General features: G+C 46.6%; 62 protein-coding genes and 1 other annotated feature (2 of these 63 only partly in view). Of the genes, 57 read left to right on the top strand and 5 right to left on the bottom strand.

All coding sequences use genetic code 11. From position 1 onward, the window contains the following. The 5 genes from ribH to ytfJ all read left to right on the top strand — a co-directional run. Window positions 1–307, top strand: the 3' portion of a protein-coding gene (gene ribH, locus KAI37_RS15580; protein WP_071641437.1) for a 6,7-dimethyl-8-ribityllumazine synthase. The gene continues 158 nt to the left of window position 1, outside the view; 307 of the gene's 465 nt are visible here — the last part of the coding sequence; its start codon lies off the left edge, out of view; it ends in the stop codon at window positions 305–307. Between the two features lie 172 nt (window positions 308–479). Continuing rightward, entirely contained in the window at window positions 480–1,274 is a 795-nt protein-coding gene (locus KAI37_RS15575; RefSeq protein WP_034095057.1) for a segregation and condensation protein A, read from the top strand. Continuing rightward, on the top strand, window positions 1,243–1,854 hold the full coding sequence (gene scpB, locus KAI37_RS15570; RefSeq protein WP_013310766.1) for an SMC-Scp complex subunit ScpB: 612 nt from the start codon (window positions 1,243–1,245) through the stop codon (window positions 1,852–1,854). The genes KAI37_RS15575 and scpB overlap by 32 nt, the downstream gene beginning before the upstream one ends. A gap of 167 nt (window positions 1,855–2,021) precedes the next feature. Then, window positions 2,022–2,735 (top strand): DUF2953 domain-containing protein, encoded by a 714-nt coding sequence (locus tag KAI37_RS15565; RefSeq protein ID WP_071641435.1) that lies wholly within the window; start codon window positions 2,022–2,024, stop codon window positions 2,733–2,735. A 129-nt stretch (window positions 2,736–2,864) separates the two neighbouring features. Then, window positions 2,865–3,356, top strand: coding sequence for a GerW family sporulation protein (gene ytfJ, locus KAI37_RS15560; RefSeq protein ID WP_071641433.1), 492 nt, complete (start codon window positions 2,865–2,867; stop codon window positions 3,354–3,356). Between the two features lie 91 nt (window positions 3,357–3,447). On the opposite strand, the gene KAI37_RS15555 is transcribed toward ytfJ, so the two are convergent. After that, on the bottom strand, window positions 3,448–4,170 hold the full coding sequence (locus KAI37_RS15555; protein WP_220029795.1) for a protein-glutamine gamma-glutamyltransferase: 723 nt from the start codon (window positions 4,168–4,170) through the stop codon (window positions 3,448–3,450). A 208-nt stretch (window positions 4,171–4,378) separates the two neighbouring features. Here KAI37_RS15555 and KAI37_RS15550 point away from each other — a divergent pair, with 208 nt between their 5' ends. The 6 genes from KAI37_RS15550 (at window position 4,379) to KAI37_RS15525 (ending at window position 10,084) form a co-directional block, all read left to right on the top strand. Continuing rightward, window positions 4,379–5,641 carry a D-alanyl-D-alanine carboxypeptidase family protein gene (locus tag KAI37_RS15550; protein ID WP_220029794.1) on the top strand — a complete coding sequence of 421 codons (1,263 nt, stop codon included), beginning with the start codon at window positions 4,379–4,381 and terminating at the stop codon, window positions 5,639–5,641. A 57-nt stretch (window positions 5,642–5,698) separates the two neighbouring features. Further along, window positions 5,699–6,439 carry a nucleoside recognition domain-containing protein gene (locus tag KAI37_RS15545; RefSeq protein WP_220029793.1) on the top strand — a complete coding sequence of 247 codons (741 nt, stop codon included), beginning with the start codon at window positions 5,699–5,701 and terminating at the stop codon, window positions 6,437–6,439. 7 nt (window positions 6,440–6,446) lie between these two features. Beyond that, window positions 6,447–6,977: a spore maturation protein gene (locus KAI37_RS15540; RefSeq protein WP_076293023.1), complete on the top strand. Its 531-nt coding sequence runs from the start codon at window positions 6,447–6,449 to the stop codon at window positions 6,975–6,977. A gap of 78 nt (window positions 6,978–7,055) precedes the next feature. After that, on the top strand, window positions 7,056–7,814 hold the full coding sequence (locus KAI37_RS15535; RefSeq protein ID WP_071641426.1) for a pseudouridine synthase: 759 nt from the start codon (window positions 7,056–7,058) through the stop codon (window positions 7,812–7,814). Between the two features lie 109 nt (window positions 7,815–7,923). Continuing rightward, on the top strand, window positions 7,924–8,640 hold the full coding sequence (locus KAI37_RS15530) for a response regulator transcription factor (protein ID WP_013310758.1): 717 nt from the start codon (window positions 7,924–7,926) through the stop codon (window positions 8,638–8,640). Between the two features lies 1 nt (window position 8,641). Further along, entirely contained in the window at window positions 8,642–10,084 is a 1,443-nt protein-coding gene (locus KAI37_RS15525) for an ATP-binding protein (RefSeq protein ID WP_220029792.1), read from the top strand. Window positions 10,085–10,300: 216 nt separating this feature from the next. Here the strand turns inward: KAI37_RS15525 and serA are convergent, their stop codons facing one another. Beyond that, on the bottom strand, window positions 10,301–11,893 hold the full coding sequence (gene serA, locus KAI37_RS15520) for a phosphoglycerate dehydrogenase (RefSeq protein ID WP_076293025.1): 1,593 nt from the start codon (window positions 11,891–11,893) through the stop codon (window positions 10,301–10,303). A 261-nt stretch (window positions 11,894–12,154) separates the two neighbouring features. Continuing rightward, window positions 12,155–12,404: a binding site (T-box leader), on the bottom strand. Between the two features lie 185 nt (window positions 12,405–12,589). On the opposite strand from serA, the gene KAI37_RS15515 reads away from it, so the two are divergent. Both KAI37_RS15515 and KAI37_RS15510 read left to right on the top strand, forming a co-directional pair. After that, window positions 12,590–13,177: a type II CAAX endopeptidase family protein gene (locus KAI37_RS15515; RefSeq protein ID WP_025723057.1), complete on the top strand. Its 588-nt coding sequence runs from the start codon at window positions 12,590–12,592 to the stop codon at window positions 13,175–13,177. Then, window positions 13,174–13,515, top strand: coding sequence for a hypothetical protein (locus KAI37_RS15510; RefSeq protein ID WP_025723058.1), 342 nt, complete (start codon window positions 13,174–13,176; stop codon window positions 13,513–13,515). The genes KAI37_RS15515 and KAI37_RS15510 overlap by 4 nt, the downstream gene beginning before the upstream one ends. A 142-nt stretch (window positions 13,516–13,657) precedes the next feature. On the opposite strand, the gene KAI37_RS15505 is transcribed toward KAI37_RS15510, so the two are convergent. After that, window positions 13,658–14,581: a polysaccharide deacetylase family protein gene (locus tag KAI37_RS15505; protein ID WP_220029791.1), complete on the bottom strand. Its 924-nt coding sequence runs from the start codon at window positions 14,579–14,581 to the stop codon at window positions 13,658–13,660. A 94-nt stretch (window positions 14,582–14,675) separates the two neighbouring features. Here KAI37_RS15505 and KAI37_RS15500 point away from each other — a divergent pair, with 94 nt between their 5' ends. The 15 genes from KAI37_RS15500 to spoIVA all read left to right on the top strand — a co-directional run bounded on the left by KAI37_RS15500 (window position 14,676) and on the right by spoIVA (window position 28,578). Continuing rightward, a complete protein-coding gene (locus KAI37_RS15500) occupies window positions 14,676–15,053 on the top strand; it encodes a hypothetical protein (RefSeq protein ID WP_013310752.1) in 378 nt (125 codons plus the stop codon). Window positions 15,054–15,250: 197 nt separating this feature from the next. Further along, complete coding sequence (locus KAI37_RS15495) at window positions 15,251–15,865, top strand: genetic competence negative regulator (RefSeq protein WP_013310751.1); 615 nt, start codon at window positions 15,251–15,253, stop codon at window positions 15,863–15,865. Window positions 15,866–15,950: 85 nt separating this feature from the next. Then, on the top strand, window positions 15,951–16,646 hold the full coding sequence (gene prsW, locus KAI37_RS15490) for a glutamic-type intramembrane protease PrsW (protein ID WP_025723061.1): 696 nt from the start codon (window positions 15,951–15,953) through the stop codon (window positions 16,644–16,646). A gap of 264 nt (window positions 16,647–16,910) precedes the next feature. Beyond that, window positions 16,911–18,296: a germination protein YpeB gene (gene ypeB / locus KAI37_RS15485; RefSeq protein WP_220029790.1), complete on the top strand. Its 1,386-nt coding sequence runs from the start codon at window positions 16,911–16,913 to the stop codon at window positions 18,294–18,296. A gap of 165 nt (window positions 18,297–18,461) precedes the next feature. Next, a complete protein-coding gene (locus KAI37_RS15480) occupies window positions 18,462–19,121 on the top strand; it encodes a flagellar brake protein (protein ID WP_071641415.1) in 660 nt (219 codons plus the stop codon). Between the two features lie 129 nt (window positions 19,122–19,250). Continuing rightward, window positions 19,251–19,958, top strand: coding sequence for a (d)CMP kinase (gene cmk, locus KAI37_RS15475; RefSeq protein ID WP_023989187.1), 708 nt, complete (start codon window positions 19,251–19,253; stop codon window positions 19,956–19,958). Further along, window positions 19,955–20,548, top strand: coding sequence for a lysophospholipid acyltransferase family protein (locus KAI37_RS15470; RefSeq protein WP_071641411.1), 594 nt, complete (start codon window positions 19,955–19,957; stop codon window positions 20,546–20,548). The genes cmk and KAI37_RS15470 overlap by 4 nt, the downstream gene beginning before the upstream one ends. 120 nt (window positions 20,549–20,668) lie before the next feature. Beyond that, complete coding sequence (gene rpsA / locus KAI37_RS15465; protein ID WP_013371699.1) at window positions 20,669–21,895, top strand: 30S ribosomal protein S1; 1,227 nt, start codon at window positions 20,669–20,671, stop codon at window positions 21,893–21,895. A gap of 147 nt (window positions 21,896–22,042) precedes the next feature. Continuing rightward, window positions 22,043–23,365, top strand: coding sequence for a ribosome biogenesis GTPase Der (gene der / locus KAI37_RS15460; protein ID WP_013310744.1), 1,323 nt, complete (start codon window positions 22,043–22,045; stop codon window positions 23,363–23,365). 11 nt (window positions 23,366–23,376) lie between these two features. Further along, window positions 23,377–23,985: a glycerol-3-phosphate 1-O-acyltransferase PlsY gene (plsY, locus tag KAI37_RS15455; RefSeq protein WP_025723065.1), complete on the top strand. Its 609-nt coding sequence runs from the start codon at window positions 23,377–23,379 to the stop codon at window positions 23,983–23,985. Continuing rightward, on the top strand, window positions 23,978–25,018 hold the full coding sequence (locus KAI37_RS15450) for an NAD(P)H-dependent glycerol-3-phosphate dehydrogenase (protein WP_071641409.1): 1,041 nt from the start codon (window positions 23,978–23,980) through the stop codon (window positions 25,016–25,018). Before plsY ends, KAI37_RS15450 begins: the two co-directional genes overlap by 8 nt. 166 nt (window positions 25,019–25,184) lie before the next feature. Further along, window positions 25,185–25,460: a stage VI sporulation protein F gene (locus tag KAI37_RS15445; protein ID WP_013310741.1), complete on the top strand. Its 276-nt coding sequence runs from the start codon at window positions 25,185–25,187 to the stop codon at window positions 25,458–25,460. A 178-nt stretch (window positions 25,461–25,638) separates the two neighbouring features. Then, window positions 25,639–26,289: a hypothetical protein gene (locus tag KAI37_RS15440; protein WP_076293028.1), complete on the top strand. Its 651-nt coding sequence runs from the start codon at window positions 25,639–25,641 to the stop codon at window positions 26,287–26,289. Between the two features lie 39 nt (window positions 26,290–26,328). Continuing rightward, window positions 26,329–26,679 carry a 2Fe-2S iron-sulfur cluster-binding protein gene (locus KAI37_RS15435; RefSeq protein WP_025723068.1) on the top strand — a complete coding sequence of 117 codons (351 nt, stop codon included), beginning with the start codon at window positions 26,329–26,331 and terminating at the stop codon, window positions 26,677–26,679. A gap of 420 nt (window positions 26,680–27,099) precedes the next feature. Further along, window positions 27,100–28,578, top strand: a complete 1,479-nt coding sequence (gene spoIVA, locus KAI37_RS15430) for a stage IV sporulation protein A (protein ID WP_023989182.1) — start codon at window positions 27,100–27,102, stop codon at window positions 28,576–28,578. A gap of 329 nt (window positions 28,579–28,907) precedes the next feature. On the opposite strand, the gene KAI37_RS15425 is transcribed toward spoIVA, so the two are convergent. After that, the gene (locus KAI37_RS15425; RefSeq protein WP_071641402.1) at window positions 28,908–29,819 is read right to left on the bottom strand and encodes an MmyB family transcriptional regulator; all 912 of its coding nucleotides are present in this window, start codon (window positions 29,817–29,819) and stop codon (window positions 28,908–28,910) included. A gap of 131 nt (window positions 29,820–29,950) precedes the next feature. Here KAI37_RS15425 and KAI37_RS15420 point away from each other — a divergent pair, with 131 nt between their 5' ends. From KAI37_RS15420 to KAI37_RS15400, 5 genes are all read left to right on the top strand, one after another. Next, on the top strand, window positions 29,951–30,883 hold the full coding sequence (locus tag KAI37_RS15420) for a zinc-binding dehydrogenase (RefSeq protein ID WP_220029789.1): 933 nt from the start codon (window positions 29,951–29,953) through the stop codon (window positions 30,881–30,883). Window positions 30,884–31,216: 333 nt separating this feature from the next. Further along, window positions 31,217–32,332, top strand: a complete 1,116-nt coding sequence (locus tag KAI37_RS15415) for a sugar ABC transporter substrate-binding protein (protein WP_013310735.1) — start codon at window positions 31,217–31,219, stop codon at window positions 32,330–32,332. A gap of 66 nt (window positions 32,333–32,398) precedes the next feature. Beyond that, a complete protein-coding gene (locus KAI37_RS15410; RefSeq protein WP_220029788.1) occupies window positions 32,399–33,916 on the top strand; it encodes a sugar ABC transporter ATP-binding protein in 1,518 nt (505 codons plus the stop codon). Further along, a complete protein-coding gene (locus KAI37_RS15405; protein WP_013310733.1) occupies window positions 33,913–34,899 on the top strand; it encodes an ABC transporter permease in 987 nt (328 codons plus the stop codon). The genes KAI37_RS15410 and KAI37_RS15405 overlap by 4 nt, the downstream gene beginning before the upstream one ends. Before the next feature lie 247 nt (window positions 34,900–35,146). Then, window positions 35,147–35,419, top strand: coding sequence for an HU family DNA-binding protein (locus tag KAI37_RS15400; protein ID WP_013310732.1), 273 nt, complete (start codon window positions 35,147–35,149; stop codon window positions 35,417–35,419). 71 nt (window positions 35,420–35,490) lie between these two features. On the opposite strand, the gene KAI37_RS15395 is transcribed toward KAI37_RS15400, so the two are convergent. Further along, window positions 35,491–35,784, bottom strand: coding sequence for a hypothetical protein (locus tag KAI37_RS15395; RefSeq protein ID WP_220031535.1), 294 nt, complete (start codon window positions 35,782–35,784; stop codon window positions 35,491–35,493). Between the two features lie 37 nt (window positions 35,785–35,821). Here KAI37_RS15395 and mtrB point away from each other — a divergent pair, with 37 nt between their 5' ends. The 24 genes from mtrB to KAI37_RS15275 form a co-directional block, all read left to right on the top strand. Further along, the gene (mtrB, locus tag KAI37_RS15390) at window positions 35,822–36,052 is read left to right on the top strand and encodes a trp RNA-binding attenuation protein MtrB (RefSeq protein WP_013310730.1); all 231 of its coding nucleotides are present in this window, start codon (window positions 35,822–35,824) and stop codon (window positions 36,050–36,052) included. Between the two features lie 98 nt (window positions 36,053–36,150). Further along, window positions 36,151–36,702 (top strand): hypothetical protein, encoded by a 552-nt coding sequence (locus KAI37_RS15385; protein ID WP_071641394.1) that lies wholly within the window; start codon window positions 36,151–36,153, stop codon window positions 36,700–36,702. A gap of 116 nt (window positions 36,703–36,818) precedes the next feature. Then, entirely contained in the window at window positions 36,819–37,688 is an 870-nt protein-coding gene (locus KAI37_RS15380) for a heptaprenyl diphosphate synthase component 1 (protein WP_220029787.1), read from the top strand. 9 nt (window positions 37,689–37,697) lie between these two features. Next, a complete protein-coding gene (locus tag KAI37_RS15375; RefSeq protein WP_023989173.1) occupies window positions 37,698–38,426 on the top strand; it encodes a demethylmenaquinone methyltransferase in 729 nt (242 codons plus the stop codon). Beyond that, window positions 38,419–39,291 (top strand): UbiA-like polyprenyltransferase, encoded by an 873-nt coding sequence (locus KAI37_RS15370; protein WP_028540635.1) that lies wholly within the window; start codon window positions 38,419–38,421, stop codon window positions 39,289–39,291. Before KAI37_RS15375 ends, KAI37_RS15370 begins: the two co-directional genes overlap by 8 nt. Further along, the gene (locus KAI37_RS15365; protein ID WP_061829214.1) at window positions 39,291–39,950 is read left to right on the top strand and encodes a UbiX family flavin prenyltransferase; all 660 of its coding nucleotides are present in this window, start codon (window positions 39,291–39,293) and stop codon (window positions 39,948–39,950) included. Before KAI37_RS15370 ends, KAI37_RS15365 begins: the two co-directional genes overlap by 1 nt. After that, window positions 39,907–40,773, top strand: a complete 867-nt coding sequence (locus KAI37_RS15360; RefSeq protein ID WP_220029786.1) for a menaquinone biosynthetic enzyme MqnA/MqnD family protein — start codon at window positions 39,907–39,909, stop codon at window positions 40,771–40,773. Before KAI37_RS15365 ends, KAI37_RS15360 begins: the two co-directional genes overlap by 44 nt. Then, window positions 40,770–41,744, top strand: coding sequence for a polyprenyl synthetase family protein (locus tag KAI37_RS15355; RefSeq protein WP_013310723.1), 975 nt, complete (start codon window positions 40,770–40,772; stop codon window positions 41,742–41,744). Before KAI37_RS15360 ends, KAI37_RS15355 begins: the two co-directional genes overlap by 4 nt. Before the next feature lie 110 nt (window positions 41,745–41,854). After that, entirely contained in the window at window positions 41,855–42,298 is a 444-nt protein-coding gene (gene ndk / locus KAI37_RS15350) for a nucleoside-diphosphate kinase (RefSeq protein ID WP_013310722.1), read from the top strand. A 30-nt stretch (window positions 42,299–42,328) separates the two neighbouring features. Continuing rightward, window positions 42,329–43,129 carry a CheR family methyltransferase gene (locus KAI37_RS15345; protein WP_076293037.1) on the top strand — a complete coding sequence of 267 codons (801 nt, stop codon included), beginning with the start codon at window positions 42,329–42,331 and terminating at the stop codon, window positions 43,127–43,129. 227 nt (window positions 43,130–43,356) lie between these two features. Further along, complete coding sequence (gene aroC / locus KAI37_RS15340) at window positions 43,357–44,526, top strand: chorismate synthase (protein ID WP_028540638.1); 1,170 nt, start codon at window positions 43,357–43,359, stop codon at window positions 44,524–44,526. Window position 44,527: 1 nt separating this feature from the next. Then, the gene (gene aroB, locus KAI37_RS15335; protein ID WP_071641386.1) at window positions 44,528–45,622 is read left to right on the top strand and encodes a 3-dehydroquinate synthase; all 1,095 of its coding nucleotides are present in this window, start codon (window positions 44,528–44,530) and stop codon (window positions 45,620–45,622) included. 2 nt (window positions 45,623–45,624) lie between these two features. Then, window positions 45,625–45,999, top strand: coding sequence for a chorismate mutase (aroH, locus tag KAI37_RS15330; RefSeq protein ID WP_013310718.1), 375 nt, complete (start codon window positions 45,625–45,627; stop codon window positions 45,997–45,999). 385 nt (window positions 46,000–46,384) lie between these two features. Further along, window positions 46,385–47,935, top strand: coding sequence for an anthranilate synthase component I (trpE, locus tag KAI37_RS15325; RefSeq protein WP_071641382.1), 1,551 nt, complete (start codon window positions 46,385–46,387; stop codon window positions 47,933–47,935). A 34-nt stretch (window positions 47,936–47,969) separates the two neighbouring features. Further along, window positions 47,970–49,016: an anthranilate phosphoribosyltransferase gene (trpD, locus tag KAI37_RS15320; protein ID WP_023989165.1), complete on the top strand. Its 1,047-nt coding sequence runs from the start codon at window positions 47,970–47,972 to the stop codon at window positions 49,014–49,016. Next, a complete protein-coding gene (trpC, locus tag KAI37_RS15315; protein ID WP_220029785.1) occupies window positions 49,006–49,800 on the top strand; it encodes an indole-3-glycerol phosphate synthase TrpC in 795 nt (264 codons plus the stop codon). The genes trpD and trpC overlap by 11 nt, the downstream gene beginning before the upstream one ends. Beyond that, a complete protein-coding gene (locus KAI37_RS15310; protein WP_220029784.1) occupies window positions 49,797–50,468 on the top strand; it encodes a phosphoribosylanthranilate isomerase in 672 nt (223 codons plus the stop codon). The genes trpC and KAI37_RS15310 overlap by 4 nt, the downstream gene beginning before the upstream one ends. Next, window positions 50,465–51,661 (top strand): tryptophan synthase subunit beta, encoded by a 1,197-nt coding sequence (gene trpB / locus KAI37_RS15305; RefSeq protein ID WP_071641375.1) that lies wholly within the window; start codon window positions 50,465–50,467, stop codon window positions 51,659–51,661. Before KAI37_RS15310 ends, trpB begins: the two co-directional genes overlap by 4 nt. Then, on the top strand, window positions 51,658–52,464 hold the full coding sequence (gene trpA, locus KAI37_RS15300; RefSeq protein ID WP_025723082.1) for a tryptophan synthase subunit alpha: 807 nt from the start codon (window positions 51,658–51,660) through the stop codon (window positions 52,462–52,464). The genes trpB and trpA overlap by 4 nt, the downstream gene beginning before the upstream one ends. A gap of 57 nt (window positions 52,465–52,521) precedes the next feature. Further along, window positions 52,522–53,625: a histidinol-phosphate transaminase gene (hisC, locus tag KAI37_RS15295; RefSeq protein WP_076293042.1), complete on the top strand. Its 1,104-nt coding sequence runs from the start codon at window positions 52,522–52,524 to the stop codon at window positions 53,623–53,625. A 26-nt stretch (window positions 53,626–53,651) separates the two neighbouring features. Then, window positions 53,652–54,740, top strand: a complete 1,089-nt coding sequence (locus KAI37_RS15290; protein WP_013310710.1) for a prephenate dehydrogenase — start codon at window positions 53,652–53,654, stop codon at window positions 54,738–54,740. An 810-nt stretch (window positions 54,741–55,550) separates the two neighbouring features. Continuing rightward, window positions 55,551–56,147, top strand: a complete 597-nt coding sequence (locus KAI37_RS15285; protein ID WP_013310707.1) for an RNA polymerase sigma factor — start codon at window positions 55,551–55,553, stop codon at window positions 56,145–56,147. Continuing rightward, window positions 56,144–56,770, top strand: a complete 627-nt coding sequence (locus KAI37_RS15280) for an anti-sigma factor (protein WP_220029783.1) — start codon at window positions 56,144–56,146, stop codon at window positions 56,768–56,770. The genes KAI37_RS15285 and KAI37_RS15280 overlap by 4 nt, the downstream gene beginning before the upstream one ends. Window positions 56,771–56,840: 70 nt before the next feature. Further along, window positions 56,841–57,385 carry the 5' portion of a histidine phosphatase family protein gene (locus tag KAI37_RS15275; protein ID WP_071641371.1) on the top strand. The gene runs 58 nt beyond the window's last position, so the window shows 545 of its 603 coding nt (coding positions 1–545); its start codon is at window positions 56,841–56,843; its stop codon lies off the right edge, out of view.

Below are 57,385 nucleotides of genomic sequence, written 5' to 3'. Positions count from 1 at the left end.
GGTTCCGGGTGCATTTGAAATTTCATTGATTGCACAAAAAATGGCTGCAAGCGGCAAATATGATGCCGTAATTACGCTGGGTACGGTCATCCGTGGTTCTACTTCACATTATGATATCGTCTGCAATGAAGTGGCCAAGGGTGTGGCAGCAAGTAGCCTGAAAACGGGCGTGCCTGTTATTTTTGGGGTAGTGACGACAGAAAACATTGAACAGGCTATTGAACGAGCAGGTACGAAGGCTGGTAATAAAGGTTGGGATTCTGCATTGGCTGCGATTGAAATGGCCAATCTCGGCAAGCAATTTTAATTGTATGAATAACTGAATAGAACGGTATAAACTGCAAGGTGAAAAGGGATTGGATTGTTAAGCAAGGCGATGACGTATATACTACAGAAAGAGGGATTGATAACGTAGAGCATAAGTGCTATAGGGAAAGGTATTGTTGAATGATGATTGGAGTAAGGCAGGGGGAAGCACATTGACAGTCGTAAACTACAAGCTGGAAACATTCGAGGGTCCGCTGGATCTACTGTTGCATCTGATTGATAAAGCCGAGATCGACATTCAGGATATCCCGATTAGCGATATTACTGATCAGTATATGGCTTTTTTGCACAGTATGCAGGAGCTGGAACTGGACATTACGAGCGAGTTTCTGGTGATGGCAGCGACGCTCTTATCTATTAAGAGTAAATTGTTGCTTCCCAAGCCACCTGTGATGGAATATGACGATTTGGATTTTTATGAGGAAGAGGATTATGATCCACGTGAGGAACTGGTCCGCAAGCTGGTGGAGTATCGTAAATATAAAGGGATTGCTCGCCATCTAAGTGAACGTGAATGGGAGCGGAGTCTAATTTATGGCAAGGAGCCAGAAGATCTAAGCGCATTCCTGCCCACTGAACCCGCAAATCCGGTGCATGGGCTGCATGCAAGCGATTTGGTCGCGGCCTTTCAGCGTGCTTTGCGCAAAGCAGAACGACGTACGACGGTAACCCGTGTTCATCGAGACGAAATTTCAGTCAAGGACCGTATCCGGCAAGTTATCGGGGCGTTAGAGATGCTGGGGAACGGAGGACGGCTGCTGTTCTCCAAGCTGATGCATGAGGATATGTATCGGCATGAGGTGGTTGTGACCTTTTTGGCTATCCTTGAACTGATGAAAATGAAACAAATTTTCTGTTATCAGGAGAAGCTTTTCGATGATATTGTAATGGAGTGGAGAGGGGATTTACGGGTTAATGGATTATCTGAAGCTGAAATCAATTATTGAGGGACTGCTGTTTCTCGCAGGAGAGGAAGGGTTGTCCACCAAGCAGATCGCCGACATTGTAGAGCAGCAGCAAGAGCTGGTTGAACAGTGCCTGGAAGATATGAAGCAGGACATGGAGCAGGGGGGAAGGGGCTTGCAACTTGTCCGTATTGCCGGTCATTATCAGCTTGCAACTTTATCCGAACATGCACCTTACTTTGAAAAGCTCGCATACTCTCCGGCACGTGCCTCACTGTCTCAAGCTGCTTTGGAGACGCTGGCCATTGTTGCCTACCGCCAGCCCATTACAAGAGTTGAAATCGAAGAGATTCGGGGTGTCAAATCCGAGCGGGCCATACATACACTGGTCAACAAGGAGCTCATTGAAGAGAAAGGTCGAGCTGAAGCCATCGGACGGCCAATATTGTACGGAACGACGAAATCATTTTTGGATTATTTCGGTCTGGGCTCTTTGGCAGATCTACCGCAACCGGAGTTGTTCGAGGATTCGGACAATTTGGAGGAAGAGACTCAATTATTGTTCGAGCGTCTGGAGAGCAGCCAGCCTGCGGCCAACGATTTGGATCTTGAATCCCAATAAAGTTGCTCCGGATCTTGCGGCTCACTTATGTAAAAGCTCAAACATACAGCCAGTCCTCACGTAGTTGGGGTCTGGCTGTTGGTATTTTTAGATGCATGATTTTCCGGCGAACGGTCATACTATTTTTGCCATGATATCTATAGCAAAAAGGTAGGGAGGGCTCGCCAGTGTGGAAATGGATCAGTATCGCCATCATCGTCTTTATATTACTTGTGCTGGCTATTCTGCTCTCTCGTATTCGATTGAAGCTGGATATTGCCAAACATGACAATGATGATCGGGCGCATCTAGAGATCAGATTTCTATACGGGATGATTAAAATGAATTACGATATTCCGGCCATTCTCATAACAGGTTTAAAAAAAGGGCTTCTCTATCGGCTTGACCGCAATAAAAATATACATAAAACGGATGCTTCCGTGGATAGCGGTAATATTGATGCAGAAAAAATAAAGCAATTTATACATGATATACGAGTTTTGCTCAAAGGAACGAATGCCTTACATCGATGGTTGCGGCATACATTGGCGCATGTGACGATGTCCAAAATGGAATGGTCTACCAATATTAGCCTTGCTGACGCGGCTTACACAGCTACCTCAACCGGAATTCTTTGGGGTTTGAAAACGACCTTGATCGGTTTTGCTACCAGTTTTGTACGTGTGGACTGTATCCCGAAGCTGTTTGTCGTGCCCTATTGGGTGGATCGCTTGCGTTTTACTACCACCTTGACCTGTGAAGCAAATATGTCGCTCGGTTATTTAATTTTCTCCATGCTCACGTTAGCTTATCGCATATGGCGCGTTCCGGGTGGACCGGAGGCGTGGAAACGGGTTTTTTCCAAAAAAACCGAGGATCCTCAAGCTACCAGTGAAAGTTAAACAGTGGAGTGAGGTGAGACTCAATCCTTTCTGAACTATCGAATGACATACATATTTCCTTGAACCCCTGCGCACAATAGCGAAAGAAAAGGCAGTCTACGCTTGAGATAAGCAGAGGAGGAATAAATCATGTCAGATCACCCGATTCAAGGGCTCATGCAAACCGCAATGGAAAACATCAAAGCCATGGTAGATGTGAATACGATTGTAGGAGACGCAGTGGAAACACCCGATGGTTCCGTTATTTTGCCAATCAGTAAGGTAGGATTTGGTTTTGCTGCCGGAGGAAGTGATTTTAACGTAGACGAAGAGGCACTTCATACTTCCTCGGCGTCGGGTAATCATAGCGGGAAGGAAGGGCATCCTTTTGGAGGGGGTAGCGGTGGTGGTGTATCTATTCATCCCATTGCTTTTCTGGTTGTTGGCAAACAGGGGGCACAAATCGTTCCATTGGACAATCAAACGCATCTGATTGAGAAGCTCATTGACTCCACGCCATACCTGATTGATAAGGTTCAGTCTATCTTCCAGAACGCAGGCGGCAACTTGCAGACTCCCCCCCCACAGGTACCTGTAGATGTTGCTACGGATCACAGTCATTCTGGCCCGGCTTACTTGTAAAAGTTATTGAAATTAAAAGCGTTCTCTCAGGAAGGTATCCCAAAGCCGAGTATAGGCTAAGGAATACCTTCTTTTCTGCTTGTACTTGGCCCTATCCCCGAATATACTGCCTTCCCCCAATGACAGCATGTATATGGTGACTGTATTCCTGTTGATACAAAGTATGCAGCGAGATTTCATTTTTTCGATTTCCTTCGGCAGCAAACTGCGATAGGTAGATGAAGTCCGGATAGATCACTTCATTCGTCAAATAAGCAGATACCGTGGCATCCGGTCGACGATGTTGATTCAGGGAATCGATAATACCCTTCGCCGGCAAGATGCCAATCCCATGTCCATAAAACAAGTCTTCCTTCAGCTTAACGACATTTTCTCCTTTCCATTCCAATGTTTCAGATGACACATCCGGATTGTTGAAATACAAAATATCGCCAGGAGCCGCTTTATGACTTCCTTGCTCCTGTATGAGTCTGAGGTCGCTGTCATAGTGCCAGTCATACAGCAGCATATCTGCAAAAACCCGATTAAACTCACTTTCCAGAATGGAATCCAGCACTCCTTTGTACAGCACAATAACCATAGCTGTTGCACATTCAAAAGCGTATTGATGTCCGTTTAAAAAGATATCTCTGATCCCCTGTGCCGGTGTGACACCTGCTTTGATCTGAAAGCCACCTTTTTCCGTTAAATCCCAAAATTGCTGGTTGCAACGTGCGGTAGAAAATGTGGCAAAGGATACACCACTACGGTGTAATGCTTCTGCGGACTCTACAATCCGCGATCTTAAAATCATTTCAAACTGTAGTCGCTGCATGTTATAACCCCTCGATCCATATTTAACGTTTAGTAACTAATATATATGTGTTCAGGGGAGCATGTTGCTTAGTTTGTGTAGAAAGAAAGCGAAAAGGGAGCAGCTAATGGCTGTCCTGTAAAGGAATTTTCTGTTATAAAGGTGGACATACTTTGAACAGCTTGGACATAGAATGGTACAAGACTTGCTCAAAACCGGAGGAATCCAAATGTTTAAAAAAAAGCAACACATCCACGCGGACCACAGCCATTTCTTGAATAAGGCACGCGCATTTGTTTTGCCGCTGGTACTTCTGCTTATTTTGTCATTGCCGCTTACGTTGCTAAGTCCGCAGCCCGTTCGGGGAGCGATAAAAACAGAAGCAGCGCCGCCCGCATTAGGAACCCATGCACAGGCTGCTTCTTTAATTGATGTCACATCAGGAAGAATCATTTATTCTACCGAGGGTGACCGGGAGCTACGTATTGCCAGCCTGACCAAAATTATGACAGCGATCGTGGCCATTGAACATGGACGCTTGCAGGACCGGGTAAAGGTGAGTCCAACGGCGTATGCCAAAGAAGGGTCCTCGCTTTTTCTGCAAATGGGTGAACAAATGTCGCTGGAAAATATGCTGTACGGCTTAATGCTCCGTTCTGGTAATGATGCCGCTTCTGCCATTGCTGAGCATGTGGGGGGGACAGAAGAGGGATTTGTCCATTTGATGAATGACAAGGCGGTTCAGCTTGGGCTAAGCCATACACATTTTGCTAATCCGCACGGGCTGGATACCGAGGGACATTATTCCTCAGCCAATGATATGGCCCGGCTTACTGCTTATGCGCTGCATAATCCAACTTTTGCCCGTATCGTAAAAACAGAACTGAAAAAAGCACCGAATCCCAACGATTCTTGGGACTACTCATGGCACAACAAAAACAAAATGCTGCGGCTGTATGAGGGAGCTGACGGGGTAAAAACAGGCTTTACCAAAAAAGCATTTCGCTGTCTGGTCAGTTCGGCCACACGGGACGGTCGCCAGCTCGCTGCTGTTACCTTGAATGACGGGGACGATTGGAACGATCATGCCCGTATGCTTGATTACGGATTTCGATATTATCCGCTCATTCCGATTACGGACAAGCAGCAACCTATCGATGGTTACCCACTATTAACAGGTACAAGCTTTGCATATCCTTTACATGATAGTGAGAAGACCCAGTTGCACAAAAGACTAGTGTTGTATAAAAATTCCGCCTCTGCAGACAGAGCGGACGTATCTTTTGGCTTACGAGGACGGGTCGAATTCCTATTGGATGGTAAACTTATTGGTTCCGTTCCTGTGTATGAAAAAGGGAGTAAGCTGCCTGCTCAAAGTACCGTACGGCCACAGCAGGAGGCTCCAACTGCACAAGATCCTGCGAACAATACTCAACAACGAGGTTGGACGAGCAGATGGAACGAAATTCTTAAAAATCTGTTTGGAGCCTAGGGCAAGCAGGAAATAGAGCTGTACGTGTCACATCATTGGGAAAAGGGGGAATCAGTCATGATTCATCTCATATGGGTGGCTTTGATTTGTATTGGATTTGTATTTGCTGCCGCGCAGGGAAATATTGAGGTGGTGACGAAAGCGGCTTTTGACGGGGCAACTACGGGGGTTACAGTGTGCTTTGGACTGATAAGTGTGCTGGTGTTTTGGATGGGCATGATGAGGCTGGCTGAAGATGGCGGACTCTTACAGAAAATATCCAAGCTGCTTTCTCCTTTGGTTGCCTTTCTCTTCCCTGATGTTCCGCGTAATCATCCCGCTATGGGTTACATTTTGTCCAATATGAGCGCCAATCTGCTGGGTTTGGGGAATGCAGCTACACCGATGGGAATCAAGGCGATGCAAGAGTTGCAGACGCTCAATCCAGATAAGCAAACCGCCACACCAGCCATGTGTACGCTGCTCGCCCTGAATACAGCCAGTATTACGCTTATTCCTACGACGTTGATCGCGATACGGCTTAATTTTCATTCCGCACATCCGGCAGAAATCGTCGGTACAACACTGGTAGCGACCGCAATAGCCACCTTTGCCGCAATTGCGGCGGACCGTTGGTACCGTAGTCGAGAATTGCGCCGCCGTCCTCCAGCGATTCCGCCGTCCCAGACATCCTTGGCGCCACTCACCCCACCAGGACCAACATCTGCCTCTTCAACAACGTCGTCCGTATCTTCACCTGCCGTTCCGCGAACGGGAATCACGGCTGCCAAGGGCAGGGACACTACTTGGAAAGGATGAGGGAGGCATGCTTTATTTTATTAACCTCGTATCAACTTGGGCTATCCCGGTTATTCTCGCTTTTATTCCTTTATATGCATATGCCAAAAAGGTGCCTGTCTACGATTCTTTTGTGGATGGAGCTAAAGACGGATTTTCTACCGCCATCAGCATTATTCCTCATCTTGTAGGCATGATGGTGGCGATTAGCATATTTCGAGCATCCGGCGCTTTGGACTATTTGATCTCCTGGGTAACGCCATGGATTAAGGACTGGGGCGTACCCGGTGAGGTATTGCCTTTAGGCTTGCTTCGTCCATTGACGGGCACGGGTTCACTTGCGTTCACGACGGATCTAATTCGCACCTATGGCCCGGATTCCATGATCGGTCGGATCGCTTCAACGATTCAGGGCAGCACAGACACGACGCTTTATGTGCTAACTGTATATTTTGGTGCGGTAGGTATCCGCAATGGACGGTATGCTTTGAAGGTAGGACTATTTTCAGATGTGGTTGGTTTTGTGGCAGCCATTGCGATTTGCCTGCTTATATTTTAATTTCTGTATCGTTTTTTGAACGGGGGTTGTGATTTTGCTCATGGATGGGTATCATTAGCATGAGGTGAATTAGCGAACATGGAAAGATTGCAGAAAATATTGGCCCAAGCTGGTGTAGCTTCCAGACGTAAATGTGAGGAGCTTATTCAGGCGGGTAGCGTGGAAGTGAACGGGGTTATCGTAACTGAACTGGGAACGAAGGCAGACCCTGATCAAGATATGATTACGGTAAAGGGACGCCCAATCAAAACCGAGAAAAAAATCTATCTGATGATGAACAAACCTAAAGGAGTTATTACGAGTGCTTCCGATCCGGAAGGCCGTAAAATCGTGTCAGACTATCTGAAAGGCGTTAAGGAACGCGTATATCCGGTAGGACGTCTCGATTACGACACCGAAGGACTGCTGTTGCTTACCAATGATGGCGAGTTCGCCAATCTGCTCACCCATCCCAAGCATCATGTGCCCAAGACATATGTGGCAACAGTCAAAGGCGTTCCGCATGGTACTGAGCTGGACAAGCTGAAAAAAGGAATCGTGCTGGAGGATGGCATTACTGCACCAGCCGAGGTAGAATATAAAGATGTAGATCCGAATGGTAAGGAGTCTGTGATCCAGATTACCATTTATGAAGGCAGAAATCGCCAAGTTAGACGGATGTTTGAGGCCATTTCACATCCAGTCATCAGACTCAAGCGGATTGCCTTCGGAGATCTTCTGCTACAAAACTTGAAGCGCGGTCTGACCAGACCCCTAACTAAGGATGAAATCAACCGTCTCATTCAACTTGCCCAATCAGACAACACGAAAAAGAAACGGACAGGACGGGGGTCATAACCCCGGCCTTTTTGGTGTAAAGAGACTGTTGGATGAGAGTAAAGTTTGACCAAGCACAGGAAAATAGTAAAATAGAGAGAATGCTTTTTTTAGCGAAGGGGCTGGGAATATGTCAGAACAAAGCAACCGCATATTAATTGTAGACGATGAAGAACGCATTCGCCGCCTTCTGCGGATGTATCTGGAAAAAGAAGGATATGTAATTGACGAAGCTGAGGATGGTGAGATTGCCCTCCAAAAAGCGACTGCAAGCGATTACAGCATTATTTTGCTCGATGTAATGCTTCCGGGGATGGATGGAATTGAGGTATGTACACGGCTGCGTCAGACCAAAGCTACACCTGTGATTATGCTGACTGCCAAAGGTGAGGAAGTGAACCGTGTACAAGGCTTTGAAGTCGGAGCCGATGATTATGTGGTTAAGCCCTTTAGCCCGCGAGAAGTCATTTACCGGGTGAAGGCGATTTTACGCCGTTCGTCGGAAACTGCCTTTTTAACGAAAGAGGCGGTACCAAGCAATAGTATTGTTTTTCCGAATCTTATCATTGAGCATGATGCTCACCGGGTAACTGCGGGCGGGATTGAAATCAGTCTCACGCCTAAAGAGTACGAGCTGTTGCATTATTTGGCGGTGTCACCAGATAAAGTCTTCTCGCGCGAAGAACTGCTGAAAGACGTGTGGAATTACGAATTTTTTGGTGATCTGCGCACTGTGGATACACATGTGAAACGGCTTCGTGAAAAACTGAATAAGGTATCGCCAGAGGCAGCGGCTATGATTACGACCGTGTGGGGCGTAGGTTATAAGCTGGAGGTTCCAAAATAACGTGAACTTCTGGAGATCGCTGGTAGGCAAGCTGTGGATCACCATCATTTGTCTTGTAGGCTCTGTGCTTATTTTTCTAGGGCTTTTTTTATTGCCGTACATCAACAGAAATTTTGCGGCGTATGAATCGACGGAAATCAAGCATTTGTTCACCTATACATGTATTGTCGGATTTTTATTGACGACCTTTTTTGCCCTATTCCTTTTTACTAAAATCACACAGCCTATGCAGCTGTTGATTCAGGCGGCGAATGCGATTCGTGAGGGAAGGTATGATACTCGGCTTTCGCTGGTAACCAGTGATGAAATTGGAGAACTGGCGAAAACTTTTAATCATATGTCTACGGAACTGGAAGCAACGATCCGCAGTCTGAATGAGGAGAAAAACCATTTATCCAGCGTACTGCGAAGCATGTCTGATGCAGTAATCACCTTCGACAGAAGCGGACAAATCATCTTGACGAATCCGCCGGCACAAAGTCTGTTGGATATCTGGAAAAAGCTGGAGTGGCAGGAGCGTGATCTGGAGGAGTTTGGAGCTTCTGTACCTGAGCCTTTGCAGTCTCTGTTCCATACCGTTATGGACAGGGGGGAGGATGTCGGAGACTATATCCATGTCAAGAAGGGCTCCTGGTCGGTACAGATGGCGCCTCTGTATACGGATAATGCAATCCGCGGTGCAGTAGCTGTGCTTAGAGATATTACGGAAGAAGTGAAGCTTGAGAAGATGCGGAGTGATTTTGTGGCCAACGTCTCTCATGAAATCCGTACACCTTTATCTATGATGCAGGGCTACAGCGAGGCGTTGCTGGATGGTATGGCGGGTTCACCTGAAGAATCTGAGGAGCTGGTACAGGTCATCCATGATGAATCATTACGCATGGGAAGATTAGTCAAGGATCTGCTTGATTTGGCCCGAATGGAGGCTGGTCATACAGACATGCACCGACAGGAAGTGGATGTGAATGAGCTGATCGAGCGTGTTCATCGTAAATTTACGGTACGTTCGAAGGAACAGGGACTGACACTCGATTACCATGAGCAAGGCCAACGTTTGCTGCTGCCTGAGGCAGATGAAGACCGACTGGAGCAGGTATTGACCAATTTGCTGGATAATGCATTCAGACATACACCTGGCGGGAAAAAGGTTACTATTGCGGCGGATCGAATTTTGGGAGAACGGCATGAGTTAATCCGTATTCGGATTAAGGATGAAGGTGTAGGCATTGCCGGCGAGGATCTACCTTATATTTTCGACCGCTTCTACAAGGCAGATAAGGCCAGAGTACGTGGTGAGGATAAAGGGACTGGTTTGGGGCTTGCTATTGTCAAGAATATTGTAGAGGCTCACGGAGGCTCTGTCTCTGCTGCCAGCGTATTGGGGGAAGGAACGGAATTTACTATTTTGCTGCCGATCTCCAACAAAACAAAGCTGGGTCTGTAACAGGCTTATAAGCCCCAACTGATATACCCCGGTTTGCAGGCATCCTCGGAAGAGGGTGCTTTTTGTTGAAAAATCAACATTTATCTTGTTCAACGTGGAACATCCTGTTTTAAGATAATTGCTCTCATGATAGATAACGGTATAAGAAAAAGACGCCTGGGTAGCCAGGCGCCTCTCTTTATTATAAAACCTTGGACATCTCAATACTGTCTGGGACTAATCTAGCACTACTTCTTGGGCAGTATTTAGTTCTGGCAAACCAACGAGTTGAATCAACACATCTTTAGGCACGGCTTTATCGACGGTCAAGATCATGATGGCTTCTCCGCCGACAATTTTACGCCCTACTTGCATGGAAGCGATATTGACGCCGTTCTCCCCAAGCAAGGTGCCGACACGACCGATAATGCCTGGTTTATCATTGTGGGAGATGAGCAGGAAATGAGCTTCCGGTGCCACATCTACTGGGAACTGGTTCAACCGAACAATACGTTCGCCATAGCCTGCCAGAAGGGTGCCAGATACACGTTGCTCTTCGCCGCTCTGGGTTTTGAGTGTAACGGTAATCAGGTTGGTAAAACCCTTGGTGGCGGGCGCCTGAGATACGACAAGATGGATGTCACGTGTTTTGGCCAGATGTACAGAGTTTACAATGTTCACATCGCTGCCCAGATGACGGCTAAGTACACCTTTCAAAATATAACGTGTCAGAGGCTGTGTATCCACAGAGGACAAATCGCCAGCGTAATCTACCTGAATTTCACGTACAGCCTGATTCGTGATCTGAGCGGCAAAGCTGCCCAGCTTTTCTCCAAGCGAGAAATATGGCTGCAATTGCGTCATGACGTTGGATGGTACTGGAGGCATGTTGACCGCATTTTTAAAAGGCTCATCACGCAAAATATGCAGCACTTGCTCGGACACATCGATAGCTACATTCTCCTGAGCTTCGACAGTTGAGGCCCCCAGATGTGGTGTCACGATAATTTTCGGATGACTCAGGAATGGGTGATCCTGTGCTGGCGGCTCTGACTCGAATACGTCAAAGGCTGCACCGGCAACGATACCTTCATCAATGGCTTCAACAAGAGCCATTTCATCGATAACTCCGCCCCGGGCACAGTTGATGATGCGCATTCCTTTTTTCATCACTTCAAACTGTGGACGAGCAATCATATGTTTCGTTTCCGGTGTTAATGGTGTGTGTACGGTCATAAAATCTGCGTTGCGGATAATTTCGTCCACGCTCGCCAGCTTAATGCCCAGCTTCTCAGCGCGTTCTTCCGTTAGAAATGGATCATAGCCGAGGATGCTCATGCCAAATGCTTTGGCACGTTTAGCCACCTCACTGCCGATACGTCCCATGCCGAGGACTCCAAGTGTTTTGTTACGCAGTTCGACACCGAGGAATGTTTTACGATCCCATGTACCGCCAATGGTTTTGGCATATGCCTGTGGAATATGACGTGCTAGAGCCATCATCATCGCAAAAGTGTGCTCACATGTCGTAATCGTGTTGCCGTCAGGAGCATTAATAACGATAATCCCGCGCTGTGTTGCTGCTTCTAGGTCGATGTTGTCCACTCCGACCCCAGCTCGCCCTACAACCTTGAGGTTCTTACCTGCCGTCATGATGCGTTCGGTTACCCGAGTTTGGCTTCGAACGAGTAATGCGTCATAGTCACCAATAATTTGAAACAATTCATCCTCGCTGAGACCTGTGTTCTTGTCCACCGTGACATCGTCTGCATCCATCAGTTGCTGGATGCCCAGGTCACTGATCGGATCGGATACTAACACTTTAAACATTTGGTTTCCTCCTCAAAGTTAACTTCTTTTATGGACAGGATGTACTTCTAACTGAAATACATTCCATAAAGAACATGAAAAAACTTGAAATGCTTCTAAAAGTACAGGAGAGCGGTGTGAAATACTAGTGTGATAACGCATTGACGCAGAAAAGGGATGAAATAGCATTATGCACCAAACTAACGACCAAAAGTCTTATGCGGAGACACTTTGCGGTTTTCGGGCATCAAAAAAACTCCCGAATCACATACTATCTCCATAGTAAGGGACGAGAGTTATCGTGGTACCACCCTAATTCGCAGCCATTTCGCAATGGACTGCCTTCAGCGGTCATAAAATGACCGAAAGGATAACGGTTTTCTGCCGATTGCATCTAATGCCGGGAAATATTCCCCAGACCTCGGTGCAATAACTCAGGAGCGCTGAAAGTAGTTACTTCGTCACCGGCTTCCACCCAAGCACCGGTTCTCTGAGGACGAAATCAATACCTTTTCTCCATCATTGTTGTTGTCGCTAATAATTTTTTCATAATGTATCATGGCTTACATGGGCATGTCAATAGGACATGCGACATGTGTGGATAGCCGGCTAGATATATAGCTACAGAATGCGGAAAATTAAGATTTAAGTCTTCTTGAATCCGTCCGACTTTTTGGCTATGATGCTAAAGAAGACTATGTAGAGGACTAACTAACTATGAAAAAGCTTAAAGTGAAATGGAAAAGAGCGCAAATTCATGAATTGAATGACCGCTTGCTGCTTTACAATTTGTATCTAACTCAGGGGCTGACCCTGCTGATTGGCGCAATCTGGATTATTTTTCAGAAAAGAAATGTGTTAGAACTATTTGCATTGCCGAACACTTTGCACGTCTTATGGTGGGGATTGGGATTGGCCGCCGCTATGTTACTTGTGGATCTGTTGCTATCCCGGATTATGCCTGAGGATGCTATGGATGACGGTGGTATTAACCAAATGCTGTTTCAAAATCGTCCGGTTTGGCATATTATTTGTATAGCAGCTATCGTCTCCATCTGTGAGGAACTCTTGTTCAGAGGCGCGATTCAGTACAGCTTTGGTCCTTATTGGACAAGCATTTTGTTTGCGGTGATTCATATCCGATATTTACGGCATTGGATTCCCACTGGCTGGGTTTTTCTTAGCAGTTATGGATTGGGTTACATATATGTGCAGACCGGTAGTCTGTGGGCACCGATCATTTGTCATTTTGTGATTGACCTTATATCTGGTTTAGCGTTACGTTTTCGGAGGTATGAAGAATGAATCAGGAACTTAGCAGAGTGCAGACCTATGGTAGCCGTCGAAATGGTCGCAAAGGCAAGGAGGAGGACAGGTCAAAATCTAAACCAGTTCGCTCCCGTGCTTCACGGCCCGTGCCAGAATTGGCTCACGTTGCCGCTGCACCAGAAGTTGCTGTAACGATGGAGGATGACACTCCTGCCAGTGAGTACCGAACGCGGGCAGAAATGTTTCCGTCCCGCCGTATTCGGGTAAGCAAGTGGTTTTTGAATTTTTTGAGCACTCTTTTTGTGCTGATTACTGCAGCGTTACTGTGGTGGGGCATCAAGGGTGCACCACCCATCAGTGAAATGCTTTGGTAATATAAAGTTATTATGGACGTCTGTGCTTAGGTCAAGGCGCGTAATGATACGGTAAAAAGGCCTCCATCTCCGCATAAATAGCGGAGAATGGAGGCCTTTATTGTATTATCTATAGTTAATCCGGAGTATACGCAAGTGTCTATTAGCTGGCAGGAACCTCAATGCCTTGCGGATCGACAAATTGGTAACCCTTTTGCTCAAGGCGTGTCAATAGACTGTCCAGAGCCTCAGCTGTCCATGGCAGTTCATGCATCAAGATATTGCTGCCTGGATGAAGTTGTTCCGTTACGTTTTTGAGGAGTGCCTCCGATTTATTAGGCTGATTCTTTTTCATTGTCCAGTCCAGAGAACCGACGGACCATGTCATGTATAGGAGACCGTTTTCCTTAGCGACCTTGCGACCTACGTCTCCGCCTGCACCATGAGGGGGGCGGAAGAATACGGGAGCTTGTCCTGTAATGTCCTTAACAGCTTTTTGTACTGTTTCAATCTGTTTTTTGACCTCGGACTCAGATTTATTCTTTAGCACGATGTGATCCCAGCTATGGTTGCCGATGGGCTGTCCACGGTCATGGATAAGCTTGAGCAACTCAGGATGCTCTTTTACACGGTAACCGTTCACGAAGAAAATTGCTTTCGCTTTGTGTTTGTCCAGTACATCTATGATTTTGTTAATCATGGCTGCTTCCTTAGGACCATCATCAAAGGTCAGTAACACGACTTTTTTTTCGGTACCTTGTTGGTTAGGGATTACATTGTAGGCTTTATCCAAGTGATACATTTTGTTACTGGTAGTTGCAGATGTCGCAGCTCCTGTTTCGTTGCTTTCGCTGGTTTTATCATTTTGTGCATTGGTTTTACCCGCTGAGTTATGATCATCACTGCCTGCTTGCTTACTGCTGCTTTTTGGGGAAGAGACGTTGCTCTGATCCTTGGCGCTGTTACTTGAGTCAGACGCTACCGAATCCTGTTGGTTGCTTGTTGCCGCAGATTCCGGCTTGGTTGCAGTGCAAGCACTAAGCAGCAGACATGCGGTGAACAAAATGGCTGCTGTTTTTGTACCCATTATTTCATCTCACCTTCCTGTATTTTATACCGTATGAGTTTGTCACTACTGACGAACACTATGCTTGATTCTACCACAAAGGGAGGTTCTAATTGTGAAAACATCTTCATTTTTCCTGGGAATCGTCTTGGGCGCTGTCGCAAGCTCTTTGATCTCCCGCAACCGCAACATGTTGGGCTTATCTATGGACATGGGTGGAAAAAAAGGCGGCAATTTAGTGCAGAAAGCCCGTACTAAAATGATGGACGCGGCATTCCCCGGAATGGGCGAGATAACGCTCAATAAAGAAGACACCCATAAGGATCAAGACCATCATTCACAAACAGATAAAACCGCTCATAACGCCCATACTGCCAAGAACAAAGAAGAGAATATGAAGTTGATTAAAGACTTCATCAGCACAAGTCCCGATGTTAAACGTGAGGTCGAGCAAATTTTGAAAGAAACTCATACAGCCGTACCGGGATTGTAACCCAGAAACCTTTATTCCGAATCATTTTGCGGCTTTTTTGTAAAAGCCGTTCAAATGATTCTTTTTTTTATCTTTTTATTGCGTGCATTTACGATTATAAAATGATAACATGATTACATAGAACCATTTTCATCACAGGCATCATAATTGCATCATAATCTGTTAATAACACTCGGCTGCCAGGAGGAGGGTCCAGTATGAAAATAGAAAGATTAAGTCAGGACAAGATACGGATTTTCCTTACCTTTGACGATTTGAGCGAACGCGGTATTCAAAAAGACGATATGTGGCAAGAAATTCCAAGAGTTCATGAGCTGTTTACCGAAATGATGGATCAGGCATACAGCGAACTGGGCTTCGACGCCACGGGACCGTTAGCTGTCGAAGTCTTTGCGCTTCCTGCTCAAGGAATGGTTGTTATCGTCACCCGGGGAAAATATGACCATCAACAGTATGGTTCGGGTCCCGATGAGGAGCTTCCAGAGGAAGTCTACGAAATGGAAGTCACGCTGGAGCATAGCGATTCCATCGTTTATGCGTTTAGCGATTTCGAAGTACTCATAGAAGCGGCTCATATGCTTCGTAGCAACACTACGGAAGCAGGTAAGCTGTATCATTATAGAGGAAAATGGATTCTGCATTTGGAACCAGAAGAAGTAGAGGAGTCCAAGCTTGCGGCTTTAATCGCGGTTCTTGCTGAATTTGGAGAAGGCTCATCCGTTACACCAGCTATGTTGGAAGAGTATGGTAAGCTGGTCATACCTGAACAGGCAGTTGCTGTCATCTGCACTCATTTTGACAGCCGTTCTTGATTCTTTTATTGAAAGTGATATCGAAGTGAATTTGTCGGCTCTGCGCTGAAAGCAGAGCCGACTCATTTTTATGGAGGGATGATCGGTGCTTCTGTTTTCGGTTTTAGCGGCAGCCACAGCGCCGGGTCTCGCCTTATTGATGTATTTTTACTTGAAGGACAGGTATGATTCGGAGCCACTGCACATGGTTATTAAAGTGTTTTTGCTCGGCTTTTTGGTGGTTCTTCCTGTCATGATTTTTCAACGCGGGCTGCTGCTTTGGCTAGGGGATCACACGTTAATCCAGGTGTTCGGCATTTCAGCCGGAGTGGAAGAGTTTTTTAAATGGTTTCTGTTGTATCACATCATCTATAATCATACCGAGTTCGACGAGCCTTATGATGGTATTTTGTATGCGGCCGCAGTCTCACTCGGATTTGCAACGGTTGAAAATCTGTTATATGCCTGGGCGGGCCATGCTTCGGTTAGCATGATGCTGATGAGATCATTGCTACCGGTATCCGGTCATGCGATGTTTGGCGTAATGATGGGCTACTACATGGGGAAGGCCAAGTTTTCAGAGGGCTTGAGGAGCAAATACATGTTGCTGCTGTCATTGGTGCTTCCATGGTTCTGGCACGGAGTATACGATTTGATTTTAACGAAATTTTCGCATGACTGGATCTGGTTTATCATTCCACTTATGGCATTTCTATGGTATGGGGGAATGGCGAAGATCAGTCGAGCTAATAACCGCTCTCCTTTTCGTTTGTTAAAACGGGAAGAAAAGGTTAATATGTAACGAAATAGGACACACTGATCTGACAAACCTGTTAGAGAAAGAGGTGTCTTTTTTTGCGTATAAAAGTAAGAATTCATTGTAAAAGATGCGGTGAACGCTTTGTACTAAGAGGACGCATAGAGCAAGGACAGATTCAGACCGGCTTTAAACGCTGCATTTGCGATAACTGTGAGTTTATTATTGAAGTCATGGAAAACCATGCATAAGAGAGCATTCTTCTTGTCACACTATCGGTAGTGTACTTGAAGAAAGGAGACTCACAATATGTATAAGCGACTTAGTGCCGTATTGTTCCCGGTGGTTACCCTGATGATGATAGGAGCATTTGTGTGGGGTTATCAGCAAAGCCAGATGAGAAATGAGGTATCTCTTCAGGCGAATAGCATGTCGATGAAAGCGGAAAATCAATACCAGCGTGCGTTTCACGATTTGTCGTTTCATATGGATCAGCTGCATTCTCAACTCGGTAACGCGGTTGCTGTCCATAACACTTCACACTCGATGCACCGCAAATGTTTGATGAACGTGTGGAGGATTGCGAGTGAGGCCCAAAATGAGGTTAATCAGTTGCCTCTCAATGTAATGCCTTTTAATCATGCCAAGGATTTGTTGTCACATCTATCCGCATTTTCGTATCAGACCGCTGTTCGTGATCTGGATCACGAGCCTTTAAACGAGAAAGAAATTTCGAACCTGAAAACGTTATATAACAATTCCAAAGAAATTTCGAAAAACATGCAGGAAGTGCAGCAAAAGGTCCTTAGTAAAAATTTGCGATGGATGGATGTAGATATGGCAGCAGGTTCTCAAACTGGGCCGAAGGACAACACCATTATTGATGGCTTTAAAACCGTGGACAAAAAGGTGGAAAACTACAAGGAGCTGGATTGGGGACCGTCTGTAGCCAGCATCTATGACAAACGCTCTGTGAAAAAATTGAGTCTCCCGGCAGTGAATGCAGAACAAATTAAACGAAATGCCGCTGAATTTACAGGAAAACCGGAAAGTCAGATACGTGTGAACGAAAACGGTAAAGGAACGGAATGGGCATCTTATACAGCTACACTGCTAAATAAGAAGCAACCCGTGGCCAGTATGGATTTCACGAAAAAAGGCGGCAAGCTTATTTCTTATCATGACATGAGGGCAGTAGGTCCTAAAAAAGCATCACGTGATGAAGCGATTCGCTATGCTAGTGAATACCTTGAACAAAAAGGTTACACAGGAATGAAGCCAGTTGCATATGATGAAAGCGGGAATTTAGCTAACATTACATTTGCGAGCCAACAAGGGGACGTGATTATCTATCCAGAAAAAATCACAGTCAGATCAGGCCTTGATAACGGACAAGTGATCGGTTTTCAATCCAGTGATTATGTGTACGAGCATAGTCATCTCCGCCGTATTCCGCAAGCGAAATTGGATTTGAATGCAGCACGAGCAAAATTGAATCCTGAGTTTCGTGAAACTTACCACCGTAAAGCCTTAATTGAAAATGAACTTTCGAATGAAGTTCTGTGTTATGAATTTGGTGGTAAAATCAATGGTTCCGTTTACCGGATATACATTAACGCCAATACAGGGCTGGAAGAAACGATTGAAGAGGTTAAAGATTCAGATGAACCTCAGGTTACTGCAAGTAATGCGTAGTTGATTACATGAAAATGAATCAATAGTCACTCTAAACCTCCTTCATGAAGGAGGTTTTTTGTGCTTAAGTCATAGCTCGAACAAATATAATGCTTAATATAGGCATAAAGTCGTGGTATTATATACCTTAATTAGAGCTTTTAATGGACAAGGATGGTGGATCATTTGTTTCCTAAAATTAATGATGTGTTATACATACAAGTGGCTGGTACTGACCACAAGGACGAGATTTTTGAATTTAAGTCTCGTATTGCGGAAGAGGAGTCACAGAACTTTCTAATTGAAATTCCTATGTCACAAACAAGTGGGCACTTGAAAAAATTGTTTCTAGGGGAAGAGCTATCTATATTTTTTATGAGCGAGGGTGGGATTAAAAATTATTTCAATACCCACGTTACAGGTTTTAAAGAGGATATCCTCCGGATGGTTCGCATCCACAAACCTGCTCCAGACAGCATCAGCAAAATTCAGCGCCGAAACTTTCTTCGGGTTAAGGCCAACTTGGAAATTGCAGTAAAGCATGGTGAGAACGAGTCCAGATTTGTAGCAGAGACGCATGATGTGGGAGGTGGAGGCGTTTCTTTTCAGACCCAGGGAACTCATCATCTTGAAGAAGGAGAATCATTATCTTGCTGGATTTTGGTCCCTTATAAAAACGGCACTCAAGAGCATGTTCCGTTCCAATCTGAAATTGTACGTATTCAGCAGATGGAAAACGGACGCAGACTCATTATGCTGAAATATGAGAAAATTGCTGATCAGGAGCGCCAAAAACTGATTAAATATTGTTTTGAACGACAGCTGGAATTCCGGGGAAAATCGTAATCATCCGAAATTTTTCTTTTTTAGTAAACCTGTCGCTTATTTTGCATCGCCTATAAATGTGTGGTATAATTTTCACGTCGCAGGCAATGCCTGCTTTTTTCTTGAGGTTAGGTTAGGAGGAATTCCCTGTTGGCAAGGCAACATGTATCTTCAAGTAACAAAATAAATGTAGCCATTGATGGACCTGCTGGTGCAGGGAAAAGTACAGTGGCCCGCCTGGTGGCGAAAGCACTTTCTTATGTATATGTAGATACCGGCGCCATGTACCGAGCAGCAACGTGGTACATGATGTGTAAGGAAATTCCTGCAGAAAATGTACAAAAAGTGCTTCAACATGTACCTGAGCTGGTGATTGAATTAGTACCGGACCCCACAGGCCAAAAGGTTTATTGTAACGGGGAAGATGTAACCACTGTGATCCGTTCGATGGAAGTGACTAGCAACGTGTCACAGTATTCAAGTATTGCTGGTTTACGTACACGTTTGACTGAAAACCAGCGTGAAATGGCTGCACGCAAGGGTGTCGTTATGGATGGTCGCGATATTGGTACAACTGTACTTCCTGATGCGGAAGTCAAGGTGTTCATGACCGCAAGTGTTCAGGAACGTGCCTCTCGCCGTTTTAAAGAACTGAGCGAAACTGATGATATCACTCTGGAGCAGCTAGAACGTGACATTGCGGCACGTGACAAGCTTGACGAGGAGAGGGAGGTATCCCCGCTTCGTTGCAGTGAGGACGCCATCGTGCTCGATACGACCCATATGGGCATTCAGGATGTCGTTGATACGATCGTATCTTATTGTTTAACGGAGAAGGATGGAGAGATCAGCCAATGATATATACTGTATGCGTCAGTATTTTGCGTCTCATTTACCGCGTTCTGTTTAGACTTGAGGCGGTAGGCAGTGAAAATGTTCCTGCCGAGGGCGGAGTACTGTTGTGTTCTAATCATATTAGTAATCTTGACCCTCCTACAGTCGGTATTTTGCTGAAGCGAAAGGTTCACTTTATGGCAAAAGCCGAGCTGTTTAATGTTCCTGTACTAGGTCCACTCATTGGGAAACTGGGAGCTTTTCCAGTCAAACGCGGTGGTGTAAGTAAGGAATCCATTAAGCTGGCATTGAACATTTTGCGTGACGGTAAGGTTATGGGGATCTTTCCCGAAGGCTCCAGAGGAGCTGGGGGAATCGGTAAAAAGGGTGCTGCAAGCTTTGCGCTACGCAGTGGAGCGGCTGCCGTTCCGGTCGCCATTATTGGTGATTACAAGCTTTTCCGTAAAACGAAAGTGTTATACGGTAAACCTGTCAATTTGGACGCTTACCAAAAGGGTGCCGATATCGAAGGAGATCCGCTTGAACTGGCAACAGAAGCAATTATGTCTCGTATTCGCACGATGAAGGAAACGGGTAAGCCTACGAATAACTGAAAGGCTTGCATGAATTGTGTCTAAGCTCGGAAAACTAGAACAAAAGTTTATTTATGTTTTGAACTCTGCTATGCGCAGGTTTAAATAAATGGTTTTTTTTGAATTGAGGAGGGTATTGACATGTCGGAAGAAATTAAAAATCAAGAAGCTGCTGAAGCGGCAAATCAAGACGAGCTCGATCAAATCGTCTCCCTGAAAAAAGGTGACACCGTTAAGGGTACAATCGTGAAATTGGAAGATAACCAAGCGGTAGTAAGCATTGGATATAAATACGATGGAGTTATTCCAATTCGCGAGTTGTCTTCTGGTCTGGATAACGCAGAAGAAGCAGTACAAGTAGGCCAAGAGGTTGAAGCTAGAATTATCAGCATTGACGATGGCAAGGAAAAACTTGTTCTGTCCAAACGTGCAATCGACAGTGAAAATGCTTGGGAAAAGTTGGAGCAACTGTTCGAAAGCAAAGAAGTATTTGAAGTCGTTGTAAATGATGTCGTTAAAGGTGGCATCGTGGTAGACGTGGGTCTGCGCGGATTCATCCCTGCATCCATGGTAGAACGTCACTTCGTTGAAGATTTCAGTGATTACAAAGGCCGCACATTGCGTGTTGTTGTAAAAGAACTGGATCGTGAAAATAACAAAGTGATCCTTTCTCAAAAAGACGTTCTGGAAGCAGAATTCGAAGCTAACAAGCTTAAAGTAATGGCTGAGCTGAAAGAAGGCCAAGAAATCGTAGGTACGGTTCAACGTCTTACTCAGTTCGGTGCTTTCGTAGATGTTGGCGGCGTGGACGGTCTGGTTCACGTATCTGAAATTGCTTGGACTCATGTCGATAAGCCTTCTGATGCAGTTTCTGAAGGAGATCAAGTGAAAGTGAAAGTCTTGAAGGTAGATCCTGAAAAAGGAAAAATCAGCCTGAGCATGAAAGCTGCACAGCCTGGTCCTTGGGAATCGGCTGCTGGACAATTCAACAACAATGACATCGTAACAGGTGTTGTAAAACGTCTGGTTAACTTCGGAGCATTTGTTGAAATCGCTCCTGGCGTGGAAGGTTTGGTTCATATTTCCCAAATTTCCCACAAACACATTGGAACTCCACAAGAAGTTCTGGAAGAAGGACAAGAAGTGAAAGTTAAAATTCTTGAAATGAATCCTTCCGAAAAACGTGTTAGCCTGAGCATTAAAGAAACTGAGGAAGCTCCTGAAGCTGCTCCTAAAGCAGAAAGAGCTCCACGTGCATCTCGTGCACCTCGTGAGGAACTGAATAATCCTAACGTTTCCCTCAATAATTCTGGTCTGAGCATTACGCTCGGCGAGCGGTTTGGCGATAAGCTGAACAAATTTAAATGAGTTTAAATCAATACATTTTATAATAAGCATAACGTACACCATCGGCGGACCCAGAGGGTTCGCCGATTGTTGTTACGTGACCATATCGCCAATAGGTATGTTTTTTGCTATGATGATAGCGGAAGAATTGACAGGAGGAGTGAATTTATGGCAAGACCCGTTGTGGCTATCGTTGGTCGTCCGAATGTGGGTAAGTCCACTATTTTTAATCGGATTATCGGGGATCGTTTGTCCATCGTGGAAGATAAACCCGGAATCACTCGTGACCGTATATACGGTATATCGGAGTGGAATGGTAAATCCTTCAGTATTATTGACACCGGCGGCATTGAGATTGATGGTGAAGATGTCATTTTAAAATCCATCCGTATGCAGGCCGAACTTGCAATAGAAGAAGCAGATGTAATTGTATTCATGAGTGATGCGAAAGCAGGAATTACACAGTCAGATGAAGAGGTAGCTCAAATGCTATATCGTTCGGGTAAACCGATCATCGTAGCTGTCAACAAGGTGGACAACCTCAGTCGCGCCGATCTGATTTATGAGTTTTATTCTTATGGATTTGGTGATCCAATCGCTGTTTCTGGTAGTCATGGCACAGGGATAGGCGACCTGCTAGATGCCATTACGTCCAATTTGCCTGAGCTGGAAGAAGATCACTATGATGAAGACGTTATTCGTGTTGCCTTGATCGGCCGCCCGAATGTAGGTAAATCTTCACTGGTTAACGCCATTCTGGGAGAAGAACGGGTTATCGTTAGTGACATTGCAGGCACGACGCGTGATGCAATTGATACACCTTTTGAAAAAGACGGTCAAAAGTATGTACTGATTGATACGGCAGGTATGCGTAAACGTGGTAAGGTATATGAAACGACCGAAAAATATAGTGTAATGCGTGCGATGCGTGCCATTGAGCGTGCAGATGTTGTACTGGTCGTTATTAACGGCGAGGAAGGCATTATTGAGCAGGATAAGCACATTGCTGGCTATGCTTATGAAGCGGGTAAAGCATCGCTGTTTGTCGTTAACAAATGGGATGTCGTGGACAAGGACGATAAAACGATGCACCAGTTTGAAACGAAAATTCGCGATCACTTTCTGTTTATGACATATGCTCCGATTGTGTTCTTGTCTGCAAAAACGAAGCAACGCCTGCAAAAGCTGCTTCCTGTTGTACAGCATGTGGCACAGCAGCATGTGTTGCGTATTCAGACACATTTGCTGAATGATGTAATTTCCGATGCGGTTGCCATCAATCCTCCGCCAACAGACAAGGGACGTCGTCTGCGCATTAACTATGTGACCCAGGTTGCTGTTAAGCCGCCTACGATGGTTGTATTCGTAAACGATCCAGAAATAATGCACTTCTCGTATGAGCGTTATCTGGAGAACAAAATTCGCGCCGCCTTCAATTTTGAAGGAACTCCAATTCGTATCTTTACACGGCGCAAGTCTGACGAAAGTTAGGAGCGAATAGGTTGATTTTACAAATCGTTGCCATCGTACTCAGTTACTTGCTTGGCTCTGTCAGCTTTAGTTTGCTGTATGGAAAATTAAAAGGAATCGACATTCGCCAGCATGGAAGCGGCAATGCCGGTGCGACGAATACGCTGCGTGTGCTTGGAAAAGGCCCAGCTATTCTGGTACTGCTGCTGGACGTACTTAAAGGGGTTATTGCAGTGCTAATAGGGCACTGGTTAGGTGGACAATCATCCTGGGTACCGGGTTTGTGCGGCATTGCGGCGATTGCGGGCCATAACTGGCCGGTATATTTTCACTTCCGTGGAGGAAAAGGGATTGCGACTGCTATTGGTGTATTGGCATCGCTTGCCTTACTGCCCGCTCTATATGCCGGAATCATTGCGATACTTGCAATCGTAATGACGCGTTACGTATCCTTGGGATCGCTCATTTTTGTCATTTTGACCCCCTGGATATTACTCGTGCTTGGTTATGCATGGCCGTTATTCTGGACGGCTCTAATCATTTGTCTGTTCGCTGTGTGGAGACACCGTACCAACATAGTCAAGCTGGTACGGGGGAATGAGAATAAGCTTGGCTCCAAAGGAGGAGATCGTCTTGTCTGAGAAAATAGCTGTGCTGGTCGCGGGAAGTTGGGGAACAGCCCTGGCTTCCGTTCTTGCGGCCAATAACAACGATGTCTCTGTCTGGACGAGAAACGAGCAGCAAGCAGCTGAAATCAATGAGAAGCATACGAATGAGCATTATTTACCAGGCTCCATTTTGTCTGATCGCATTTCAGCTACAACTGATATGCAGACTGCGGTGTCTGGTGCTAAAGCAGTGATTATCGTATCTCCTTCGGCTGCTGCTCGTCAGGTAGCACGTAGTCTGAAAGCTTATTTTAGCAAGGATATGCTGGTAGTGCATGCTATTAAAGGTTTTGAAACTGAAACGCTTAAACGTATGTCCACGGTGATCTCGGAAGAACTGGAAGTCGCAGAGGGCGATATTGCCGTGCTGTCTGGTCCGAGTCATGCGGAAGAAGTGGTGAAGAAGTGTCCTACAACGGTCGTTGTAGCTTCCTCCAATGAGAAGGCTGCACAGGCCGCACAGGGGCTGTTCATGAACTCCTATTTCCGCGTCTATACAAACCGTGATTTGCTCGGCGTGGAGCTGTCGGGGGCGCTAAAAAACATTATCGCATTGGGTGCGGGAATGTCAGACGGACTTGGTTTCGGTGATAATGCCAAAGCGGCTTTATTGACCCGTGGATTGGCTGAAATTACCCGTGCCGGAGTTGAGATGGGCGCTAACCCACTAACCTTTGCCGGCCTGGCTGGTATTGGCGATCTAGTGGTCACTGCAACGAGTCGTCACAGTCGCAACTGGCGTGCAGGGTCACTATTGGGACAGGGCCAACAGCTTGATGCTGTGCTGGAATCGATGGGCATGGTCGTAGAAGGTATTCGAACGACAAAAGCGGCATACGCCATCTCTCAAAAATTAGGTGTTCAGATGCCTATTACAGAGGTACTGTATGGAGTACTGTTTGAAGGACGGGACGTCCGTAAGGCCGTTGAGGCGCTGATGGGTCGCGATCCTAAGACCGAGATGGAAGTCATGCCACTTCAAACTTGGGAGCAATGGCATTCTTAAGGGCTCGGATGAGCTTTAATAATATAAAGGCTGTCTCATGGTAGATTTTTTCTATAATGAGATAGCCTTTTTTAGTTAGGCGTTTGGCATGTCTTATGTACGCTTAATCACCTTTTGTCTCCGCCACTCATAGACTGAGTTGAGCAATGGCGGAGGAGGGGAGATTGTGAATAAAAACTTTCCGAAAGATGCATTGAAGGCCATTAACAAAAAAGGCGGCAAAAACATATCCGAAAATGCAGTGAAAAAGCTGGCAGGCACGGTAAAGGCGGACACGCTTCAAAGCGAAGCGCAACTGCGTCAGCTTATCAAGCAGGTGTCTGCGATGGCCAACATTCCGGTGTCGGAAGATACAGTAAGGGATATCGTTGGTGCCGTCAAAAAGAGCGGAATGAATCCTTCCAATATGGAAGCGTTGATGAAAATGATGATGAAAAAATAGACCGCTGGCCGCACGCCGGTTAGTAATATTCACCGTGAACCGGGAAGGTTCGCGGTTTTTTTTATATTTTGGAGCAGCTAACCTCTTTTTCAGTACACAAAATATCGAACTGCCCTGTCGAACATGTTATAATGATGCCCATCAGGAAACGGAAGGAAAGACAGCAAAGGAGGAGACGATGTTGAAGGAGGCAATATCATCAGTGTTAGTAGACAGGCTTCCTCACAATCTGGCAGTTGCGCTGAGTAGCTTGGCTGAGAGCTGGTCAATAGTGTCGGTTCCGTGGATGCTGGGCGGGAGCTGTTCACTACTTGTGCAAGAAGTTGAACTAGATCGCCTGCCTCGGGACATTGATATTTATGCGGATATTCATGCCGCAAAGCAGCTTCATGCGCACCCCCTGGGTATGAGTATAGATCGACAGCAGGTTGACCGTAGCGGCTCTTACGTTTCATTGCTGAGCCACTATGACTTGGAGGGATTTCCAGTCGAGTTGGTGGGAGGATTTGAGGTATTATGTGGCGGAGCGTTATATCGCTTAGAGATCGAGCGACTACTTTGGTCGGCAGGGGTTCAGCTTGAGTTGGGGAGTGCTTCGCTGCGTCTGATGCCGCTCAGTCATGAACTTTTATTCAATATATTACGAAATCGACCCGACCGATATAAAGCGATTGCAGATGTTATGAAGCGCGACCCGCGACGTCATATAATTGTACTGAAGCAGTTACTAGTCAGTAATATTTGGAATGAGGAGCAATTGGACAAGCTTACAGAACTTCTGCCTTGGCCAGAGTTGCACTCCGTCATCCAGATGGGCAATGAAGTATAAGCTGTATGTGTTAGGAGAAAGACGACTGGAGGACCGTTCATGAATGTGCAGATTACGTTCAAACCATCAGGCAGGCGCGTACAGGTCGGTCAGGGTACGTCATTGCTTCAGGCTGCTCGAAAAGCGGGTGTATATATTCCCACTCGTTGTGACGGAAAAGCAGCCTGTCTGATGTGTAAGGTACAAATATCACCGGAATGGGCTGAATTCGCAGGCCAACCCAGTGATGCAGAGCAGCGTAAGCTGGGACCTTTACTGGATGAAGGAATACGCTTATCCTGCCAGGCGCGTGTCCAAGGCGATATGCAGGTAACCGTACCAGAGGATAGGCTCAAGGCGGCTATCAGGCTGCAACTGGAGCGTCAGGCGATGGATGATGAACTGTGGTAATGCCGATTATATCAGGAGAATAAAAAAGGATGGTTTCCGACGACTCTAAACGGTCAGGAGAAACATCCTTTTTTTATTTAGTCTAGCGATGAAGTCATGGCAGAGTCTTGCCCCGCATATATTAGGTGAGTGGACCCAAACGTAAAATATCGTTTCTGCAATGATCGCTGTGTCGTAATCTATTTTTTAAAAAACTAAACATATTTTACGGAGGGGATACATATGATGGTATCAGTCCAAATGCATGTACGAGTTTACGCCGTTTCGCCGATTCCATCAGTCTCCTGAATCTCGGCGGCGGACGACTTCCGGGCATTTTAAAGGCTGTTCTGCCGCATCTGGGATCAAGCAGTTGGTTGAACACGAAGCGGATGCTCTTTAAGCATTTTTCCTTCGGAGACTTTTGAGGAGGGGATTTCATTGGAGAAAGTGGACATTTTTAAAGACATTGCCGAACGCACCGGAGGAGACATTTATCTTGGGGTCGTCGGCGCAGTCCGAACAGGAAAATCAACATTTATCAAGCGGTTTATGGAGACGATTGTTCTGCCAAACATTACAAGTGAGGCGGACCGTGCCCGCGCCGTAGACGAGTTGCCGCAAAGTGCGGCAGGCAAGACGATCATGACGACGGAGCCTAAATTCGTACCGAATAATGCCGTCCAGATCAAAGTAACGGAAGGACTGGACGTGAATGTACGTCTGGTTGACTGTGTAGGATATGCAGTAGAAGGAGCAAAAGGGTACGAGGATGAAAATGGTCCGAGGATGATTTCCACACCATGGTTCGAAGAACCCATTCCTTTTCAGGAAGCGGCGGAGATTGGTACACGCAAGGTTATTCAGGAGCATTCGACGCTCGGTGTGGTAGTCACTACAGACGGCACGATTGCGGAAATCCCGCGCAGCTCTTATGTAGAGTCGGAGGAACGCGTCATTGAGGAGTTGAAGGAAGTTGGCAAGCCATTTGTTCTGGTTATCAACTCCACGCATCCGCGCAGTGATGAAACACTCCAGCTTCGCAGTGAGCTGGCTGCCAAGTACGATATACCAGTTATGACACTCAGCGCGGCGACTATGACTGAAGATGATGTTACAGGCGTACTTCGTGAAGTATTGTATGAATTTCCGGTGCATGAGGTGAATGTAAACCTGCCGAGCTGGGTCATGGTACTGAACGAAGAGCACTGGCTGCGTAGCAATTATGAGAATTCCGTTCGCGATACGGTTAAAGATATTCGACGTCTGCGTGATGTAGATCGAGTGGTCGGCCAGTTTATGGAATATGAATTCATCGACAGGGCCGGATTGAGCGGGATGAATATGGGGCAGGGCGTAGCTGAAATTGATCTGTATGCTCCCGATGAGCTGTATGACCAGATTTTGGTCGAAGTCGTCGGGGTAGAGATTCGCGGCAAGGATCATTTGCTGCAAATGATGCAGGATTTTGCCCATGCCAAACGGGAGTACGACCGCTTCGCCGAGGCGCTGGAAATGGTCAAGACAACGGGATATGGCATTGCAGCGCCGTCATTGTCCGAAATGGCACTAGACGATCCGCAGTTGATTCGTCAGGGCACAAGGTTTGGTGTGCGGCTCAAGGCAACAGCACCTTCCATACACATGATCCGTGTCGATGTGGAATCGGAATTTGCTCCGATTATCGGAACAGAGAAGCAAAGTGAGGAGCTTATGCGCTATCTGATGCAGGATTTTGAGAATGACCCAATCAAAATTTGGGAGTCAGACATCTTCGGACGCTCGCTGCATTCAATTGTACGGGAAGGCATTCAGGGTAAAATCGCTATGATGCCGGACAATGCACGCTATAAGCTGCAGGAAACGCTGGGTCGTATCATTAATGAAGGCTCCGGCGGTCTCATTGCTATTATTCTTTAAGGCTAGGCCACACCCCAAAAAATGTATAAGAGAAATACCGTGGAGAGCAATTGGCTCTCTACGATTCGCAAAAACAAGATATTAGACTGACTTCTAAAACCAGACAGGGGTAGCCATGGACGAGAAAATAAAGTCCTAGACTACCTCTGTTTTTATTGAGCTTTTCGTTTCTCCTAGCGGGATTTAGGTTCAAATGTAACAATCCGATTAATGAGTTTCACAACGTGATTACCTTGGTAGTCATCTTCACATTTGGTCTCTTCCAACGTAGCCGAGGCTGATTTAATTTGCAATGAACGATTCTTATAATCGATATAGCAATTGACTGGCTATTTATTAAAAGCGTAGTTCTGGCATTCGGCAGGACACCCCAAATATTCAAATACTCTGCGTGCAGGTTCGTCAATCGGTAAGTACACTTCAATTCCAGGATACATGTGACTGCTTACAGAAAGATGAATTAGCTTGTAGCGAATGGGGACTAAATCGGCCATGGCTCCCATTCTGGCCAAAATGATTTTGGAGTGCTCAACTTCATTTGATGAGTCCTTTGGCTGCATACTCCAATATTTATTAAGATCGTCATATTTTCGAAATTTGTCAATTAACTTTTTATACCAATCGTCGTATCGGGAAAACATGTTATATCTTTTGAAAGCTTGTATCCCATAAATAGCATGAGACTCCCACTGTTCAAACGACTCAGCATCGAAGGTAGAACGGGGACGAATGGAAAAATCAGAGTTAAAATGAAAATCAACTTTATTCAGTTTGCCATTCATAAAAGAATCGGAGGGGACATCAAATAAATGGCGAAACGGCTCATTTAACCCCTTGATATCTAAGGTATGAGTAACGATCATTGCCGGAAATGGCAAGTTACTCATGATCTGCTGTGCTTGCTCCAGCGCCAGTTCCAGAGACCGTCCTTCCAATTCGTAATGGATCGGAAGATAATCAGCGGCGAGGAGAAGATCATTGCGCTCATCTGAAGTGCACTCCAGATACTCAGCAATATGAATCATCGTTTGCCGATCCGGTATTCGACGAGACCGTCCAACCAATAGATTTTTATACGTAGGACATGCCTCATCATTAAGCTCCTGCTGAGTAAATCGTTTCAATAACGGGTGAGATAGCTCAGTATATTCCCGTTGACGTTTCATGCGAACAGCTTCAATCTCTCCCAATACGATTTTTAATGTTTTATATTGGAAGTCCTCGTCCTTGTGCATGGTCATCCTTTTTCAATCCTTTTCATAATGAGGTGTAGTTCTACACTTGGTGCAGATGATTCCCTACAGTATACTACATTGTGAAAAAGGTGAGCTATTTACAAGAGGTTCTCAATGATAATCATGGAGGAGATCGTATGGTTCGTGCAATTGTAACAGATCCGTTTGCTTCAGGATATTTCGCGATAAAGGAAGTTGCCACCCCACAGGCCCAGCCTTGGGAAGCGATCGTTCAAGTACAGGCCTTCTCTCTTAATCGGGGTGAAGTTGTAGATGCAAGGAATAATGGAAAACAGATCAGACCAGGCTGGGATTTTGCTGGGATCGTCATCGAGCAGGCCAAAGATGGCACGGGTCCGAAACAAGGAAGCCGTGTGGTAGGCCTTCTCCCAATGGGAGCATGGGCCGAACAAGTTGCTGCCCCTACTTCATTACTGGCTGAATTTCCCGATGATATTACCTTCGCCCAGGCTGCTACTTTACCGGTAGCCGGTCTGTCAGCGCTCTATACGCTTAGAAAAGGAGGAATGCTGCTCGGTAAGCGAATATTGATAACTGGCTCGACTGGCGGAGTTGGGATTTTTGCACACCAGCTAGCAGCGCAATCAGGAGCTTTTACAGTAGGTGTAGCCAGAACAAAGGAAAAAGCTCTACTTGTTCAAGAGGCTGGTGCTAATGAGGTTATCGTTGGAGATACGGCGATTTCATCGGTTGATACATTTGGACCTTATCATCTAATTTTGGATTCAGTAGGTGGTGATACGCTGGCTGCATTACTACCTCAGCTTGTGCCAGAGGGGATATGTGTATCCATGGGACATTCGTCCTCACCTTACGCAACGATTAATATCAGGGGCTTAGGTGGTAGGACCTTATATAGCTTCTTTCTAGGAGAGGAGATAAATCGCTATCCGCCAGCGGAAGATCTGAAATTACTAGGTGAGCTTGTTTCAAAAGGCCAGTTAGTACCAAGGATCGAAGTGGAGGCATCGTGGAAGGAAATTGGAACTATTGCCCAACAATTGATAGATCGGAAGTTTTCCGGTAAAGCAGTGCTCCAAATAAGTTAGATGGGAGCGCCCTTATATTGAAAATGACAAGGAGATTGTATCTCCAGACTAGTCTCCGCTCATGATGTTCACATTTTAAGCATAAGCAAAAATCGACCCTGTGGCGTACCCTGTCAAGTAGAGAACTAAAAAGATGCCTCTATACAGCAACCGTTCCTCGTTATTCAAACGGGGGCGGTTGTTTAATTTTTTTATGGAATTGTCGTATTTTGTCAGATGTAGTCGGAATTTTTTCTATATTTCATAAAACCTATTTACATACTTGGTTTAACGCGATATATTAAGTATCAAATTTGAATCATTTTGTGGATTGAACGAGGGGGAAATGAAATCATGAATATCCAAAAAGAGCTCCAAAGAAACAAAAAGCTAGGGCTGGGGGCTATCATGCTACTGGTGCTGGTTTTGCTGGTCACTGCATGTGGCGTGCCGAAAACAGAGAGCGGCACTCAAGGGACAAGCACTGCAGGATCGAATACAACAAACGGAAAAACGGACAATTTAAATCTAAAGGGTAAACGGGTTGCGTTGATCATGGAGTTTAACACGGGCACATTTTCGCAACAGTATGTTCAAGGTGTGGAAGAGGAAGTTAAGAAATTCGGCGGTACGCTGACTAAGTTTGTGGCAGATAACGATAAGGCTAAAATGGCTTCTCTGCTTGATAGTGCGATTAACCAGCAGTTTGATGTCATTTTGACTGATCACGGTGATGCATTGCTGGAGACAGGGCTGAAAAAAGCAATTTCCCGCAATATTCCGGTTATCGTGTTCGATGCTGCCGTCAATGTTCCGGGTGCGGTAGTGCTCTCACAGGATGACCAAAGCATGGCTGAGCTGACGCTGGAGCAAATGAAAAAGGATATCGGTGGCAAAGGCAACATTGTGAAAGTATGGGTTGCCGGATTTGCACCGATGGAACGTCGTCAGGTTGCTTATGGTGCATTTTTGAAATCTAATCCGGATATTAAAGAAATTGCGACTTTTGGTTCGGCTCAGAATCCTGCGTTGGATACGCAAGCCAAAATGGAAGCTGTATTAAAGCAATATCCTAAGGGCGAAATTACAGCCGTCTGGGCGGCGTGGGATGAGTTTGCCAAAGGCGCAGCCCGTGCCATCCAACAAGCGGGACGTACGGAAATTAAAGTCTACGGCATTGACATGAGCGACGAGGACTTGCAAATGATCCAGGACCCGAAAAATCCTTGGGTGGCCTCGGCAGCCGTAGATCCAACAGATATCGGGCGCGTACAAGTGCGCTATGCATATCAGAAGCTGCATGGGGATAATCCGGAGGAGAAAGTCGTACTGAAGGCTGTATATGTGCAACGCGAAGCGCTGCCAGATAAGCAAATTTCCACATCCGAGCTGTCCCAATATGTGAAGGGATGGGGCCAAAGCGAGCAGGGCTATAAGGATTGGATGAAGGAATATGAAACATCCAAATAAAATGTTTGCATAACGCAAAGGCGCGCTTCGGCGCGCTTTTATCATAAGCAGACGTGAGGGGGCACCATGAGTTCACAAGTATATACATTGGAAATGAAAAAAATCAGCAAACAGTTTGCTGGTGTAGATGCGCTGCGAGCTGTGGATTTTACGGTGCAGGGTGGCGAAATACACGCTCTGCTGGGCGCCAACGGGGCAGGGAAAAGCACATTGATGAAGATTTTGTCCGGTGCGTATCGTTCCGATCAGGGAGCTATCGTAGTTGGTGGCAAGGAACTGAACATTAGTTCACCGTGGGAGGCTAAAAGAGCGGGAATTCACTGTGTGTATCAAGAGGTCGATTCAGCGCTTGTACCTCAGTTAACTGTCGCTGAAAATATTGTAATGGACGATTTGTCTGCACCTGATGGTCGATGGTGGGCTGCACCGGGTTCTATGCGAAGACGAGCGCGTGAGGCATTAGCACGTCTGGAGGTAGATATTGACGTACGACGATATGTGTCTGAATTGACGTTGGCAGAAAAACAGCTTGTGCTTATCGCACGCATTTTGACACAGCAAGCAAATACCATCATTTTTGATGAGCCTACGGCGCCGCTCAGCGAGGAAGAAACGCGACGTTTGTTCCGCACAATCCATACACTCAAGGATGAGGGAGTTGCATGTATCCTCATCACACACCGATTGCAGGAGGTTATCGAACACAGTGACCATGTTACGGTGATGCGTGATGGTGAGCGCGTGTTCACGGGGTCTGCCTCTGATTTAAGTGTAGGAGACATTGTTACGCATATGCTTGGGAAAACATTTGAAGAGGAGTTCCCAAAAACAGAGGTACCGATTGGTGAAACGGTATTGGAAGCAAAAGGGCTTCACAAAGGATTACGAGTGCACGGCGTTGATTTACAAGTCCGATGTGGTGAAATTCTCTCTATTGTGGGTTTGGTTGGTGCAGGCAAGACAGAACTGTCACGACTTCTTACAGGAGCAGACAAGCCGGATAAGGGAGAGCTGACCTTTAAAGGTCGCTCCATTCGATTGAGAGAGCCAGCGGACGCGGTAGCTCAAGGAATTGTGTCCATACCCGAGGAGCGGCGTAAGCAGGGGGTGTTGATTGAAGAGAGTGTGGAAAGAAATCTCAGCCTTCCGCTTTTGGGCAAGCTGAGTGTCCTTGGTTTCATTAGTCGGCATAAAGAACGAAATAACGGTAATGGGATTGTCGCCTCTCTCGGTATTAAGACGCCATCGCTCCGCCAGAATGTTAAATATTTAAGTGGTGGGAATCAGCAAAAAGTTGCGATTGGGAAATGGTTGCATTCTGGAGCGGATGTATTTGTTTTTGACGAGCCAACCAAGGGTGTAGATATAGGGGCAAAAAGTGATATTTTCCGTATCATTGGCGAGTTGGCGGAACAAGGAAAAGCGATCATTTATCTAACCTGTGAATTTGCTGAAGGGATTGGCATTGGTGATCGGATTGCAGTGATGTATGATGGCAAAATTATAAAGGAATTTGCGCGGGGCGAAGTGGAACAGGAACAGCTTCTATTGTATGCCAGCGGCGGTGAAGAGGTGCATTCATGAAGGAAAAATGGTTAAACGTCTCATTTCGTTACGGTGCCGTAGTTGTCATTATAGGTGTGTTGGCGTTTTTTTCATCTACATTACCTTATTTCTGGACGTATGATAATTTAATGGACATTCTTGGCTCAATTGCCATTGTGACTTTCGTTGCCATTGGTGTGACGTTGTCACTTATTGTGGACGGTTTTGACCTGTCGGTGGGAGCTACAGTATCTTTGACAACGGTCGTTTCAGCTTCTTTGATGGTCTGGTATGAGCAGCCTGTTGCGGTGGTCATTATTGTGTCTCTGGTTGTCGGTGCTTTGGTAGGACTGTTGAATTCATTACTGATCATTAAACTGCGTATTCCTGATTTGCTCGCGACCCTTGCAATCATGTATATTGTAAGCGGGATTCACAAAACGTACGCCCAAGGCTATACCATATACAATCATATGCAGTTTCCCGATGGCAGCAAGGCGCCGGGGGAGATATCTCCTGCATTTCTTTTGCTGGGGCAAGGTAAATGGTTGGGTATCCCGATTTCAGTTATTTTACTGTTGCTGGCTGTGGCAGCGGTGCATGTCTTCTTGACCTATACAAAGCATGGGCGTCAAATGTATGTAACGGGTGGAAATGAGGAAGCTGCTCGTCTGTCGGGCATACGGGTAAAAAAAGTCCGTACTCTAGCCTATGTTGCTTCAGGGGTATTTGCGGCGATTGCCGGTATTTTGTATGCCTCGCGAGTAGGCTCAGGCCAAATTGACGCGGGGTCCCCCTTGCTCATGGAGGCGGTAGCTGCAGTATTCGTCGGTTTTTCGGTCTTTGGTGCTGGTAAACCCAATGTCATTGGTACATTTATTGGTGCGGTTTTGATCGGCGTGTTGGTTAATGGACTAACGATGATGAATGTGCAATATTTTGCCCATGATATTGTCAAGGGAGTAGTGCTGGTGCTTGCGCTGGCCGTTACTTTTTACGTGTTAAACCGTCGTCGTACTTGAAATTGTCTGTGGACTGTATTACTATAAACCTTGTTCCACGCAAGAAGGGTGCCATAAAACGCCAGTTTCGGCCTATATTGCGGAGGTTAGGTATATTCTATGTATATTTAACGACGAAACGGAAACAGATGATAACATTATGGAAGGCAGTACGCCGCCCGGGTTATTTTATACAGGCGACCTCATATCGGTCATTAACACCGATAACCTTAATGCTGGACTACACTTGAATTGGGAGGTGAATATTATGAATAAAACGGATTTGATCAATCAGGTTTCTGAAAGCACTGAATTGTCCAAAAAGGACGTAACCAAAGCAATCGATGCAGTATTTGAGGCGATCTCTGGAGCGCTGCAAAGCGGAGATAAGGTGCAACTGGTAGGTTTCGGGAACTTTGAGGTTCGTGAACGTTCCGCACGTAAAGGACGTAACCCGCAAACAGGAGAAGAAATCGAAATCCCTGCGAGCAAAATTCCGGCATTTAAACCGGGTAAAGCGCTCAAAGACGGAATTAAATAAGATTTCTTACATATTCCCAATGCGCTGAAAAGACCGTGAATTTGATTCACGGCCTTTTCTTTTTGTCCTGTTTACTTCGTGGTAGAGGTGCTATGGACTGAAGAAGAGGAAGCTGTTCTGCCGTTTCGCGAGGCATAAGCGATCAGCACTAGGGGTTCACCTGTTAGCTCGGCAAATTCATGCTCCAGCTGTTGAAGTCGTTCGATTTGGGCAGGACTGAGAGTGGCGGGAAGATAGTTTTTCATCAGATCCGTTCCTTTCTTTAATAGATGGGACTGCACAGATAGTATGGCTCGGGACACGCTAATTGTTGCAGGTAGCGAAGGAAGCATGTAGTTGACAAAACAAGCTTGAATCTCCATCATAAAAAGTATAGCTTCGGCTCTCAGGGAGGAAAAGGACATGGAAGATAACGTGACGGGTAGCAGTGAGTACGTCGTAATTAAAGCGAAAAGCAACGGATGTCAGGTTTTTGGTCTGACCAGAGGTCAGGATACACGCTTGCATCATTCAGAAAAATTGGACAAGGGCGAGGTGCTGATCGTCCAATTTACGGATCATACTTCTGCTATTAAAATTCGCGGCAAAGCCGTTGTGATGACTAAGCACGGGGTAGTAGATACGGAGGATTAAAATGCAGGCATAGCCTGCTTTTTTTTGTTGTAGAATGAGAGTGAGGACCTTTACCGTAGCAAACCCACATTATGAGGTAGAGGTCAGGGGAGGCTCTGATGAAACCTTGGATTGTATTCGGTGGCTCCATTCTCATAACCATCGCAGCAGCTGTGTTGCTGCCGTCCTTACAGGTGCTGGACTCAGGAACCGCAGCAGTTCGCGAGACACAGGCGACGATTTCGCCTCAGCAACGGGTGCTGCTGTCGGATGACAATCTGGTGGATACGCTGAACGAGCTACCGTTGACCACACCGATTGCAAGCGCAAGCTGGGAACATTCAGTCCTGACCCTGGATGTCAAGCTGTCCAAGGAAGAAACTGCCCCACTAGAGATTTATCAAAACATGGCGGAGCTTGCCGCCTTTAGCTTTTACGGAACGACGAATGTACGGCAATTGCTGCTTCGGGTGGTGACGCAGGACGAATGGTCAGGAGAACGTCATTTGCTGCTTGCATCCGATATACGTCGGAACGAGTGGACGAACGAGGCATTGGAACAGCTGAGAAGCCGGGAAGGCGCGGAATTGCCAGAGGATTTAAAATCCCGTTTCCGCATTACAGTAACGCCCATGTGGCAAAACAGGTTTAACGGTGTATATACAGAATAGATGTTTCTGCCGGTGGACCTACAGTACTTTAGTCGCGAATCATTTTAAATTGTGATATAATATAAGGCATTGCAATTATTTGAGTATAGCAGAAAGTCATGTCTCGGAGGCTTAGGATGAAACCGTATCGCGTACCCCAATTAGCAAGGAAATATGTGGAATACGACATGATTCAACAACATACGGAAATGCCGGCTTTTCCTGACAGCCGTACCCGTTTGATGTTTGTGTTTTTGAACCGGAATGCGCAGGAGCTGCATGCCAGTGAGGACGAACTGTACGCATTGGTAACCTCACTTGTGCAGATGGGGCTGGATACGCATGATATGATTGATACTTTATCCGGTATACGGAGCCCGGAGGAGATGCGTTCCAGACAGCTGAAAGTGTTAGCTGGGGACTATTTTAGCAGTCGTTTTTATCAGCTGCTTGCACTGGCAGGCCGCATCACGGCCATTTCGAAGCTGAGTGATGCTGTATGTGAAGTGAACGCAGGGAAAATGAGTCTGTACTGGGGGATGAAGCAATTCCGATTGGATGCAACTCAGTATTTAACTCAGATGGTTCGTTTCAAAAAGGAGCTTTTTTTATCATTCACTTCACTTGTAGCAGAACAGGATCAGGAAATTTGGAAGCAGCTTCTCAACAAATTTGCCCTCTGTGACACCTTGGTGGAGGAATGGGGCAAGCGGACAGAACCGGACAAGTCCCGTTTCGGATATATGTTCTGGCATATTTATGGTAACGGGAATCGGAACGAGCAGGCATTGCTTTCAGAGAGTGGTACTGACACTGAAGCATGGCGTAAGCTTGTTCTGAAATACAAAGCCGAGGATGCGATACTGGACAAGCTTCGCACGGCTGTTACACACATCCGGCAGATCCTGTCAGATGATCAAAATACGGGGATCGAGGAATTTGAACGCATGCTTGAGCCTTTCCTGAAGCTGCTAAATAGTCCGCACCCAGTTGTGAGGGAAGGTTAGGTGAACGTGATGGGATCAAGCGACACCAAGCCGAAAGAGCAATTCGTTCATGGCGTGTTTGAAAGCATAGCAGGTAAATACGATTTGATGAACGATATACTGAGCTTTCGCAGACATAAGGCTTGGCGGAAATTTACGATGAAAAAAATGAACATGCATCGCGGCGATACGGCAATTGATCTTTGCTGTGGTACATGTGACTGGACGCTTGCGATGGCGCGAGCAAGTGAAAGTGGTCACATCGTAGGACTCGATTTTAGTCAGAACATGCTCAATGTTGGCGAGCGTAAGATTACATCAGAATCCCGTGAAAAGCAAATTAAGCTTGTTCAGGGCAACGCGATGGAACTACCTTTTGAAGATAATTCATTTGATTATGCGACGATTGGTTTCGGTCTGCGCAACGTGCCTGATCTGCGCCACGTGTTACAGGAGATGCAACGAGTCGTCAAACCTGGCGGGCAGGTCGTATGTCTGGAATTGTCCAAACCTACTTGGCAGCCGTTCAAGGGAATTTACTACACATATTTTCAACACATCTTGCCCATGCTCGGCAAATTGTTCGCCAAACGTTATGAGCAGTATAAATGGCTCCCTGATTCGTTGGCGCTTTTTCCAGGAAGGGATGAGTTGGCTGGCATCTTCCGTGAAGTCGGATTGAAGGATGTTCAGGCTCATTCTCTCACCGGAGGCATTGCGGCATTGCACATTGGAATCAAGGAGAGTCAGCATGTTTAAGAAAATTGCTATTTTTTTGGAAATGATTAAAATTGAACATACGTTATTTGCGCTCCCATTTGCATTCATGGGGGCTGTATTGGGGTCTGTTATCGTGACAGGCAACCTTCCCTCCTGGCCGCAGATCGGCTGGATCCTGCTAGCTATGGTTGGCGCACGTAGCGCGGCTTTTGGCTTCAATCGTATGATTGACCGGGTGATTGACGGGAAAAATCCGCGCACAGCAGGACGCGCTATACCGGCGGGGTTGCTCAAATCGAGCGAAGTGGTGATTTTCATTATCGTCAGTTTGGTGTTGTTATTCTGGGCATCATTCAAGTTAAGTCCGCTGGCGTTCAAGCTGTTCCCGCTGGCCTTTTTTATGCTCGTTTTTTATTCTTACACCAAGCGTTTCACTTGGCTTTGCCATATTGTACTTGGTCTGACCATTGGTTTGGCGCCACTCGGCGCGTGGGTTGCAGTAACGGGACAAATAGATTTGACCGCTATCGTACTATATCTCACGATTGCATTTTGGACGGCGGGATTTGATGTAATTTATGCTTGTCAGGATATAGATTTTGACCAAAACGAAGGAGTTTATTCTATTCCTGCCCGTTTTGGTGTAGCAGGTGCGTTGAACATCGCTCGGGCATTCCACGTCATTACGGCAATCGGATTTATTGTACTGTTCTTTATTGCAGATTTAAGCTGGTGGTATCTGGCGGGCATGATTATTTCGTACATTATTTTATTTTATGAACACTATATCGTATCTCCAAAAGATTTGAGTCGCTTGCAGACGGCATTCTTTACTATGAACGGTGTACTTAGCACTGTCGTGTTTGCCTTTACACTGATTGATTTGGTGGTGCGTCAATACTAATGAATAATCAGGTGAGCGGACATCAAGGCAAACGAATCGTTATTGGCATTACAGGCGCGAGCGGAAGCATTTATGGTGTGCGACTGGTAGAGACTCTGCTGGACTTGCAATACACAGTTCACCTGATCGTTTCCAATGCTGGCTGGCGGGTTTTGAAAGAGGAGTTGGGCTGGAATGTGACTGACCGGGAAGGGGCTTTGAATGAACAATTCGGAGGCCGTCCCGGTTCTCTTGTATACCATCCATTCACAGATATTGGAGCTTCGATTGCGAGCGGCTCTTATTTGGTGGATGCGATGATTATTATGCCATGCTCGATGGGGACGTTGTCAGCAGTAGCACACGGTTCGTCCGATAACCTCATGGCAAGGGCAGCGGACGTGATGATGAAGGAAGGTCGTCCGCTGATCCTTGTGCCTCGTGAAACGCCTCTACATGCCATTCATTTGGAAAACATGCTTAAGCTTGCGAGACTCGGCGTCAAAATGATTCCGGCTATGCCGGCTTTTTACTTTCATCCGAAGACGCTGGATGATATTGTGCTGTTCCTCGTAGGCAAAGTATTGGACAGCTTGCGTATAGAACATCAACTGTTTACGAGATGGGGGGATTCCGATGCCGACACCGGACACCAAGACAATCACAATCGGAAAAATTAAATATACGAACGCTTGGCCTATTTTTCATTATTTTAATCCTTCTGAGCTTCTCCATTCGGCGGAGATGGTTTCTAAAGTTCCGGCTGAATTGAATCGAGGTATGCTGAATGGGAGTTTGGATATCAGTGCGATGTCCTCCTTTGCGTATGCATCGGGTGCTGAGGAAATGCTATTGTTGCCGGATTTATCCGTCAGTGCAGATGGTCCTGTGCAATCCATTTTGCTATTTTCACGCAAGCCGCTGGACGAAATCAAAAACGGAACCATTGCACTAACGAATACGTCTGCTACATCTGTGAATTTGTTGAAAATTTTGATGCAAAAGGCATGGGAAGGTCAGCCTTCCTATTTTGACTGTGAACCGGATCTTGACTTGATGCTGGAACTGGCAGATGCAGGGCTGCTGATTGGAGATCACGCGATTAAGGCATCTTGGCGAAGCGAAGGTCTGTATGTTACGGACCTCGGAGAAGAGTGGAAGCGCTGGACAGGCTACAGTATGACTTTTGCTGTATGGGCAGTACGACGTGCTGTTGCTGCTCAAAATCCCGCGGCGGTGGCTGAAATTGCAAGTGCGTTCCGCGCAAGCAAGCAGCTTAGTCTGTCGGACCTGACGCCTGTTATTTCTGAAGCATGCGAGGAAATTGGAGGTCTGCGAGATTATTGGGAGCGCTACTTTACTAATCTGTGTTATGATTTTGGAGAGAAGCAACAACAAGGTTTAGAGCTTTATTTTCAGTATGCGCATGAACTGGGGCTGCTTGACCGACAAGTGAAGCCGCTTCTCTGGAGTGACAATACGCTGACACGGGTGAAAGAATGAAACGATTGGATTTGTTCGGTTTATTAAAGAAGGATATGAACTTTATAGAAGAAGAGTTGTATCGCAGTATCGACAGTACGGAGCCGCTGATTAACGATACGTCGCTTCATCTGCTTAAAGCAGGGGGCAAGCGTTTGCGTCCCGTATTTGTATTGCTGGGAGGCAAGTTTGGAGAATATGATCTGGACAAGCTAAAGCGTATAGCGGTACCTCTGGAACTGATTCATTCTGCCTCTCTCGTTCACGACGATGTGATTGACGATGCGGAAATGAGACGCGGTCAACCCACCGTGAAGTCCAAATGGGACAATCGGGTGGCTATGTACACCGGAGACTACATATATGCACGTGCGCTGTCTATTGCTGCTGGACTGCCGAATCCCGACATTCACCGGGTACTGTCTAAAGCGCTGGTGCAGATGTCCATTGGTGAAATGGAACAAATTCGTGATTTTTTTAATGTGGATCAGAGTGTGCGTAATTATTTACTTCGCATACGGCGCAAAACGGCATTGTTGATTGCGGTTAGTTGCCAGCTGGGAGCTATGGCTGCAGGGGCACGAGAAAGTGTCAATTCCCTGCTGTACAGCTACGGTTATAACGTAGGTATGGCTTTTCAAATTCAGGATGATCTGCTTGATCTTTGTGGCACGGAAAAAAAGATTGGCAAGCCGCCGGGCAGCGATATGAGACAGGGGAATATTACTCTTCCGGTGATTTATGCGCTTGAACAGCCTGAGTTGCGTGCCGATCTACTGGCTGAAATCCGCCGCATTCAGGATGGAGATGGGCAAGGAGACGCACGCAAAGCGGTGGATATGATCAAAAAAAGTGAAGGAATCGCTAAAGCTGAAATTCTCGCCGACCGATATATTAATAAAGCGCTAAACGCGCTGGACTTACTACCAGATGTCAAAACAAAAAAGACGCTACGCGATATTGCTCATTTTGTAACACGCCGCTCCTACTAAAGTTGTGTTTTGGGTTTGCTGTGACAAAATGCTTTAACCGGTTCCAAGCTTTCTGTTACAATACAGTTTAGTACTGTATAAATACATTAGATTGGATTGGGAGTGAGCCGATGGATCGTACTTTTTTGATGGTTAAACCGGATGGTGTACAACGTGGATTGATTGGACGCATCATCAGTCGACTGGAAGACAAAGGCTTCAAAATGACGGCTGGCAAGCTTGTGCAAGTGTCTAGAGAACAGGCAGAACGGCATTATGCGGAGCATGTGGGCAAGCCCTTTTTTGAAGAGCTTGTAGGTTTTATCACATCAGGCCCTGTGTTTGCTATGGTATGGGAAGGGGATAACATCGTTACGCTTTCCCGCTTGTTGATTGGTAAAACACAAGTAACTGAAGCTCTTCCGGGCACAATTCGTGGAGACTTTGCAGCACATACACCGTTTAACCTCATTCATGGTTCAGATTCACCGGAGAGCGCAGAGCGCGAGATTGCAAATTTTTTCATGCCGGAAGAATCCGTTCGGTATGAAAAAAGTGTGGCGACCTGGATGTAAGTTAAATTACGTATGAAGAAGGATGGTAGCATGACGGATATGGAACTGGGTCAGATGGACCCCGATTACACAGCGTTTATCCGCAAAATCAAGGACAGCACAGGTATTGATCTTGCACAATACAAAGAAGCACAGATGAAAAGGCGGTTAACTACGCTTCGCAACAAAAACGGGTTTCCCAGTTTTGTTTCTTTTTATGATGCCATGATGAAGGAAAAACCTCTATTCTATGAATTTCTGGATCGGATGACGATCAATGTTTCGGAATTTTGGCGAAATCCCAATCGGTGGGAAGTACTACGGGATACAATCTTGCCACAACTGCTTGTGGGGAAGCAGAAGCTTAAGCTGTGGAGTGCGGCCTGCTCGACTGGTGAAGAGCCTTATAGCCTGGCTATGGTTCTCGACGGTAAAGGGATTTTGGGGAATTGTTCCATTACAGCTTCCGACATTGATGACGGTGCATTGGCAAAAGCCAAGGAAGGCAAATATTTGGAGCGTTCGCTCAAGGATGTACCTGAGCAGGTAGCTAGTAAATATTTTAAGCCGGATGGTGCGATGTATCGAATTGATGACCGTTTGAAACAAGCCGTGAAATTTCAAAAGCAAAACTTGCTGCTGGATCGGTTTGAGGATGGTTATGATCTCATTATCTGTCGAAATGTAATGATTTATTTTACAGAAGAGGCCAAACATACGTTGTATCAAAAGTTTGCAGCCAGTCTTCGTCCCGGCGGTGTGTTATTTGTCGGTAGTACAGAGCAAATCTTTTCTCCTAACCAATATGGTCTGGAATCGACGGAAACCTTTTTTTATCGCAAAAAAGCATAAGCTTGCACATATTATCCAAAGTTTTGTAGGAACTTATTTATATCCTTGAGTAATGATGGTTGCTTATCAGCAAAGCACGTCCTTTAGCCCCTTTGGCTAAGAGGCGTGTTTTTGTTTATCTGCATACACGTGGCTTTTCTTGTCAAAGAAAGGTGCGTATACTATAATGAAGCACAGTTAAAGATTTTAGCGATGCACAGTTTAACAGTTTAAAGGGGGAACGCGTCATGAGTTTACGTTATTTAACCGCGGGGGAAACGCATGGTCCCCAGCTAACTGCTATTGTAGAGGGTATGCCGAGCAATTTAAAATTGGATTTTGAGGAATTGAATTTTCAGCTGCACCGTCGTCAGAAAGGGTATGGACGGGGTCGGCGTATGCAGATTGAAAAAGATACGGCGAAGATTGCCGGAGGCGTACGTCACGGTTATACCACAGGTGCACCGATTGCGCTGGTTGTGGAAAATAACGATTGGAAGCACTGGCAGAACATTATGAATATTGAGCCTATTGAAGGCAGTGATGAAGACAAGCGTCGGGTTCACCGGCCACGTCCGGGTCATGCAGATTTGAATGGCGGAATGAAATACAACCTGAAGGACCTTCGTAACGTGCTGGAGCGCTCCAGTGCACGTGAAACAGCAATTCGTGTGGCATGCGGCGGTTTGGCCCGTCAATTGCTGGCTGAGTTCGGAATCAAGGTGGCAGGTCAGGTCATCCGTATTGGGGAAATCGAAGCTCCTTACCGTGATTTGCCGATTGATGAGCTGATTGCCGTGACAGAAGCCTCCTCGGTGAGAGTAACCGATCCAGAAACCGAAAAGAAAATGGAAGCATACATTGATCTGATCAAGCAAGAAGGTGATTCAGTCGGTGGGGTAGTGGAATGTATTGTAGAAGGTGTTCCGATTGGTCTGGGCAGTCATGTACAGTATGATCGGAAACTGGATGCACGTATCGCACAAGGCGTCATGTCGATTAATGCATTTAAAGGCGTGGAAATTGGCATCGGCTTTGAAGCAGGGGAATTGCGCGGTTCACAGGTGCATGATGAGATTCTATATGATGAGGAACGTGGATATCACCGTCGTACCAATCGTTTGGGTGGTTTTGAGGGTGGTATGACGAATGGAATGCCAGTTGTGGTTCGTGGCGTAATGAAGCCGATTCCCACACTCTACAAGCCGTTGCAAAGCGTCGACATTGATACAAAGGAAGCGTTCACCGCACAGGTTGAGCGTTCGGATGCATGTGCAGTGCCAGCGGCAAGCGTAGTTATGGAGCATGTCGTAGCTTGGGAGATTGCGAAAGCTTTGCTAGAAAAATTCGGTGGGGATTCGATTGAAGAGATTCGCGCGAATATTGCATCCTACGAAGAACAACTGGGGCGGTACTAAGATGAGTACGCTGACGGTACAGCTTGGCGAACGTTCTTATCCTATTCATATCGGACGAGGGCTGTTACATCGAGCCGGAGAGTTGTTGAAGGAACGAGGAATTGCGCAAAAAAGCCCGTTGTTGATTGTTTCTGACGAAAATGTAGCGGGATTCTACTTGGCAACATTGGAGAGCAATCTTCAGGCATCTGGCTACAAGACAGTGTCCTTTGTCGTTAAGCCAGGTGAGACCTCCAAGTCGCTTGCTGTATTTGAGCAGGTCATAACAGCAGCCATTGAGGGCGGTTTGGATCGCAATTCAGCCGTTATTGCACTTGGTGGTGGTGTGGTGGGTGATTTGGCTGGATTTGTGGCAGCTTCTTATATGAGAGGTGTCAAGTTTGTACAGATCCCCACTACGATCCTTGCCCATGATAGTAGCGTGGGCGGTAAGGTCGGCATCAACCATCCTTTGGCGAAGAATATGATAGGAGCCTTCCATCAACCGGAACTTGTGTTGTATGACGTAGATACGTTGTCTACCTTGCCTCCTCGTGAGGTATCTGCGGGGCTTGCTGAAATGATCAAGCATGGTTTGATCTGGGATGCTGATTTCGCCCAGTGGTGCCGTGACCATGCGACTGATTTGCTTGCGCTGGATGCGACAGCTCTGGAGTACGGTCTGGAAAAGGGATGTTCCGTAAAAGCCGAAGTGGTGTCGCGCGATGAACGAGAAAATAATTTACGCGCTATTCTAAACCTAGGTCATACGATTGGCCATGCCATTGAAGCCATTGCGGGATATGGTGAGTTTTTACACGGGGAAGCCATTTCTATTGGTATGGTCGGCTCCGCACTTTTGGGCGTGAAGCTGGGGGCAGATCCTTCTTTGGTAGATGAAACGAAGGATATGTTATCTTCGCTACGGCTACCGACCTCCCTTCCGTCACATCTCGATACAGATCGGCTGCTGGACGCGATGATGCATGACAAAAAGTTCAAAGAAGGCAGCATTACTTTTGTCGTCCCACGTAGCATCGGGCACGTGGAGGTTGTGAAGGATATTTCCGTCTCTTACATCCGACAAGTTATTGAACAGTTAAAAGAGGGGGCGTAACGATGTACAATCGGGGAATTCGTGGCGCGACGACCGTAGTGAATAATGAAGAAAACGAAATTTTGGAAGCAACATGCCAACTACTGGAGGAAATTGTATCCTACAATGAAATTCAGCCGGAGGATATTAGTAACGTATGGATTACGGTGACCCATGACCTGGATACTGCCTTTCCAGCCAAGGCCATTCGTCAGCTTGATGGCTGGGATATGGTTCCGCTCATGTGTGCATTAGAAATTCCTGTGGCAGGCAGTTTACCCAAGTGCATCCGTTTGATGGTACAGGTGAACACCGATAAATCCCAGCGGGAAATTAAACATGTATATTTGAACGGAGCACAGGCGTTAAGACCGGATCTGGCTTCCCAAGGGAAATAAGTGCCCGTTTTTAAAGTTGATGGTTGCCAAAGTAACATTCCATGAGATATAGTGTGTGTAGCAGAGTTAAGTAGAGTAGAGTTAGCCAGAGACAGAGTTGAGATGAGAAGAGTGCAGCCTTAGCCAATTCCATATGAGATTACAGAGATCGGCGGTAGCGGATAAGCTTTTGTCCATGAAGAGATATTCTTCTACAGAGAAGCTTATTTGAGGCAACCTGCGCGGTTATACAAAGGGATGAGTGTATACTTATCTATTTGCTGTAGTCATTTTACATATGGAGCATTCTTATAATTTCAATAACTGACAGCCTCTACCTTACTGGTAGAGGCTTTTTTATATTCTCTCCATTGGTTCTGCGCCAATTTGGAAAGGAAGTGATCTCATGTTAACGCCGCATGTGGAGCAAGTGATAACGATGGCGAGTGAATTTAACCTGATTCCTGTGTACAAAAAAGTGCTGGCTGATATGGAGACGCCGATTCGGATTTTCCGTCGGTATGCCGAGCGGGACCGTGCCTTTCTGCTAGAGAGTGTAGAGGGAGGCGAACAGTGGGCGCGACATTCATTCATCGGTACAGACCCGTTTCTAATGGTCTCGGGTAAAAAAGGACGTTTAATATTGGAACAACACGGTAAACGGCAAATATTAAACGACAAGCCGATTGAAGCGCTCAAAGCATTGCTTCGTAAATACCGTAGTCCGAAACTGAAAGAAATGCCTCCATTTACAGGCGGGGCTATTGGATTTTTTGGATATGACTTGCTTCAATACTATGAAAAGCTGCCAGAGCATTCGGTAGATGATTTGAATATGGATGATATTCGTTTTATGTTCTGCGATCAAGTCATTGTCTTTGATCATGTGAAACAGCAAATTTTGCTGGTCGGCAATGTTCATGTAGGTGAAGGGTTCCGCGATGAGGACATTCGTGCTGCTTATGCTGATGTGGAACGCAGGTTGGAGGAAACGGCGCAGTATCTGCGCAAGCAGACCCCGCCTGAGCGATTAGGATCGGCTTCCATTCCTGATGATGTGGAACTAGGTGAGATCCAATCCAATATGACGAAGGAACAATTTATTTCAAACGTAGAGCAGGCGAAGGAGTATATCCGCTCTGGTGATATTTTTCAGGTTGTACTATCCCAGCGTTTTCACATTGATACAGAGGCCTCTCCTTTACAGGTATACCGCGTGCTGCGCACGATGAACCCGTCGCCATATATGTATTATTTGAAAATGGATGACGAGATCATCGTAGGCACTTCGCCTGAGGCACTCGTCAAGGTGGAAAACGGCCGGGTAGAAACCCGTCCTATTGCAGGAACGAGACCGCGTGGGGTAACGGAGACAGAAGATGCGGCACTTGCTGAAGAACTGTTAAACGATGAAAAAGAGCGTGCAGAACATCTGATGCTGGTCGATTTGGGAAGGAATGATTTGGGCCGTGTATCACAGTTTGGCACAGTCAAATGCGATACGTTTATGGAGATTGAACGCTATTCCCATGTCATGCACATTGTTTCCAATGTGTCGGGTGAGCTACGTGAGGACAAAGATTTCTTCGATGCCTTCCTGTCTTGTCTGCCAGCCGGCACTGTATCGGGGGCTCCGAAGCTACGGGCCATGGAGATTATTGCTGAGTTGGAGCGGGAAGCACGCGGACCCTATGCAGGGGCGATTGGATATTTGGGCTTTTCGGGCAATATGGACGCTTGCATTACGATTCGCACAATTGTGTTTAAAAAGAACCGGGCCTATGTCCAGGCCGGCGCTGGAATTGTGTGGGACTCGGTTCCGGAAAGCGAGTATCAGGAGACGGTAAACAAAGCAAAGGCATTGCTGAAGGCAATCCGCACGGCAGAAGTGATGTTCCCGGCAACGACACAGCCCTATAACAGCGTCATCAACCAGGATTATTTGTACACTCCGTAACACACAAAAATCTGATTTTGAGGAGGAGACGACAATGGAACGACATGACATGATGCAAGTGGGGTTAAGCCGGATCATTGAGGGACAGCATCTTTCGCGTACGGAGGCCCGTAGCGTAATGGAACAAATTATGAGTGGAAATGCTACACAGGCGCAAATTGGCGGGCTACTGACGGCTCTTCGCCTCAAAGGGGAAACGGTAGATGAAATCACTGGTTTTGCCGAGGCTATGCGTAGCTACGCTAGTCCAGTGCAAGCTGAAGAAGGCAGTGGTCGTCTGCTGGACACATGTGGCACTGGAGGTTCGGGTATTCACAAGTTTAATATTTCTACGATATCCGCGATCATCGCAGCTTCGGTGTCAGTACGGGTAGCAAAGCATGGCAATCGTTCTGCAAGTGGCCGTGCCGGGAGCGCTGATGTCCTGGAGGCGTTGGGAGTCAACATTCATTTGACGAGTGATCAGGCTAGGTCTTGTCTGGACCGAATCGGCATCTGCTTTTTATTCGCACAGCTGTATCATCCGTCTATGAAGCATGCCGCTGCGCCGCGTCGTGAGCTGGGTGTGCGGACGGTATTCAATATGCTTGGTCCTTTGACGAATCCGGCTGGTGCGGATCGGCAGCTGTTGGGCATTTATGACGCCAATAAAACGGAAGTCATTGCCGAGGTATTGAACCAGCTAGGCTCCAAACGGGCCATGGTTGTCAGTAGTCTGGATGGACTAGATGAAATTAGTATTTCAGCTGCGACACGAGTATCCGAGCTGAAGGACGGCAAGGTTCACACGTTCGAGCTTCATCCGTCGGATCTGGGCTTGCAGACGCATTCTCTCGATCAGGTGCTGGGCGGCGACGCACAGGTTAACGCAGATATCATACGACGAATTTTGAACGGAGAGCATGGATCTTATCGGGATGTTGTGTTAGCGAATGCAGGAGCGTGCATTTATGTATCAGGCGCAGCAGCCACCTTGACGGACGGAGTAGCACGAGCGGCAGAAGCCATTGACTCGGGATTGGCACTTTCCAAGCTGGATCAATTAATACAGGCAACGGGGGAATATCAATATGTATCTTGATAAAATTGTGGTGACGAAGCGACAAGAAGTGGAGCAGCTTAAGAAGCATTTTCAAATAAGTGAAGCTGAACGATTAATTGCTGATTTATCTGCGACGAGAGGATTTGAAAATGCGATCGCGAGCGGACGCAACCGTCCGCTCGGACTGATTGCTGAGGTGAAGAAGGCTTCCCCATCCAAAGGGTTAATTCGACCGGATTTCCATCCTGTGGACATTGCACGTGCATATGAGGGAGCAGGAGCGGATTGCATTTCTGTACTGACAGATGTGACGTATTTTCAGGGGAGCCCTGAATATTTACAGCAAATTCGCGATCAGGTGAAGATTCCGCTGCTGCGAAAGGATTTTATCATTGATGAACGGCAAATATATGAAGCTCGTCTGCTGGGAGCGGATGCGGTGCTGTTGATTGCCGCTATCCTGGAACCGCGTGTATTAGGGTCCTTTTTACAGATCGCCAAGGACCTCGGGCTGGACGCATTGGTAGAGGTGCATGACAGTGAGGAGCTTAAAGCGGTGCTGGAGCTGGGGACAGCAACCTTAATTGGCGTAAATAACCGAAATCTGCGGACATTCGAGACTCGTCTTCAGACGACAGAGGAGCTGATCTCACTAATTCCTAAAGGGGTTACGTTCATCAGTGAGAGCGGAATTGCGGGACCGGAAGATGTAAAGTATCTGCATTCGGTAGGTGCACACGGTATCCTGGTCGGGGAGCATCTGATGCGCAAGGAAAATGTAGGACAGGCTGTAGCCGAATTGATGGACGGGATTAAAGCATGAACAAAACGGGCATAAAAATTTGTGGACTTCAAAGCGTTGAAGTGCTAAAATCTATGGTAAACTTACCGGTCGATTATATAGGTTTTGTGTTTGCCGACAGCAAGCGCCGGATTGACGGCGTACAGGCTGGAGAGCTGCTTCGCGTATTGGATGAATGGACCTCAGGCAGCAGACCGCGCAGCGTGGGTGTATTTGTGAACCCTGGTGATGCACTGTTAATTGATGTGATGGAGAAAGCACCCTTGGATGTCATACAGCTGCATGGACAGGAGAGTCCGCAGCGCTGTCGGGAGATCAGGGAGCATTTTGGTATACAGGTATTCAAGGCATGGTCTGTGGACAGTCAAGGACAGATAGAACGCTCGGCGGACGAATTGGATGCCTATGTCGGGACAATTGACGCTTTACTGCTGGATACATACGATCCCCTGTATGGTGGCGGCTCCGGAAAAACGTTTGCGTGGGATCGAATTCCTGCCTATCAGGCTTGGACTCATCAACATGGAATTCCTTTGTTTGTAGCCGGCGGGCTGACTGCCGATAATGCGGAAAAGCTAGTTCATGAGTATCATCCCGATGGGCTGGATGTATCCAGCGGTGTAGAGACGAACGGAGTCAAGGACATTGCAAAAATCACAGCATTCGTAGAAAGGGTGAAGCAGGCATGACACAATTACCTGATAACAACGGGCGTTTTGGAACATTTGGAGGACGTTTTGTACCGGAAACGTTGATGAACGCACTGATTGAATTGGAGGAATCCTACCGTAAGTACGCGGATGATCCCGAGTTTAAAGCAGAGTTGAACGGGCTCCTAAAGGACTATTCTGGTCGGGAAACGCCGCTTTATCATGCGGAGCGTCTGAGCCAGCATTTGGACGGGGCTAAAATTTACTTGAAGCGCGAAGATTTAAATCATACCGGTGCCCACAAAATCAATAATGCATTAGCTCAGGGTTTGTTGGCGAAGCGTATGGGTAAACAGAAGGTCATTGCTGAGACAGGCGCAGGACAGCATGGTGTCGCGACAGCGACTGTGGCTGCGTTGCTCGGATTGGAATGCAAGGTGTTTATGGGCGAAGAGGATACAGTGCGCCAGCAGCTAAACGTCTTTCGGATGCAGCTTTTGGGTGCAGAGGTCATTCCGGTGACATCGGGTACACGTACACTTAAGGATGCCGGGAATGAAGCTTTGCGTTACTGGGTCAGCCATGTCCATGATACGTTCTATATTTTGGGTTCAGCTGTCGGCCCACATCCGTATCCGATGATGGTGCGGGACTTCCAACGTGTGATTGGTGATGAAACACGTCGCCAGATCCTAGAGAAGGAAGGCAGACTTCCGGATGTCATCGTGGCAGCGATCGGTGGCGGGAGCAATGCCATCGGCATGTTTTATCCTTTTATTGAGGATCAGGGCGTCGCTTTGATTGGCGTGGAGGCCGCTGGAAAAGGTGTCGAAACGGAATTCCATGCAGCTACGATGACCAAGGGAACACAAGGGGTCTTCCAAGGCTCTATGAGTTATCTGCTTCAGGATGAGTATGGACAAGTGCAGCCTGCGCATTCCATCTCGGCTGGACTGGATTATCCAGGTGTTGGACCGGAGCATTCATACCTGAAAGATATTGAGCGGGCCAAGTATGTTCCGATTACCGATCAGGAAGCGCTAGATGCGCTTCAGCTTCTCTGCCGTACCGAAGGAATACTTCCTGCATTAGAGTCGGCACATGCAGTTGCACAGGTCGTCAAGCTAGCACCTACGTTGACGGCAGATGATATTATCGTTATTTGTTTGTCTGGACGCGGGGATAAAGATGTAGACTCCATTATCAAGTATTTGGGAGGAAATCCGTCATGAATTTAATTGATCAGGCGTTTGGTCGCCTTAAAAATGAAGGCAAAACGGCATTAATTCCTTTTCTGACGGTAGGTGACCCGGATGTGGATACTACAATAGAGATCATTCGGCAGTTAGAGTCGGCCGGAGCTGACATATTGGAACTGGGTGTACCCTATTCCGACCCGCTGGCTGACGGTCCTGTAATTCAGCGCGCGTCTGAGCGTGCACTGAAACGGCAAATTTCCATCCGCACGTGCATGGAGACAGCTTCTCTGGCTAGGGCGGCAGGTTCAAGCCTGCCTTTTATTCTGTTCACGTATTATAACCCTGTATTACAGATGGGTATGGATACTTTCTTCGCAGGCTTGCAGGAGCACGGTATCAGCGGTCTGATTATTCCGGACCTTCCGCTTGAGGAAGCGGAGGAGCTGGGAGGACGGGCAGCAGAGGTGGGTGTGCATCTGATTCCTCTGGTGGCTCCAACTTCTGAACAGCGGATCGAGCGAATTGTCCGTCAGGCCCGAGGATTTGTATACTGTGTATCCTCGCTGGGTGTAACCGGGGAAAGAGCTTCCTTTTTTGAAGGTATAGAGGGCTTTATCGCGCAGGTCAAACGGCATACGGATATTCCGGTAGCGGTCGGCTTTGGGATCTCTACTCAAGAGCAGGTAGCCCGGTTTTCAAACATTTGCGATGGAGTTGTGGTCGGCAGTGCTATTGTACGTCAGGTGGAAGAAGCCATTCCATTGCTGAATGATTCTGCGCGCAGGCAAGAAGGTCTTTTGCAAATTCATAATTTTGTGGCACAATTAAAGCAGTAATGGCTATCAAAATAGAAAGTAATAAATATGTTCTGATTGGATAGAGGAGGTAGGGGCATGCAACCTAAACCGCATATTGTACATTTGCCAGTATATCAGCCCGGTAAACCGATTGAAGACGTAAAACGTGAGCTGGGACTCGATGAAGTCATCAAGCTCGCCTCGAACGAGAATCCGTATGGTAGCTCTCCCAAAGTATTGCAGGCCATTCAGCAGGAGTTTGCTAACATTAGTGTATATCCTGACGGAAGTGCCGTAGCTTTGACACAGGCACTAGCTAAACGGACGGGTTTAAAAGAGGAACAGTTTATCTATGGCTGCGGATCTGACGAAATAATTGCGTTGATTACGCGTGCTTTTCTCCTTCCCGGGGAAGAAAGCATTATGGCCGATCAGACATTTTCCGTATACAAAAGTAATGTGGAAATTGAGGGAGCGGTTGCAGTTGAGGTGCCTTTGCGTGACGGTGTACATGATCTGGATGCTATGCTGTCCCACATCAATGACCGTACGAAAATTATTTGGATCTGTAATCCAAATAACCCGACGGGCACGATTGTACCCGAAGCAGAGCTGACTGCTTTTTTGGACCAAGTACCAAAGCATATCATGGTTGTACTGGATGAAGCCTACGCCGAGTTTGTGACGGATCGCTCGTATCCCGACGGCATTCGTTTGTTGCCAGCGTATGAAAACCTGGTTGTACTACGGACCTTCTCCAAAATCTATGGGCTTGCTTCGCTGCGCATTGGTTATGGTATGGGAGCCGAGTCAATCATTCGGTTGATAAATCAGGTTCGTGAACCGTTTAATACATCACGGGTAGCACAGGCTGCGGCCATTGCTGCCTTGGAAGATCAGGAATTTGTTCAAGAATGCCGGGATCGTAATGCAGAGGGCAGAGTTTATTTGCAAAATGAGCTGAAGCGTCTGGGACTAGAGTCTTTCCCAGCACATGGTAATTTTATTATGCTGGATGTACGTCGTCCATCTGGTGAGGTATTCCAGGAGTTGCTTCGTAAAGGTGTGATTATTCGCGCAGGTCATCACAAATATCCGACATATATTAGGGTGTCGGTTGGATCACAGCCGCAAAATGAGTTGTTTATTCGTGCGCTGGAACAGGTCCTGGGGGCGGAAGCGGCGAAAGTACGCCTATAATTTCCGCAGATGGGATTTGATAATTGATGAAGATTGCCATTTTCGGCGTGGGACTGATTGGTGGGTCCCTCGCACTTTGTTTTAAAGGGAAGCCGGATATTACTGTTGTCGGCCATGCTCATCTCCCTGAACTGATGGAACCGATGTTAAGCCGTGGTGTCGTGGACACCGCGACTCTCTCGGTTGAAGAAGCGGCAGCGGATGCCGATTTTATTTTTTTATGCGTACCTGTGGGCTTACTGGAGCATTATCTTGAACTGTTAAGCAAGCTACCGCTTAAAGCGGGTTGTATTATCACTGATGTAGGCAGCACGAAATCGGCAATTGCCAAAAAAGCATCAGAAATTTCTTTGCGCAACGCTTACTTTATCGGTGGTCATCCGATGGCCGGTTCAGAGCGTTCCGGTGTAAAGGCTGCTTCTGCGTTGTTGTTTGAAAACGCATATTATGTGCTTTCCCCGGCAGAGGGTGTGCCTGAAGAAGCATACAGTTCACTGGAACGTTTGTTAAAATATACTAGTGCTCATGTTGTGCGTGTCCAACCTGATATGCACGATGACATTGTCGGTGCGATTAGCCATCTTCCGCATATTATTGCAGCGGCGCTGGTGAATCAGGTGCGAAAGCACAATGATGAAAATCCGTTGTACCGTACATTGGCTGCCGGTGGGTTCCGTGATATTACACGGATAGCCTCTAGTGATCCCGTTGTGTGGCGGGACATCTTATTGAGCAATCGTGAAGTTTTACTAGGTCTGTTGGAAGAATGGAACGGACAGATTGAGCGTTTTACCCATTTACTGAGAATACAAGACGGTGAGGGAATCGCTGACGAGTTTTTGACAGCTGGGCACTTCCGCAGTGAACTGCCAGAGCGTCGCAAAGGAGTCATCGTCTCCACGTTTGATCTGTATATTGATGTACCGGATACCCCAGGGATTATCGGGCGAATTGCTATGGAACTCGGTAATCACAGCATTAATCTGAGCAATATGCAAATCATTGAAAGCCGGGAGGATGTCCCAGGCATCATGCGACTTTCCTTCCGTCAAGAGCAGGATTGGGAGCGTGCCAAGATTCTGCTGGATTCGATGGGGTATAAAGTGGTGGTATAGGAAGGAAAGTGAGATGTTCGTTAAGGAGGCCGCTTCGCGATTCATTTGTTCTTACGATCGCTGTTGCCGCCGGATTTTTTTCAATCAGATTCTTTAATGGGAAAATCCGGCGGCAAAGGCGAACGCTCCGCTTCTCCAGATTCAAATGAACCTCTGCGCTACTGACCGCATTAAAAGCAACACACACTTTCTGGGAGTGAAGTAGTAGAAAAGATTTAGAGCGGATGAAGGTTTCTTCGTCCGCTTTTTTTAAAGCTCCTTTTTTTGAACAAAAAAAAGACCACCCGGGTAAAGCCCCGGGTGGTAGCTACTTTTAGTGAAGTAGCTGAGTAGGATAGGAGTGGAGAGAAACCATACTGTACTTTTATTATATGTATACGTTTTCATTTTGTCAATAATTTTTTAAAGCGTTTTCTTTTTTGTGTATTTATCCTTATTGGTGCATTTGAAAAGAACACTTTCAATTGGTTAGTCATATAATCTTGAAAAAATTTAAAATCCATTGAAAAGCTGTATAAATGAATTAGTTGCCAGCGTTAGGGAGGCATTGATGGAAATCGTGGGGATTTTGGACTTTTTTACTGGCGGTCATTTTGTGGTACAATGGGTAAGTCCATTTTGGATGTTGAATATTGTTGGGGATAGCACCGTTAATGTTGGCACTACATAGGGTAAGAAAATAACAAATGTTCCATGATGCTGTTTCATCCATTTGCGCAGAGGGCGCAACTTTTTTTGACCTGTTCGGTATATATAGACAGAATCGAACGGGAAAACAGCACATGTATGGGCGAGGAGGGTCTCACTCGGATGATGACAGATTCCCAGATGATTCAGGAAATCAAACAAGGTAATGTTGAGGTTTATTCAGAATTAATGAGGCGGCACCAACGTAAAATTTTAGCTTTTGTTTATCATATGCTGAAAAGTTCGAACCTGGAAATGATTGCTGAGGACTTATGCTCAGAGACGTTTTATAAAGCGTATCGGAGCCTGCACTCTTTTCGCGAGGTAGACGCATCGTTCTCCACTTGGTTATATACAATTGCACGCAATACGGTGCTAAGTGAGCTTCGCAAGCACCGTAGCGGTCAGGTTCCATTGGAGGAGAGCGGTTATGTACCGGTAGCTCCATCGGATGTAATTCCAGAGCAGGCCGTCCTTCGCGGTGAGAAGGTAGAGATGGTTCGTGAAGCGATCAATAGATTGCCTGAGAAGCAGCGATCTGCGCTGATTTTGCGTGAATATGAGCAATTAGATTATCAGGAGATTGCGACTATTTTAGGACAGACGGTCAGTGCGGTGAAGTCATTGCTTTTCCGGGCAAGAACCAGTGTGAAGACGCAGTTGGAGCCTTATTTTTTTGAGCCTCTCTATGAGGAAAACGAAGGGATGAGCAGCCAATGAAATCCAGGGACACTGAGGATTTGTTCGCTACAGGCAAAAATGTATCGAAACAAGACTCGGAGCGCAGACGGGCCAAAAGCTCGTCTGCTGGGTGGGAGCATGGTTCGGAAGAAAAAGAGTGGGATTTGTCAAAAGAAAATCGATCCACCATTCGTGATATTTCCTTTGAAATAACAGATGATAAGCTAGAGGCAATGAATCGCAGGGTCATGGATCGAATTTATGAAGAATCACCGTGGCTTGTTCCGGGCGAGCATCGACGTGCGCGTGTGAACCCAGCAGCCCGTAAGTATATGTCTGTATGGATCGCCGGCTTCTTGGCCGTGTTTTTATGCAGCTTTTTGTTTTTGAACTGGAATGGAAGCTCCTCTCAGGAAAATCCCCCTCAAGCAGCTCCTGTCATGGACACTGGTATTTTACCGACAGGCCTGTTGGAAACTACAAGTACATCTCCACAATATCAATACCACATTAAAGATGTGAATAGTGGCATTATGGACCCGCTGGTTGCTAGCATTGTTCCTACTTATCCGCAATACTGGATGCTGTTGTCTGTATTGGCACTTGCGCTTGCTTTATTTTCTCTGGGCTGGATCCATCGGGCGAGAAGGGTCAGAAGTTAGCAGGACAGCTGGGCTCCAATATGAATTCATAACAATGACTGAATAACAAAACAGCGGAGGAAACGACACGATGCTTATTGGCTTGATCAGACATGGCTTGACGGATTGGAATGCGGTGGGGAAAATCCAGGGCCACAGTGATATTCCGTTGAATGAGGAAGGGCGCCGACAGGCACGTTTGCTGGCAGCACGATTAAAGGAAGAGCCTTATCATTGGGACGGGCTTATTACAAGTAGTCTCTCCAGAGCGAAAGAGACCGGGGAGATTATTGCTTCTGCTCTGCATCTCCCGTTGTTAGAGCCTGATGATCGACTAAGAGAACGTGCTTATGGTCAGGTCGAGGGCATGACACAGGCCGAGCGTGAAGAAAAGTGGGGAGTCGACTGGCATCTGCTGGATCTCGGGCAGGAAAGCGATGCGGATCTTCAGCTTCGTGGGCTAGCTTTTATGGAGGCCATTTGGACGGAAAATCGGGACAAGAATCTGCTGGTCGTTTCCCACGGCGGTTTTTTGGCTAATTTGTATAAGGCTCTGTATCAGGAAAAATTCACGGAACGAATCGGCAATTTGTCACTTAGTGTACTCCAGCGTGAGGATATGGATTGGGCACCACT

The sequence above is a fragment of the Paenibacillus sp. S25 genome, assembly GCF_019454085.1.
GTDB classification, from domain to species: Bacteria; Bacillota; Bacilli; order Paenibacillales; family Paenibacillaceae; genus Paenibacillus; species Paenibacillus polymyxa_B.
This window is presented reverse-complemented; position numbering and strand designations above follow the sequence as displayed.

Excerpts from the sequence above, each read along its gene's own strand:
- KAI37_RS15470 (WP_071641411.1), top strand. The coding sequence starts at position 19,955 with ATGATATATACTGTATGCGTCAGTATTTTGCGTCTCATTTACCGCGTT.
- KAI37_RS15530 (WP_013310758.1), top strand. The coding sequence starts at position 7,924 with ATGTCAGAACAAAGCAACCGCATATTAATTGTAGACGATGAAGAACGC.
- KAI37_RS15405 (WP_013310733.1), top strand. The coding sequence starts at position 33,913 with ATGAAGGAAAAATGGTTAAACGTCTCATTTCGTTACGGTGCCGTAGTT.
- trpC (WP_220029785.1), top strand. The coding sequence starts at position 49,006 with ATGTATCTTGATAAAATTGTGGTGACGAAGCGACAAGAAGTGGAGCAG.
- KAI37_RS15555 (WP_220029795.1), bottom strand. The coding sequence starts at position 4,170 with ATGCAGCGACTACAGTTTGAAATGATTTTAAGATCGCGGATTGTAGAG.
- aroH (WP_013310718.1), top strand. The coding sequence starts at position 45,625 with ATGTACAATCGGGGAATTCGTGGCGCGACGACCGTAGTGAATAATGAA.
- KAI37_RS15545 (WP_220029793.1), top strand. The coding sequence starts at position 5,699 with ATGATTCATCTCATATGGGTGGCTTTGATTTGTATTGGATTTGTATTT.
- KAI37_RS15435 (WP_025723068.1), top strand. The coding sequence starts at position 26,329 with ATGAATGTGCAGATTACGTTCAAACCATCAGGCAGGCGCGTACAGGTC.
- hisC (WP_076293042.1), top strand. The coding sequence starts at position 52,522 with ATGCAACCTAAACCGCATATTGTACATTTGCCAGTATATCAGCCCGGT.
- KAI37_RS15280 (WP_220029783.1), top strand. The coding sequence starts at position 56,144 with ATGAAATCCAGGGACACTGAGGATTTGTTCGCTACAGGCAAAAATGTA.
- KAI37_RS15505 (WP_220029791.1), bottom strand. The coding sequence starts at position 14,581 with ATGGGTACAAAAACAGCAGCCATTTTGTTCACCGCATGTCTGCTGCTT.
- rpsA (WP_013371699.1), top strand. The coding sequence starts at position 20,669 with ATGTCGGAAGAAATTAAAAATCAAGAAGCTGCTGAAGCGGCAAATCAA.
- KAI37_RS15385 (WP_071641394.1), top strand. The coding sequence starts at position 36,151 with ATGAAACCTTGGATTGTATTCGGTGGCTCCATTCTCATAACCATCGCA.
- serA (WP_076293025.1), bottom strand. The coding sequence starts at position 11,893 with ATGTTTAAAGTGTTAGTATCCGATCCGATCAGTGACCTGGGCATCCAG.
- aroC (WP_028540638.1), top strand. The coding sequence starts at position 43,357 with ATGAGTTTACGTTATTTAACCGCGGGGGAAACGCATGGTCCCCAGCTA.
- KAI37_RS15360 (WP_220029786.1), top strand. The coding sequence starts at position 39,907 with ATGCCGACACCGGACACCAAGACAATCACAATCGGAAAAATTAAATAT.
- KAI37_RS15395 (WP_220031535.1), bottom strand. The coding sequence starts at position 35,784 with ATGATGGAGATTCAAGCTTGTTTTGTCAACTACATGCTTCCTTCGCTA.
- KAI37_RS15510 (WP_025723058.1), top strand. The coding sequence starts at position 13,174 with ATGAATCAGGAACTTAGCAGAGTGCAGACCTATGGTAGCCGTCGAAAT.
- trpE (WP_071641382.1), top strand. The coding sequence starts at position 46,385 with ATGTTAACGCCGCATGTGGAGCAAGTGATAACGATGGCGAGTGAATTT.
- KAI37_RS15515 (WP_025723057.1), top strand. The coding sequence starts at position 12,590 with ATGAAAAAGCTTAAAGTGAAATGGAAAAGAGCGCAAATTCATGAATTG.
- der (WP_013310744.1), top strand. The coding sequence starts at position 22,043 with ATGGCAAGACCCGTTGTGGCTATCGTTGGTCGTCCGAATGTGGGTAAG.
- KAI37_RS15365 (WP_061829214.1), top strand. The coding sequence starts at position 39,291 with ATGAATAATCAGGTGAGCGGACATCAAGGCAAACGAATCGTTATTGGC.
- KAI37_RS15400 (WP_013310732.1), top strand. The coding sequence starts at position 35,147 with ATGAATAAAACGGATTTGATCAATCAGGTTTCTGAAAGCACTGAATTG.
- KAI37_RS15380 (WP_220029787.1), top strand. The coding sequence starts at position 36,819 with ATGAAACCGTATCGCGTACCCCAATTAGCAAGGAAATATGTGGAATAC.
- KAI37_RS15535 (WP_071641426.1), top strand. The coding sequence starts at position 7,056 with ATGGAAAGATTGCAGAAAATATTGGCCCAAGCTGGTGTAGCTTCCAGA.
- KAI37_RS15345 (WP_076293037.1), top strand. The coding sequence starts at position 42,329 with ATGACGGATATGGAACTGGGTCAGATGGACCCCGATTACACAGCGTTT.
- mtrB (WP_013310730.1), top strand. The coding sequence starts at position 35,822 with ATGGAAGATAACGTGACGGGTAGCAGTGAGTACGTCGTAATTAAAGCG.
- KAI37_RS15310 (WP_220029784.1), top strand. The coding sequence starts at position 49,797 with ATGAACAAAACGGGCATAAAAATTTGTGGACTTCAAAGCGTTGAAGTG.
- KAI37_RS15285 (WP_013310707.1), top strand. The coding sequence starts at position 55,551 with ATGATGACAGATTCCCAGATGATTCAGGAAATCAAACAAGGTAATGTT.
- KAI37_RS15495 (WP_013310751.1), top strand. The coding sequence starts at position 15,251 with ATGAAAATAGAAAGATTAAGTCAGGACAAGATACGGATTTTCCTTACC.
- scpB (WP_013310766.1), top strand. The coding sequence starts at position 1,243 with ATGGATTATCTGAAGCTGAAATCAATTATTGAGGGACTGCTGTTTCTC.
- KAI37_RS15425 (WP_071641402.1), bottom strand. The coding sequence starts at position 29,819 with ATGACCATGCACAAGGACGAGGACTTCCAATATAAAACATTAAAAATC.
- trpB (WP_071641375.1), top strand. The coding sequence starts at position 50,465 with ATGACACAATTACCTGATAACAACGGGCGTTTTGGAACATTTGGAGGA.
- KAI37_RS15375 (WP_023989173.1), top strand. The coding sequence starts at position 37,698 with ATGGGATCAAGCGACACCAAGCCGAAAGAGCAATTCGTTCATGGCGTG.
- ytfJ (WP_071641433.1), top strand. The coding sequence starts at position 2,865 with ATGTCAGATCACCCGATTCAAGGGCTCATGCAAACCGCAATGGAAAAC.
- KAI37_RS15550 (WP_220029794.1), top strand. The coding sequence starts at position 4,379 with ATGTTTAAAAAAAAGCAACACATCCACGCGGACCACAGCCATTTCTTG.
- ypeB (WP_220029790.1), top strand. The coding sequence starts at position 16,911 with ATGTATAAGCGACTTAGTGCCGTATTGTTCCCGGTGGTTACCCTGATG.
- KAI37_RS15540 (WP_076293023.1), top strand. The coding sequence starts at position 6,447 with ATGCTTTATTTTATTAACCTCGTATCAACTTGGGCTATCCCGGTTATT.
- KAI37_RS15420 (WP_220029789.1), top strand. The coding sequence starts at position 29,951 with ATGGTTCGTGCAATTGTAACAGATCCGTTTGCTTCAGGATATTTCGCG.
- aroB (WP_071641386.1), top strand. The coding sequence starts at position 44,528 with ATGAGTACGCTGACGGTACAGCTTGGCGAACGTTCTTATCCTATTCAT.
- KAI37_RS15415 (WP_013310735.1), top strand. The coding sequence starts at position 31,217 with ATGAATATCCAAAAAGAGCTCCAAAGAAACAAAAAGCTAGGGCTGGGG.
- KAI37_RS15355 (WP_013310723.1), top strand. The coding sequence starts at position 40,770 with ATGAAACGATTGGATTTGTTCGGTTTATTAAAGAAGGATATGAACTTT.
- KAI37_RS15370 (WP_028540635.1), top strand. The coding sequence starts at position 38,419 with ATGTTTAAGAAAATTGCTATTTTTTTGGAAATGATTAAAATTGAACAT.
- KAI37_RS15410 (WP_220029788.1), top strand. The coding sequence starts at position 32,399 with ATGAGTTCACAAGTATATACATTGGAAATGAAAAAAATCAGCAAACAG.
- trpA (WP_025723082.1), top strand. The coding sequence starts at position 51,658 with ATGAATTTAATTGATCAGGCGTTTGGTCGCCTTAAAAATGAAGGCAAA.
- KAI37_RS15440 (WP_076293028.1), top strand. The coding sequence starts at position 25,639 with ATGTTGAAGGAGGCAATATCATCAGTGTTAGTAGACAGGCTTCCTCAC.
- ndk (WP_013310722.1), top strand. The coding sequence starts at position 41,855 with ATGGATCGTACTTTTTTGATGGTTAAACCGGATGGTGTACAACGTGGA.
- KAI37_RS15290 (WP_013310710.1), top strand. The coding sequence starts at position 53,652 with ATGAAGATTGCCATTTTCGGCGTGGGACTGATTGGTGGGTCCCTCGCA.
- trpD (WP_023989165.1), top strand. The coding sequence starts at position 47,970 with ATGGAACGACATGACATGATGCAAGTGGGGTTAAGCCGGATCATTGAG.